The organism is Pseudomonas sp. GW460-LB5 (assembly GCF_059423245.1).
Genome location: NZ_JBWKXT010000036.1, coordinates 12,837 through 63,643, shown reverse-complemented (window position 1 = coordinate 63,643; position 50,807 = coordinate 12,837). Strand labels below are relative to the sequence as shown.

The window sequence follows — 50,807 nt, the reverse complement described above, 5'->3', positions numbered from 1 at the left end:
CCTTGCGGTGGGGGCGATCATGGGGGCAGTGCCGCTGTTGATGAAGGCGGTCTCCCAGCTGACTGCTATACAGCCGGAAATGTCATTCGAGATCATTGAGGACACCAGCCAATCGCTCTTAACCCAGATCGAGAGCGGGCGTCTGGACATGGCCCTGTGCCGGACGAGTGTGAGCAGTTCGCCGCATCTTTTCTCGAGTGCGTTTGTTCAGGACGAGACTCTGGCGGTCATCGCCAACATCGACCACCCCCTCCAGGCCGCTGGAGCACTTCGCTTGGAGGAGTTGGCTGAAAGTCGGTGGATCGTCTACCGGGCCAACATGCCTATGCGGGTGCAGCTTGAGCGAGAGTTCCATGATGCGGGCATCCGCTTCCCTCTGCACCTGGTGGAGACCACGTCGATTCTGGCAACGCTGTCACTGCTGCAGAACCAGCCCGAATTCGTTGCGCTTGTGTCAATCGATGTGGCCAAGCAGTGCGTCCAGCACAACCGCGTATGCATCTTGCCCTTGGCCATCAAGTCCGTAAGCGACCCCTACGAGTTGGTAACACGCAGAGGTAGCCAGGCCACACCGGCTATGGAGCAACTAAGGGGGTTGCTGATACAAGTCGAGCTCGACGATGCAGGCCGCCCTAAAGCGCTTCAATCAGAAGGTGGTCGGGCACTGCGACCGAACCACAATCCCCACTGATCTACGTCAAAACTCGTCGCAGCCTGAAGAGTTACGGCGAACTATAATGAAAATACTTTGTCACGTTATTGGATCCGAAACTGCTTTCGGAGTCCAGCTCGCTCGAATGAGATTCAAAATAATGATCCCATCGGCGATTAGGACGACTTCAGCTGGAGGCTGTTCTCCATGGACGCGATCAAAAGCTGCTATCACCCCATCGATGCGGCAATTCTTTGGTGCGATCTGGCCGATCACACCGCAGAGATCTTACAGGTCGAAATAGCCCACTCAGGTGAGCTACTCAAGCATTTTCCGCAGTGGCCCTGTCTCCACTTCTATGTGGAGCGCATCTACGACGCCATTGCCGCGGGTGAGCTACCGGCAACTTTCCTCGGCGGGCCCATTACGCTCAACGACCACGCCGAGCGAGTGTATTGGTCCATACGCCGTCCGGATCTGCGGGCCTGGTTTGCGCTAAACCATCCGGAGGAAAAACCCGAATTCCTGTTCCCCAAAAATATCGACCACCTCGAATGCGTGAGTTTGAACGCCTTTTTGGCTGTGCAAGCTGAACGGGACTTCTACGCGCGTGAGTTTGAGAAAATGCATCAGGCCTACGATTCTGTTGTCGAAGAGATGACGGTCTACAAGCGCCATGAAAACGAGCTAACGGCGCAGCTTGATGCAGCGGAGCCAGCCCCTGAAGCCTCCGCCAGCGTCCACTACACGATCATCGGCGCCCTACTGGCAATCACCGTAGGCAAGTCGAAATCCGGCCAAGTGCAGTCGATCTATAAAAATCAGACTGCGGTAGTCCAGGCTATTTTGTCTCAATTTCCCGGCCTACATGGTTTGAGCAAACACACCCTTGATCGGAAATTTGCGTTGGCTCGCCGCCATTTGGCCCAAGCGGAGCAGGCCTAACTCCGAATAGCCAGGCAATGGCGGCCATTGCCTGGCAATGATTTTTCACCCCCACGGACCTTCACTGACTGTCACATCCCACTGCGCGCCACATGGCGCTAAGGAGTGACACCATGCAACCGGCCAGCCCTGCCCCAGCTTCCGCCGATCGCCACATCATGCGCCGCGATGAGGTGGAACAAAAAACCGGCTTCAAACGCTCGCACATCTACAACTTGATGAAGGCCGGACTATTCCCGCAATGCCGGCGCATCGGCACGCGCGCGGTCGGTTGGGACTCGCTGGAGATTGAGCAGTGGGTTCAGGATCGCCTGTCTGTTCGGGAGTAGTGCCATGAAAGTCCTTTCGCTGATCTCGACCAAGGGCGGGGCCGGCAAGACCACGGTTGCCGCCAACCTCGGCGGCCTGCTTGCCGACGCGGGCTTGAAGGTGCTGCTGCTCGACCTAGACAGTCAACCGACGTTGTCCAGCTACTACGCTCTGTGCAAGTCACGTGAAGCGGGCAGTTACGAACTGATCTCGCAGCGGCTCACGGTTGCCGAGCAGATCATTTCCGTCACCACCATCCCGCGGCTTGAACTGATCGTTTCCAACGACCGCGCGGGCCACCTGGGCACCGTACTGCTGCACGCGCCCGATGGCCGACTGCGCCTGCGCAACCTGCTACCCGCATTTGCCGATCAGTACGATGTGCTGATCGTCGACACCCAGGGCGCGCGCAGCGTGGTGGTGGAAATGGCCATCCTCGCCTCCGATTGTGCGCTATGCCCGTTGCCACCGGAAATGCTCGCGGCACGCGAACTGCGCCGCGGCACGCTCGGCCTGTTCGAAGAGCTGGAACCCTACCGCTACCTCGGCGTGTACTTGCCCCCGGTGAAACTGCTTCTCAATCAGGTGAACGCCAACCGGCGCGATACCTGCCTGATCATGCAGAGCCTGCGCAACACCTTTGCCGCCGACCCGCATGTCAGCGTTTGTAAAACGGTGATTCCCGATCGCGTCGCGTACCTCAATGCCGCGTCATTGAGATTGCCGGTGCATCGGATCGAGTCGAAAGCCGCCCCTCGATCGCGCAGTCGCTGCGCGGCCGATGTCATGCGGGCACTGGCCAATGAACTGTTCCCGGAGTGGGAGCAGCGACTGGCCCAGCCCAGGGGCCGTGCGCGCTCTTATCCCGACAGCATTGCCTCAGAGGAATGCGTCACCGGCCGACCCGCCTAGTGCCCTGCCCTTCCCCCCGCTGCCCCACCCACGCAGACAACTGGGAAGGCCAGGGCGGGGCCGCCTGCACTGACAGATCAGGGGCAAACCCATGAAACCACCAACCTCCGAAGACATTACACGCCAGCTCCAGCACGGGCACTTCCCACAGCGGGCAACACAGGTATCGCCCACCGATCCCGACTGCGACACGCCGATGGTGGTGACCCTCGAGCAGCTGCGGCCCTACGAGCACAATCCACGCTTCATCCGTAATCCGCTGTACGAGGAACTGAAGGCCTCCATCCGCGACCGCGGCCTGGACCAGCCCCCCTCTATCACGCGCCGGCCCGGCGAGCCGCAGTTCATCATCCGAAATGGCGGCAATACACGGCTGAGTATCCTCGGCGAACTGTGGCAAGAAACCCGTGACGACCGTTTTTTCCGCATCCATTGCCTGTTTCGCCCCTGGCAGTCGGAGCTCCATACGCTGCTGGGCCATCTGGCCGAAAGTGACCTGCACGGCCAACTGACTTTCATCGAGCGGGCCCTGGCCGTGGCCAAGTTCCGCGACATGCTTCTGGTAGACGGTGGTAGCCTGAGTCAACGTGAACTGGCGGCGCAACTATCGGCCGGCGGCTACCCAATCTCGCAATCGCACATCAGCCGGATGCTGGACACCCTGGAGCACCTGCTGCCGGCGATCCCGCAAACCTTGTACGCCGGCTTGGGCAGACCTTCGATCGAGCGGACCCTTAACCTGCGTCGACGTGCCGAATCGGTGTGGAATCGGTACGTTGCGACACGGTTGGATTTCACCGCGTTGTGGTTGGAGGTGCTGTCTACGTTCGACTGCACAGCCGCCGAGCTGGACACCGCCGAGCTGCAGGACGAACTGCTCGCGCACATGGCGAAATCCTTGGACCAGTCACCACGCCTGCTGGCGTTGGAGCTGTTCCAGGATAGCGGCCAGGCATCACGTCAGCCACTGACGCCCGACCGGTCGCTGCCCTCGCCGCTGGGCGTGGGCCAAGACACCGATACCACTTCCGGTAGTGAGCCTGAAGCCCCCACGGGGCTCCACTCACCGGAGCTGGTCTGCCCTCCGCAACCTGCTGATAGGCAACCCGAACAGGCAGACCTGAAGCAGCCTCCTGCCGTCACCCGTGAACAGGTACGCACTCCAACTGCGCCACCGCCCGCTCAGTCTGCCAATCTCGGCAGTGCTGGGCGCCTGTGCTTGCCCGATTCACTGGATACCCTCTGGCCGATACCGCCGGCTCTGGAAGACCTGGTGCAACTGCGCCAGGCCTGCGCGCAGTTGGCCAGCGAACTGGCCGGCTACGCCAATGCGCCACACATGGTCTGCGCCACGGAGGAAGGCCTGGGTTTCTCGTTGGCGCCCGATACAGCAGCGCCTTCGACACCGCACCGCACCGGGATTCAGCTGCTGTTGGGCGCGCTGCTGCGCGTGCAGGATGACGTTGCTTGGGAGCAACGTCAGCAGCTCCCGGCGGCGCTGTTCGGCCAACTGCTACTGGGTGCCTACGACCTGCCACTGATCGAGCGCCCACAGCTCGCGATCGGGATTGAGCGGCTCCCCGATCCTCAATTGGCGCAACTGTTTTCACTTATCCGGCTCTCTCGACGCTTGATCGAACTCACGCTGTCGTCCACCCGCTGACACTCGGAGGTGCCGCATGAGCACGTCGTTCAATCTGCTGAACCACGCCATGTTGAACCAGGTCCTGCATGAGCTGCGCCATGGTCGGCTGCAACGCTGCAAGGCCTTGGGCCTCGGCGACGAGGACATCGAGGTGCTGCAGTCGCTGCCGCCTACGACCTTGTCCCACCTGGCGCACTCCACGATCGCCTGGGTCGAAATCAAGGTCGACACCACGGTGCTGCGGCGCCTGATCGCCCAGGCCGAACGCGACGAGCTGAACGAGCGGCTGATCAACCGTGCCCTCAAGCTCGGGGCAAGTTCAAACATCATGTACCGCTGCTTCGGCCTCGACCATTCCGAGACGGCGTTGCGCCGACGCATCCTGAAGATCGAGACCCATCGCGGCCGCCCCGTCCAGCTCAGCGAGACTCAGGAGCATGCGGTGTGGAACCGCTGGCGCCAGTTGCGGGCTGAAGATCCGGACAGTGAACCGCTGGATGCAATGATGATGCTGGCCGAGGAACAGCAGATCAGCCTGACCCTGATCTGGCAGCAGATCGAGCTTTACGGAGGTATCCCATGCTGAATTTCTACACCGTGGACTGGGCCGATGTGGTGCGCCAGAGCATGGTCACGCTCAAGCGCTGTCTGGAGCAGGCCGAACAAGCCAAGGCTGCCCGTGCACTGGCAGAGGGGCCGGGCTTCGTGTACCACGGCAGCCACGAACCGTTACCGCGGGGATTGCTGCAGGATCGCCGGCTCACGCCCGTGGAGCGCAATCTCTGGTTAGTGCTGCGCTGGTTGATCACCGAGCGGCAAATGCGTACCCCACGTTATCAGGACCTGCAGCCATACCTGGCGACCAGCCCCTGTGGCGCGCAGGCTTCACGCGAGACCATCGCCCGCGCGCTGAATGTGCTGCGTGCTACCCGCTGGCTCAGCCTGAGCGAACGGTATCGCGATGAGCAGGGTTGCCTGCGCGGCTGCGTGTACGTGCTGCACGACGCGCCGCTGTCACCCGCACAAGCCATCGACCAAGATGCCGGCTACCTGCCCCTGATCAGCCAAAACCTGTCCCACGCCACCAAAGGCGTGCGCGATCTCGCTCAGCATCTTCTCCAAGAGCTACGGGCGGATCCGGAGGTGGCTGACGAGGCCTTGGCCATGATGGCTTCGCTCCCCGCAACAGGCGCTCAACAGACCTTGCCGCTGCAGGCCGACAGCCATGTCGAGCATTCCGAACTAAGCGAGGCGCACTGCGTTCGGTCTGCCGCACCGTCCTCGACCAATTCCGAACCCAGCGTAAATTTCCCGGCTACGGCTGCCGTTCGGAATCCGACGCTCGACCGTACCGTACAAAAACAAAGCAAAAAAAGTACAGTACCGCCCAGCTCGGCCGATGGCAGCGCCGCTTGGCCAGAGGGTCTGCAGTTGAGTCCGAATGAACAGCGCCGGGCAGTCCAGGCGCTGTGCCAGCTCGAGCCCGAACAGCGACAAGCGGTGATCAATGAAGCAGCGGTTCGCTGTAGCCGCGGCGACATCCGCAAACCCATTGCCTACTTGTTGGGGCTGATCAAGCGAGCCTGCCAGGGCGAATTCACGCTTTGGGCCGCACGAAGAGATGTACCACCAGCACCGCGCAAGCGCATTCGCCCGCCTGAGCCGGCTGATGAGCGCTCACGGGAATCCGGAAGCCGGGTGGCCTCGCCGCTGGCCAAGGCGTACCTGGAACAGCTCAAGCTTCGCTGCGGTGTTGTGAGCGGAACAACGTAACTGCGCGTTGAGTCTTTCAGGTCTCCAACTATCAGCGGACCTCTATGGATTTGATCGCAGTGGCATCACTCCAGTGACGTCTTCCAGCCAGACACCATTGCTCGAGGAGTGTGATCTGCGTGATGGCTGTGAGGTCGCAACATTGACCAATGCCAGGATGAAGCAGTTAGCGGCGTTGGCACTCAGTGGATTTGATCACAGTGGCATCAATCGCAGGACCATCGAAAGTAGGGGGCAATGTGAGCCCATCGCGTTCACATTGATCACTGCCAGGGTGCCCGAGAGCGCAGATCGTCGGCGTTATTCCGACGGCGAGGATCTGGCAATGGTCGACCACTACCAGCTCAACCTGGGCTCACTGCGCAGCAGCATCACCCTCACCCTGCACACACATCACGCAGCACGTCTGTGGCAGGGCCGTGCCGGGCGCGAAGGCGTGTTTGGCATCATGGGCATGGCGGGCTACATCAGCGTCACCAACCTGCTCAAGCAGGCGAGCAGCCAGGACGACCCCTTCGCCGACTGGTTCATGCTACAACTCGAAGACAAGGTACTGCAGGCCAAGGCCGAGCTGCTGGCATTGACCGAGCAAGTCAAACTGGTCGAGCGCGACCTGCCCTCCCAGGTCAGCATCGGCGACAACCTGAACATCCACCCTGTCACCCTGCCCCTGTTCATCGGCAGCCAGTTGGGGTTTCTCGCCGTCTACCTGCTGACAGACTACGACAGCCTGGTACGTCGCGTGCTGCTGGCCCACCACACCGCGCTGATCGGCCGGGCCGACATGGAGTACTGGATCGATGGTGGCGCCCACCTGCTGCGCAGCCTGTTCAGCATGGCACAGCAGTTCCGACTGGCCGGGGTAAGCCGCGACGACATGGCCGCCAACAACGCCCGCGCCCGCGAGGCCATCGACAAGTTCGGCATCCCGCCCCAGGACATTCTCGAAGGCACACGACGCTCGCAATTTGCGCCGCCCATCGTGCGCACCGCCAAGGCCGCACTGCCCAGTGAGGCCGATCAACTTGCTGACGACGTGGAACCTTCGCCCGGCGACCCCGCCGAAGGCGGTGAAGCATGACACTGCCCGAAGCGATCGCCCATTGCCTGTCATCCGAGGCCTATCGCGAGTTTGAACACAGTGCCTCTCTAAAAGGCCTTTTAAAGCCTTTTAAGGGTAAGGGGGAGCTGGCCCAGTTCGCCGAGACAATCAAACAGCTGCGAGGCGAACTCGAGACGCTGATGGTCGCGATGCTGGCGATCATGGCGCAGCCACCCTTCTCGTTGCTCGAGTTGCGACTGAGCGTCCAGCACAGCTCCCAGGGCGCCTGCTTCCTACGCTGGCGCAGCCCGGACTTCAAGCGCATGGGCGTGGAGGTCTGGCAGCAGGCGATGGCACATCCGCTGCTGCAGCCAGAACTGCGCCAGGCGCTGTACCAGCTGGAAGCCAACCGGATCGTCCTCAACCTGCAGATGAGCAGCCTGAACTCGCTCTATCGCCAGGTACTCACCGGCGCCCTCAAACTCGCGTATGCCGATGACGTCCTTTTCGATACCACCACCGAGGAGAATCACCCATGAGCACGTTCTTTGTTGGCGAAGGCAACATCGGCAGTCCGCCTGAGTTTCAGGAATTCAACAACAACCCGGACGAGCCGAAGCGGCTGCTGCGGTTGAATGTCTATTTCGACAACCCAGTACCGCGCGAGGGCGGCTACGAAGACCGCGGCGGCTACTGGGCTCCGGTCGAGCTCTGGCACCGCGATGCCGAGCACTGGAGCACCCTGTACCAGAAAGGCATGCGCGTCTTGGTCATGGGCCGCACGGTCAAGGATGAGTGGGAAGACAGCGAGGACAACGCCCGGGTGACGTTCAAGGTGGAGGCGCGGCACATCGGCATCCTGCCCCACCGCCTGGCCAGCGTGTCCATGCGCGAGAAGGCCAGTGATAATGGTGGCAGCAACCGCAAGCCGGCCGGCAAGAAAACCACACGCAAATCGAGCTGAGCGGGTGGACGTCAGTGGAACCGTGCCTTTCAGCGCGGGACCGCTCAGTCACTGCGCCCCGCACGGCGGGCGACGCCCTGCAGGTCGTCCCCCTCGATCAACCCTTTGACCTCCGCCAGGTACTGGTCCAGGGCAAGGAACGCCCGCCAGTGCGCTGGCGCTTCCTTGATCCACGCGATCAACCTGGCCCTCGCCGCCTGATTGTCCGGTTCCTGATGGGTGGTCATGAACAACTCGCAGGCCTTGATCGCTAACGCATCCGCTTCATGCTGCTCAAGTTCGTCCAATCCGCTATCTCCGTGTGACGATCAGGTCACCGTACTCTCATTGGGTGATACGCCCCGTTAGGTTGATATTCAACCTTTTAGGGCGTTCATATCCTTGGGTGGCTGGTCAACCATACGGGTTGAATTGGAGAGCCACCCCGTTGCCAGTCAAAGAGCCTAGCCCACAACACATCGGCCGCCAGTTGGCCAAGTACCGCCGCGCGCAGAGCTTTACCCAGGCGCAAGTCGGTGAGCGCCTGGAGATCGGCACCGAAGCGGTGTCGCGCATGGAGCGTGGCAAGGTCGAACTGACCGTGCCCAAGCTGCTGCAGTTGGCGGACATGTACGGCTGTCCGGCCGATGAGCTGCTACTGGCCATCAGTCCTCGCCCACAGGACCAGGGGCAGAAGATTGCCTCGCTGATCAAGGAACTTGGCGAGACGGACAAGCAATTTGCCTTGGACCTTCTGCAGACCGTGACCGCGCACCTCGCGCAGCGGTAAATCGCTCGCCGCTGGCGGCTATACCGATATGATCTCGACCAGTTCAGCTTTTCCCTAGCACTCCCCAGTCACGCGACCACCCTGTCGGTACCTGACCGAGAGGGCCACGTCATGCGCCTCTACATTTGCGAAAAACCGTCCCAAGCCCGCGATATCGCCCGGGTGCTGCAAGCCCATCGTCGCGGCGATGGCTACCTGCAGGGCATCGGAGTGACCGTGACCTGGTGCGTGGGCCACCTGCTCGAGACTGCGCCACCGGAAACCTATAGCGACCAGTTCAAGCGCTGGTCGCTGGAGCACCTGCCGATTATCCCGCAGCACTGGCAACTGGTGGTGAAGCCCAAGGTCGCCGCGCAGTTGAAGGCCATCAGCCGGCTGCTGCAGGCCTGCGCCGAGGTTGTGATTGCCACCGACGCTGACCGCGAGGGCGAGATGATTGCTCGGGAGATCCTCGAGCGCTGCCAGTATCAGGGGCCTATCCTTCGCCTGTGGCTGTCCGCCCTCGACGACGCTTCGATCCGTCGGGCCCTGACGGCGTTGCGGCCGGGTGAACAAACCCTGCCGCTGTACCACTGTGCCCTCGCCCGATCCCGGGCAGATTGGCTGGTGGGCATCAACCTCAGCCGATTGTTCACCCTGCTCGGTCGCCGCGCCGGCTTCGACGGCACGCTGCCCGTGGGCCGTGTGCAAACGCCCACCCTGCGCCTGGTAGTGGAGCGTGATCGCGCCATCGCCAGTTTCGTCGCCCGGCCTTTCTGGACCGTGGACGTTGTGCTGCACGCTGACGGGGCGGAGTTTGAGGCGCGCTGGCAGCCACCCGCTGCGCACTGCGATGATGCCGGTCACTGCGTTGATCAAGCGGCGGCCGAGCAGGTTGCCCGGCGCCTGGCAGCTGCGCGTTCAGTACAAGTGGAGCGGGTCGACGTTGAACGCGTGACGGAAGGGCCGCCCTTGCCGTTCGACTTGGGCACGCTGCAGGAAGTCTGTTCGGCCAAACTCGGCCTGGGCGCGCAGGAAACCCTCAGTGTGGCGCAGGCACTGTACGAAACCCACAAGGCCACCACCTACCCTCGCAGCGACTGTGGCTACCTGCCAGAGAGCATGCTGGACGAGGTACCGCGCGTACTGAAGGCCTTGGCCGCAGCCGACCCGGCGCTTGGCCAGCGATTCAAGGAACTCGGTCCGACACGGCGCTCCCGCGCCTGGAATGGCAGCAAGGTCACCGCCCACCACGGTATCATCCCCACCGCCGTGGTGATCCCGCTCGATCAGTTGTCCGAGCGTGAGCGCGCCGTGTACACCCTGATCCGCGCCCGCTACCTGGCGCAGTTTCTGCCCCACCACGAATACCTGAAAACCCAGGTGCAGCTGCGCAGCCAGGCCGATCCGCTGCAGGCCCGTGGCAAACAGATCCAGGTGCGTGGCTGGAAGGCCGTGATCGATGAAGCCGATGCCAGTGAGCCAACCGAGCAAACGCAGCGGCTCCCCACCTTGCAGGAAGGTGCGTCGGTTGGTGTGCGCGACGCCAAGGTCAACACGCAGCGCACCCAGCCACCCAAACCCTACACCGAAGGTACACTGGTCAAAGCGATGAAAACCATCGCCAACCAGGTGGCCGACGTGCGCCTCAAGCAAACGTTGAAAGACAGCATTGGCATCGGCACCGAGGCCACCCGCGCCGCGATCATCCAGGGCCTGATCGATCACGGCTACTTGACCAAAAAAAAGCGCAGCCTGGCAGCCTCTGCCGCCGCCCACACGTTGATCGAAGCCGTTCCGCGTGAGGTGGCTGACCCGGTGATGACTGCGGTGTGGGAACAAGCGTTGGCGCGAATTGAGACTGGGCAGTTAAGTGTCGAGGCGTTTCTCGCCAAGCAGTCGGCCTGGCTCACCCAGGTGGTGCGCAGCCAAGCCTCGTTGAACCTGCAGCTACCCCGTTCGAAAAGTCCCGCCTGCCCCGTGTGCCGAAGCCCCATGCGCCAGCGCAAAGGCCGCACCGGTAACTTTTGGTCCTGTGTGCGCTACCCAGACTGCAAGGGTACTAAGCCAGTGAAGGCCAGCGCGGCGCTTGCCAAGCCGAAGCGTTCCTGACTGCTTGACGCTAGGGACCGTCACTGTTGTAGTGAACAGGCCCCTCGCCGTTTGGCGACCCCAGGCCGATTCGCTCCGGGCAGCTCGGCCAGACTCGTTGAGTTCGGAGCCTCTTTCACCGTACTGTATCGCTGTTCCGGATGTCCAAGGTTCCCGAGACGGATGACCCGTGCGACCTGTTGCAGGCTGTAGGGGTCATCCGCCTCGGCGACGATGCTCAGTGCCGGTGCCCGCCGGCGAAATAATGGGCGCCGTTTGTGCGCGGATGCGTGCCAGTTATCCCGACCCAGGCCACGACAAGGGTCGGTTGATCAGGGTGACGCGACAGCTGAAGTGAAGCGACGACTTCGCTGTCAATGGACCAGATCAAGGGTGGCCTTTCTGTTCCTAGCCCGACAACCGTTGGGCTATTTTTTCGCGCGTTTGAATCTACTGTGCACCACCCACATCCACACCTCTGAACCCAATCAAAACCGCTGTTGACGAGCGCTGCGCACCGTTCTATAGATGAACTGCACCACGCTGTCGATGACAGCACCAGGTAGCCGGGACCTGCAAGGCTACGCTCCCCCAGAGTGGTTCCTCCCAAAGTGCGACTAGCGTTCGGCGGCTCGCACGGTTATCGCTCCCCGCGATGATGAGCGCTCTTACACCACTGCTGTTGCACCTGACCTTCCCTTGCGGACTCACCCCCGCCAGGGCCGGTGAATATCCGCGTTTCTCGCAAACAGGAGATTCACCATGACCACGGCAAACACTGCTGCCCCCACCACTTACTTCAACCTGCACACCCAAGGCATTGGTTACTTGAACCGCGTGCGCGAAGTGCCGGTACGTCGCGGCCAACCTTTCATGGCCTGCGACATTGCCGCGTTGCACGGTGCGTCGGATGACGTCGAGTACACCCGCTTCGACTGCAAGGTCGCTGGCGGTGAAGCCGAACGGCTGATCCGCGAACACCTCGAGGATGTCCGTGCCGAACGCAAGGTGCTGATCGCGTTTCGCATTGGCGACCTCTGGGTCGATGCCTTCACCTACGAGAAAGGTGAGCGCAAAGGCCAACCCGGCGCCAGCCTCAAAGGTCGGCTGATCTTCATCGAGTGGATCAAGGTAAACGGTCAGCTCACCTACAAAGCGCCAGCTCGGCAGGATGCTTCCTCGCCTGATCAGCCGTCCGAAGCGGCTGGTGAGGATGCGCCGGACTCTTCACGCAGTGCCGATCAGGCTCCGAACCAGGCCACGCAGCCTGCCTGAGACTGATGCCCCACCACAGAGGCGCTCACATGAGCGCCTTTTCTCACCCCCGGAGGCTGCCATGGAGAGTTACTGGCTCTGTGAGGATTGCCTGCACGCCGTGGCCTACGACGACTTCAGCGCACTGTCGCTGTACTACAGCGAGGCCGAAGTCGATCAGCGAATCGCGCAGATGCGTAAGGCGCTGCAGGTGCTGTTGCCGCTCAGCGCTGATTTCGATCCGGACACTGGCGTTGGCATCGACCCCTTCTCCACTCACCCCTGCGAAGGCTGTCACTCCCCGTTGCACGGCACCCGGCATCGTTTCACCCGCCTGTGACCGCCTGCCCCTACCCACAGGGACCTCCTCTCGGAGCCCCCCTGCACACGAGGTTCTGCTCATGAAAACGCCATTGACCCTGGTCGAGCCCCTCGACCCCGTCCTGGCCCAGCGCGCCCACGAAGATGCGTTGATCAGCGAAGCCCTGCAGTTGCTGGACCAACGCTACTTTCAGCGCGGTGAAGTACTGATCACACCTGCCGACGCCGCGTCTTACCTGAAACTGCGGCTGGCGCCTTACCACCACGAGGTATTTGCCCTGCTGTACCTCGATTCCCAGCACCGCGTGCTGGACTTCGAAGTGTTGTTTTTCGGCAGCATCGATGGAGCCTCGGTGTACCCCCGTGAGGTGGTGGTCAAGGCACTGGCGCACAACGCCGCCGCGGTCATCCTCAGCCACAACCACCCTTCCGGCTGCCCTGAACCCAGCGGCGCCGACCGCGTGCTGACGGCGCGTCTGATCGAAATCTTGGCGCTGGTCGAGGTCCGCGTTCTGGACCACATCATCGTCGGTGAAGGTCAGCCCCTCTCCCTGGCCGAATACGGCTGGATCTAACCCTCTCTCTCGCCACCGCCTACATGGGGTGGCGTGCTTTTTTCACTGGAGCGCCACCATGCTCACCTCAATCCCCAACCCCTTTGCCCGCGGCTTCCATGCATTCGCCTGCGAGCGCGTGGTCCAGATCCACTACGACGACCGGTGCCCGCCCTGCTATCGCCCCCTGCACACCGCCCAGCTGGACCTGGACGACGATCACATCAACTGCCAGGCGTGCGTATTCGATGACGACTGCGCCGTCATCACGGAAGGCAAGGATGTCTCTGGCTTCCTTCGCATGCAGTTGCCCGCGGACGGCGTGGTCAGCACGGTGCTGTACCAAGTCACCGCCGAGCGGCTGACTGGCTCGGTACACGTTGGCGACCTGCCCAGCCTGGAAGCGGCGGAGCACCTGATGCAGCAGCTGTCCTTTGCCACTGGCTAGTACAGCCGCAGCTGGGAGATCAGTTCATCCCACCTACCGGCTGACGAGTATGCCTACCTTGAGCAGCTTGCCCGCTGCGAACGATCGGCCGGCTTCTTTGAATGCTTCCGGTTGGTCAGTAACCGTTCCGTCGGCTGCAAGCTGTACTCGACACCCTGGCACCGCAGCGCCCAACTGGAGGGCCTCGGTTGCTCAGCGGCGGACGTCTGCATTCGCCTGTTGGATGAACAGGTGCCGCCGGTGTTGATGACCCTGTTGCTGCTGGCCGGCCAGGCCGACACGCGCTTCCTGGTGTTTGATCCCGATGCAGCCCCGCTGGCAGGACTGCCGGTGTTTACTGACGATTGACCCAAGGCGCCCTGCGGGGCGCCTTTTTTATGTGTTGGGCCTGATAAACCGGCCGGGCAACTTCGGTTTTTCAGTGGGTACACCTCGCACGCGTTGCCAAGGTGTCGGCACCTACTGTCGAGACCTGCTCATGTACACGCCCGCACTTCCTTACCTTGTCCTGATGCTCGCGCTGGCAGGGTGCAACACGTCGCCTGTCATCACCCCATCGGTGCCACCTGCTGTCTCAGTAGCAGCACCGACCACCCCGCCCAAGCCGCTCTCGGAATCACCGGCATGGGTCCGCCAGGACCGCTACACCCTGGTCAGCACGCGTCCGACGCTGGAGCAACGCCAGCCATTGTTCCAGCTCGTCATCGTGCAAGTTTCACCGGCGCTGCACGCGACGGTCGGTGATGCCCTGCTTCATGTGCTGCAGCGCTCGGGCTACTCACTCTGCGCCAACCGCGCCGAGGTCACCACCTTGTTCAGCCGCCCCCTGCCGGCCGTGCAGCACCAACTCGGGCCGATGGCGCTGCTGGACGCCTTGACCATCCTCGGCGGCCCGGCTTGGCGGCTCGTGATCGACCCGGTCGAACGCAGCGTGTGCTACGCCCTTCGCGCACCGGTGCCCGCTCCACCTCACCCGTCTCTGGAGATTGCGCCATGAAGGTCCATCACTTTCAGGCCCTGGTGCTCGGGGCCCTGTGCCTCGGCGCCGCCGTACTGGCCGCCGTGACCTACAACCACCAGCAACACCTGACCGCGCTCCTGGTCGCCGCTGATAGTGCGCCAGCCGATCCAGTCCCAGCGCTGCGTCGGGATCTCGATGCACTCAGCGCCGACCTTGCGACACTCCCGCCGCAAGTGAAAGCGTTGGACGAGCATCAGCGCCAACAGGACGCGACCTTCGCGACACTGAGCAAACAGCTGGATGAGGTGAGCGCTTCGCTCAAGGCCATTGAAGCGGTGCCTGTGGGTCCGAGCAGATCCGATCTGGCAGCGCTGGAGCAACGACTGGACAGCGCGGAAACCGCTGTGCGCCTCCTGGAGGCTCGACCGACTGCGTCATCCGTACAGTCCCAGCCTGTAACCCCCATCAAGCAGCTCACCAAAACCCAAGCGCCGACGCCACCGTTCACCTTGCTAGGTGTCGAGACTCGCGGCGACGTCCGGTTTGTCTCGGCCCTACCGGCCGGCGCGCACGCCCTGTCGACCGTCCGCCTGCTGCAGCCCGGCGACAGCCTGAACGGCTGGCAGCTCAAGACCCTTCGCCGGAATCAGGCCGTATTCCAGGTGCCTGGCCTCGGCGAACGTTCGCTGCCCCTGCCGTGACGAGGTGCATATGGTCCGGATCACCACTCTCTCGCTGCTCCTATTCCCCATCTACCTGGTACCGGGATCGGGATGGAGTGCACCCGCCACGGTTCAAACGGAGCAGCAGTCCAGCGAGCAGGCTCCACTGCAGCAAGCTCGCTCCGCAGCACAGGCCAAGGTCTGGGGGCTGACCGATGACGAATGGGCCAAGTTCGAGCGCCTGCAGAGGGGGCCCCGCCACTACTGGTCACCGCAGCTCGACCCACTGACCACCCTGGGCGTGGAAGCCGATTCGGACCAAGAGCGCCAGCGCTACGCCGAGCTGCAGGTGCGACTCGAAGCCAAACGTGCCGAGCGCGAACTGGCCTATGAAAAAGCCTACACCGCAGCTTGGGCGCGGCTGTTCCCGGGACTGCTGCCGGTGCAGGGGATGAGCGATGCAGCCTCCCCGTCGAGCAACTCGCGCTATGCCGTGTTTGTGGAGGACCCGTGCTCGACCTGTGAGGCCAGCGTCCGCCAATGGTTGAGCACGGGCGCCCATCTGGACGTCTACCTGGTGGGCAGCCAGGGCGACGATGCGCGCATTCGGCAATGGGCGCGCATCGTGGGCATTACCCCGATCCAGGTCAGTAGCGGCCAGATCACCCTCAATCACGACCGCGGCCGCTGGTTCGCCCTCGGCGCCAGCCGCCCCCTGCCTGCGCGCTTTCAACAGGTGGAAGGGACATGGCAACGCGTCGACTGATCCTCGCCTTGGTCCTGATGGGGGTGACTGCGGCCCAAGCAGGCGGCCTGCCTCCGCCGGCTTACCAGTTGGCCGCCGCCCAAGCTGGCATCCCGGCCTCGGTGCTGTTCGCCATTGCCCAGCAGGAGAGCGGCACGCCGCTGCGTGGGCGACTTATTCCCTGGCCGTGGACCTTGAATGTGGCCGGCACGCCGCAGCGTTTCGCCACCCGTGACCAGGCCTGCAGCGCTCTCACCGTGGCGCTCAACAGGCATGATCCCAAGCGCATCGACGTTGGCCTGGGGCAAACCAACCTGGGCTACCACCCGGAGCGTTACCCCACCGCCTGCGATGCCCTCGATCCGCGCGCCAACCTCGCCGTCACCGCCGACCTGTTGCGCGAGCACTACACCGACGTCGGTGACTGGGTCATTGCCGCAGGCCGCTACCACCGGCCTGCGGGTGGAGCCCCGGCGGCACGCTACAGCACGCAGTTCAGCCAGCACTGGCAGCGCCTTGAAGCCGCCACGTCCAGCCGTGGAGGACCACGCTTATGATCGACGTTCGCCGGGGCGCACTGATCTGCGGGCTGGTGGGGTTGTTGGCTGCCGGGGCATCGCTTGGGACAACGCCCCCGGCCATGGCCGCCGAGTCGACCGGGCCGGTCGAACGACGCGATCCTTGCACACTGAACTGGGTGCTGCCGGTGCACAGCGCGCGTCTCACGCCGGGTGAGGTGCCGCGCAGAGCCTTGGACCTGCCGGGCATGGTCCCGCTGTTCTTGGTTGGCGCGGACGCCGCCTCATTGGCGTGGCTGGCGCAGCACGCGCCGGCGCTCAAGCGGTTGGGTGCCAACGGCTTGGCCGTTGAGGTCGCCGATGCAGCTGCGCTGCAGCGTATCCAGTCGGTAGTACCTGAGTTGACCATCTGGCCAGTCAGTGGCGACGACATCGCCGAGCGGCTGGAGCTGGAGCACTACCCGGTGCTGATCACACCGACCGGTCTGGAACAGTGAGGTAGCGCCATGAGCGATCATGCGATGGAATCTCTGCTGCGCCCGGCAGTGGAGCTGTACACCGTAAGCATCTGCGCCGGTGCCGGCGCGCTGTGCCTGCATTCGCCCTGGGCCGTGGCGCTGTCGCCGGAGGTCGGCGCCGGTATGGCCCTGGCCTACACCGCCTTCGGTCTCAAGCGCCTCAACGAGGCTCGCATTGTTTTGCGTTATCGGCGCAACATCCGCCGTCTGCCCCGCTACTCGCTGACGAGCCGACAGATCCCGGTCAGCACCAAGCGCCTGTTCATGGGCCGTGGCTTTCGCTGGAGCCGGCTCCACACACAACGCTTGCTTGAAGCACAAGACCCCGCGCTGGCCCGCTACGTCAACCAGTCAGCGGCCTACCAATGGGCACGGCGCCTGGAGCACGTGCTGGAAAAAGCGCCGCCAGGGCTATCCCTCCTGCCTCGCGTGACCGCCTGGGACAGCCCTCTCAACCCGGTACGGCCGCTGCCGCCCGTGGGCGGCTCACCGCTGCTGCATGGCGTCGAGCCCAACGAGCAGGAGGCGTCCTTGCCACTGGGCGAACGCGTGGGCCACACCCTGGTGCTGGGCACTACCCGGGTCGGCAAGACGCGCCTGGCCGAAGTCTACATCACCCAAGACATTCACCGACCGAGCCAGGAAGTGGTGATTGTCTTTGACCCCAAAGGCGATGCCGACCTGCTCAAGCGCATGTACGTGGAAGCGCGACGCGCTGGCCGTCAGCACGAGTTCTACGTCTTTCACCTGGGCTGGCCGGAGATTTCCGCCCGCTACAACGCCATCGGCCGCTTCGGCCGCATTTCCGAAGTCGCCACCCGCATCGCCGGCCAACTCAGCGGCGAAGGCAACTCGGCCGCGTTTCGCGAGTTCGCCTGGCGCTTCGTCAACATCATCGCCCGGGCGTTGATCGAACTCGGCCGACGCCCTGACTACCTGCAGATTCAGCGGCACGTGGTGAACATCGATGCGCTGTTCATCGAATACGCCCAGCACTTTTTCGCCCGACATGATCCGCAGGCCTGGGAGACAATCGTGGATCTTGAAGCTCGCCTCAACGAGAAGAACGTGCCCCGGCACATGGTCGGCCGCGAGAAACGTGTGGTCGCCATCGAGCAGTACCTCACCGCCAAGCGCTTGTTCGACCCGGTCATGGACGGCCTTCGTTCGGCTGTGCGCTACGACCGCACGTACTTCGACAAGATCGTCGCCTCGCTGCTGCCGCTGCTGGAAAAGCTCACCAGTGGTAAGACAGCCCAGTTGCTGGCCCCCAACTATGCCGACCTGGACGATCCACGACCCATCTTCGACTGGCTGCAGGTGATCCGCAAACGCGGCATCGTCTACGTCGGCCTGGATGCACTGTCCGATGCAGAGGTCGCCGCAGCGGTCGGCAACTCGATGTTTGCCGACCTGGTCTCGGTGGCCGGGCACATCTACAAACACGGCATCGACCATGGCCTGCCGAACTCCTACAGCGCGACTGACCAGGTGCCCATCAATTTGCACGCCGACGAATTCAATGAGCTCATGGGCGACGAGTTCATTCCACTGATCAACAAAGGCGGCGGCGCCGGTATCCAGGTCACCGCCTACACGCAGACGTTGAGCGACATCGAGGCACGTATCGGCAGCCGAGCCAAAGCCGGCCAAGTCATCGGCAACTTCAACACCCTGCAGATGCTGCGCGTACGGGAAACTGCGACCGCCGAGCTGCTGACCAATCAGCTGCCGAAGGTCAACGTGCAGACCCGTACTCTGGTCTCCGGCGCGACCGACACGGCCGATCCCGATGCTAGAACTGACTTCACCTCTTCTTCGCAGGACCGGGTGACCACCACCTCCGTGCCACTGATCGAGCCCGCACACATAATCGCCCTGCCGAAGGGTCAGATGTACTCGTTCCAGGAAGGCGGGCAACTTTGGAAAGTGCGAATGCCGCTGCCCAAACCCGCCAGCGACGATGCAATGCCAGAGGATCTGCAGGCGCTGGCTGCGCACATGCGCGAGTCCTACAACGCTAATGCGGGAAGTTGGTGGAGCAGCGCCGGCGGTGCGCCGACGGCCGACTTCGATCCCGAGATGTCACCACCCGGGTGTAAATCCGGCCCGTGAGCACCTGGCAGCCAGCGAACACTTAGGAGCCTTTAATGCGTACTGCTCTAAACAACCCGCCTCAACCACAACGACGACCGGGTCTGATCCTCGGCACGCTTGAGTTTTGCCTACGATTACTCGGTCTGCTGTTCGCCTCCTTGATGTTCTCCATCCTGCTGGAGTGCGCGGGCATGCTCTGGTTCTGGCCCGAGCAGGGCTGGCATCACAGTCATACCATGTGGCTGAGTGAGCTCGGCTGGCTCAGCAGTCACTTCAAGCATTCATTGCTCGTGCAAGAACCAGCTCAAGCGACTTTCAAGATACTCGAACACCTCAACGATAGGGTCGTTGTGCGCTCTGGATGGGGGACATCCGATGCCCAGCTGAAGCTGCTTGGTCGTGAGACGTCAGTGCACGGGCAGCTCGCACAAGTCTACGTTGTGATGCAGGCCTACCTGCTGGCGGCCTTGTTTACGGTCTTTACTTTCGTCGTGCGACTGGTCGTTCTCACCTTGGCCACACCGCTGTTCTTGCTTGCCGTGATCACCGGCGCGGTCGATGGCTTAATGCGTCGCGACCTGCGCAAGTTCGGGGCGGGCCGGGAGAGCAGCTTTGTGTACCATCGAGCGAAGCGGACGCTGCTGCCGCTTATGGTAAGCCCTTGGGTGATCTACCTCTCTCTTCCCTTATCGATGAATCCCATTTGGGTGCTACTGCCATGCGCTGCGGTGCTTGGATGGATGGTGGCAATCACGGCTGCGACTTTCAAAAAATACCTTTGACTGTCCGTTGTCGACCCAAAGTAGCAGTTTCAAGAAATGTTGGTGGCAATTTCAATAAAACGCTCCGCATCTGTTAATTTTAGAATGACCAATATTGTTCAATTACCGCCCTCGTACCTACTCCGGTCTGACATAACAACCAAACCGCTCGGGATTTTACCTACCAAGCCAATGAGCAGTTGATTTCGGTAACCACGTGCCCGACCCGTTGAGCCTAGCACTGGCGCTCCGCTGACGGCCGGGTTCTAATCAAGCTCTAGGCTGTAACCCACCCCATATACAGACCTGAGTGGGTCATGTCCTGGAACTACTCCTGACAGTTTGCGCCGTAAATTCTTAACGTGACTGTCTACGGTTCGGTCTGCGACCACGCGATGGTCCTGGTAGATGTGGTTCATCAGCTGGTCGCGAGACAGCACTTGCCCGGGCCGGGCCGCCAACGCGGCAAGCATGCGGAACTCTACCGGCGTCAGATCCAGCGCCACGCCCTTGTAGCGGGCCTGGAACATGCGGGCATCGAGCTCCAGGCCCATGCCTGGCCCCTGCTGCCCGCTGCGGCGCAGCACGGCCTTGACCCGCGCCACCAGCTCCCGGGGCGAAAACGGCTTGCATATGTAGTCGTCGGCGCCCAGCTCTAGCCCTAGCAGGCGGTCTATTTCATCGACCCTGGCGGTCATCATGATCAGCGGCATCTGAGTGAAGCTGCGCAGCTCGCGGCAGATGTCCAGGCCATCGCGGCCAGGCAGCATCAAGTCGAGCAGGACGAGTTCGTACTGGCCTTGACGGATGGCCGGGATCACCGCCAGGCCATCTGCCAGGTGGTCGACGCGATAACCACCTGCGCGCAGATAATCACCTACCAGTACGGCGAGCTTGGGTTCATCCTCCACCAGCAGAATCTGGCTCATGCTTGTTCTCCCGCCAGTGGCAGGGTCAGCACCAGCAGCAGCCCGCCCATGGCCGAGGCCTTGGCGGTCAGCTGACCGCCGTGCACTTCGGCAATACCCCGGCAAATCGCCAGCCCCAACCCGGTGCCGCCGCTGGCCCGGTTGCGCGAGCGTTCGGCGCGGTAGAAGCGTTCGAACAGTCGCGCGAGCGAGGCGCTGTCGACTCCCGGGGCAGTATCTTCACATTGCACAAGCACCTGGTCACCTTCCTGGAATGCACGCAAAACGGTAAACCCACCTGCATCGGTATAGCGACGGCTGTTTTCCAGCAGATTGTGCAGCAACTGGCCCAGGCGTCCCTCGTCGCCCATTACCCACAGTGGCTGCTCAGGCAACTCCAGCCGCAGTTGCAGGCCGCGCTCGGCAAAACTGGCCTGGAAGGCTTCGGTCACCACCGGTAACAGCACGCACAAGTCGATGCGTTCACGTCGATAGGTTGGTCCACCTACTTCAGCCAGTGACAGGTCAAACAGGTCATCGACCAGCTTGCTCAGCGACCCGACCTCGCCTTGCAGCGAGCGCAGACCGTTACCATCGACCGGGCGAATGCCATCTTCCATGGCTTCAAGTTCAGCACGCATCACCGCCAGCGGCGTGCGCAGCTCGTGGGAAATATCGGCCATGAAGTCGCGGCGCAGGCGCTCGTTGCTCGCCAGCGTGGCGGCCATGCGGTTGAAGTCGCCGGCCAATTGCCCTGCTTCGTCTGCCGAACGCACCGGCAGCTGGATTTCATAATCACCCGCAGCCAGGCGATGGGTAGCCCTGGCCACTTCACGGATCGGGCGGAGCAAGGCACGGCTAAGCCACCAGACGATAACACCTGTGGCCAACAGACAGGCCAGACCTATCAGCAGGCTGGAGCGCAGCTGGTTCAGCTGGAAGCGGCGGTCTCCCACGCTGGTTACCGACTGCAGCGGCGCAAGGGCCATCCAGCCAACCACCTGTTCTTGATGCCTGATCGGGCGCAGCAGCATTTCATTGCTAGGCCCCTGGTAGCCGATGATCGGCCGCCGCTGGGCATCGAGCAGGGCAAAGCGCACGAATGCGCCGGTCAGGTCGGAGACCGTCAGCAAGCTGGGGTCGAACGTCTTGTCCGGCTGGGTATCGTCCGGGCGCAGCAGTTCGAACCACTGGTCCTTGTCGAGACGGATGAAATCCCAGCTGCCATTACGTGCATAGGCCTGCTCGACCCGCGGCACGATGCGATCCATGCGCTCCTCGGCTTGCTGATTGAGGTAGCCGAGAAAGCCATATTTCAAGCTCAGGTAGGCGGCGAAAACCATCCCCAACACGGCGAAAGTGCAGACCACGAGCATCGCGAAGAAAAACTTGTGCGAAAGGCTGACTTTCATGGCTCCGCCAGTGAATTGGAATTGCCACCATTGAAGCTTGCCAACTCCAGTGCCGCAAGGCGCACAGGCCAATCTCCACCGTTTCTGCACATTTGCTGCACAATTCCCGCGCACGCTTGGGCCATCTAAATCAATTGGGTCGGAGCCTGCGATGCATACGTTATTCCACTCCCTGTTCTTTACACGCTCACCTTTGTCCCGGGCGCTCCTGCTGGGCGCCGGCCTGCTTGTCCTTGGGGGGTGCGGTGAGACCGAGACCGCTGCCCCTCCCGCTCCCGTACAGGAGGTGGCGGTGCATGAAGTGACCACCGCAGCCCAGGCCCTGACCACCACCCTGCCCGGTCGCGCCAGCGCCCACCTGATAGCCGAGATCCGCCCCCAGGTGGGTGGCATCATCCAAAAGCGCCTGTTCAACGAGGGCGACACGGTCAAGGCCGGCCAGGCGCTGTACCAGATTGACCCACAGACCTACCAGGCCACCTTGGCCCAGGCCAAGGCCACCGTCAGTTCAGCCAGAGCCACCCTGCGGGCTGCCGAACTCAAAGCCAAGCGTGATGCTCAACTGGTGAAGCTCGACGCCATCAGTGCCGAAGACAACGAAAGCGCCCAGTCGGCCCTGCTCGAGGCCCGTGCCAGCCTGCAGTCTGCCTTGGCAGAACAGCGCACTGCGCAGATCAACCTCGACTACACCCGCATCAACGCGCCGATCGATGGCCGCACCGCCACCTCGACGGTCACCCCTGGCGCACTGGTCACTGCCGAGCAGACCACGGCCCTCACCACCGTGCAGCAGCTGGACCCGATCTACGTCGATTTCACCCAGCCGAGCAGCACCTTGCTGCGCCTCAAGCGCGAACTGGCCGAAGGCAAGCTGGCACGCAGCGGACAGGCGGATGCCGCTCGTGTGACCCTGGAACTTGAAGACGGCAGCACCTACGCACACGCCGGCACCCTCACCTTCAATGGCGTGAGCGTTGACGAAAGCACCGGCAGTGTGACGTTCCGCGCAGTGGTGCCCAATCCCGACGGCCTGCTGATGCCGGGCATGTACATCAAGGCAACGCTGCAGGAAGGCGTACAGAACGACGCCATTTTGGTACCACAGCAGGCCGTCAGCCGTGACGAGCGCGGTGGCGCCACCGCCCTGGTAGTGGTCGATGGCAAGGTAGAGCAGCGTGAGCTGACCTTGGCCCGCGCGGTGGACAACCGCTGGTGGGTCAGTCAGGGCCTGGCAGCAGGCGACAAGGTCATCATCGAGGGTCTGCAAAAGGTGCGTGTTGGCCAACAGGTGCAGGTGCAGAACAAACCCCTGACCGCCCACAACGACAGCAACTGAGGCCCACTCCATGGCACGCTTTTTCATCGATCGGCCAATCTTCGCCTGGGTCATCGCCATCCTGATCATGCTCGGGGGTGGCCTGGCCATCTTCGAACTGCCGCTGGCCCAGTATCCCAACATCGCCCCGCCGCAGATCAGCCTCAACGCCACCTACACCGGCGCGTCGGCCAAGACCATGGAAGACTCGGTGACTCAGGTCATCGAACAGCAGATGACCGGCCTCGACGGCCTCACCTACATATCCTCCACCAGCAGCTCGTCCGGCAGCGCCAAAATCACCCTGACCTTCGAGACCGGCACGGATGTAAACACTGCGCAAATGCAGGTCCAGACCAAGCTGGAGCAGGCCAAGGCGCGCCTGCCCGATACCGTGCAGCAGCAGGGTATCCAGATCAACAATTCGGCCAGCGACTTCCTTATCATCGTATCTCTGGTGTCGGACAATCCTGATGTGACCGCCACCGACATCAGTGACTTCATCTCCAGTACCCTGTATGACCAGATCAGCCGGGTCAGCGGCGTCGGCGACGTGACCACCCTCGGTTCGAGCTACGCCATGCGCATCTGGCTCGACCCGGACAAGCTCAAGCAATTCGCGCTGATGCCCTCGGACGTCAGCAGCGCGCTGGAAGCGCAGAACGTCGACACCTCGGCCGGCCAGTTGGGCGCCCTGCCTGCCCGAGCCGGCCAGCAGCTCAACGCCACCATCAACGCCCGCAGCAAGCTGCAGACCGCCGCGCAGTTCCGCGACCTGGTACTGAAGTACAACAGTGCCGGCGCAGTGGTCACCCTGGCCGACGTGGCCCGGGTAGAGCTGGGCAGCGAAAGCTACGATGTGGTCGCCGAGCACAATGGCCGGCCTTCCGGCGGCCTTGCGGTGAGCCTGGCCACCGGTGCGAACGCACTGGACGTTTCTGAAGCGGTGCAAGCCAAGTTGGCCGAACTGGAACAGTTCTTCCCTAGCAAGCTGCAACTGCGTAGCGAGGTGGCCTACAACACCGCGCCGTTCGTGAAGATTTCCATCGAGGAGGTGGTCAAGACCCTGTTCGAAGCCATCGCCCTGGTGGTGCTGATCATGTACCTGTTCATGCAGAACCTGCGCGCCACGCTGATCCCCGCTATTGCCGTACCGGTGGTACTGCTTGGCACCTTCGGCGTATTGGCGATGCTCGGCTACTCGATCAACACGTTGACCATGTTCGGCATGGTGCTGGCGATCGGCTTGTTGGTTGATGATGCCATCGTGGTGGTGGAGAACGTCGAGCGCATCATGGCCGAAAAAGGCCTGTCGCCGCGTGAGGCGACCCGCCAGTCGATGGGCGAGATCAGCGGCGCGCTGATCGGTATTGCCGTAGTGCTCTCGGCAGTATTCATCCCGATGGCCTTCTTCGGCGGCTCAACCGGGATTATCTACCGTCAGTTTTCGGTAACTCTGGTAGCGGCCATGGCCTTGTCTGTCCTGGTGGCGATGACCCTGACACCGGCCCTCTGCGCTACCCTGCTCAAGCCGGTGACGGCCCACGGTACACCGCAGCGTGGCTTCTTCGGCTGGTTCAACCGCACTTTCGACCGCACCTCGAAGCGCTATCAGCGCGGTGTCGGCAAGGTACTCGCGCGCCCGCTGCGCGGCCTGCTGGTGTACGTACTGCTGCTCGGCGGCGTGGCGCTGATGTTCCAGAAGCTGCCCACCGCGTTCCTGCCCGAAGAAGATCAGGGCATGCTGATGATGCAGATGACCCTGCCGGTGGGCGGCACCGACGAACGCCTGCAGGCGGTCAGTCGGCAGGTGCAGGACTACATGCTTCAACAACCGGAGGTGGCGTCGATCCTGACCGTGCGTGGCCTGGGTAACGGTGGTAACGCCCAGAACTCGGGGCGCGGCTTCATCAAGCTCAAGGACTGGAGCGAGCGCCAAGGCGACGAGCACAGCGCCACATCGGTGGCACGCCGGGCCAACATGGCGCTGTCGAAGATCCTCGATGCCAATGTCTTCGTCATCGCCCCTCCGGCCATTCAGGGCCTGGGCCAAAGTTCCGGCTTCGACGTGCAGTTGCAGGACTTGGCTGGCCTCGGTCACGCCGAGCTGCTCAAGGCCCGCGATCAGTTCATTACCTTGGCGGCCAAGGACGCGCGCCTGGCCAACGTGCGTGCTCAGGGGCTGGAGGACACGCCCCAGCTCAACGTTCACATCAACGACCCCAAGGCCGGTGCCATGGGTGTTTCCGCCAGCGATATCAACGACACCCTGAGCACCGTGATGGGCGGCAGCTACGTCAACGACTTCGTCGACGCCGGGCGGGTGAAGAAAGTCTACCTGCAGGGCGAGGCCGACAAGCGCATGCTGGCAGAGGATATCGGCGCCTGGTATGTGCGCAACGACAGCGATGCCATGGTGCCGTTGTCGGCGTTTACCAGCACCTCATGGAGCACCGCCTCGCCGCTGCTGGAGCGCTTCAATGGCTTCGGTTCCTACGAACTGGTAGGTGAGCCGGCCAGTGGCGTGAGCTCCGGCGACGCCATGGCAGCGGTCGAGCAGATCATGGCGCAATTGCCTGACGGTATCGGTTACGCCTGGACCGGCCAGTCTTACCAGGAGCGCATGGCGGGTAACCAGGCCCCCTTGCTTTACGCCATCTCGATCCTGTTCGTGTTCCTGTGCCTGGCGGCGCTGTACGAAAGCTGGTCGGTCCCCTTTGCGGTCATGCTGGTAGTGCCGGTGGGTATCCTTGGCGCGCTGTTGCTGACGGGCCTGCGCGGCCTGGCCAACGATGTCTACTTCCAGGTCGGGTTGCTGACCACGGTGGGTCTGGCAGCGAAGAACGCCATCCTGATTGTCGAGTTCGCCAAAGAAGGATACGAGCGTAGCCAGGACCTCATCACTGCCACCCTGGAAGCGGCGCGCATCCGCCTTAGGCCGGTACTGATGACCTCGCTTGCGTTCATCCTGGGTGTGCTGCCGCTGGCCCTGAGTAGCGGAGCCGGGGCCGGTGGACGACAGGCGATCGGCACCGGCGTGCTGGGTGGCATGCTCGCCGCTACCGTGCTCGGCCTGTTCTTCATCCCGTTGTTCTATGTACTGGTACAGCGCTTGGCCGGCCGACGCGCCAGCACTGTCGATACTGTTGCAGGAGAAGTCTGATGCGTCTGTCCCCTCTTTTGCTGGCGCTGGCCCTCACTGGCTGCGTCAACCTCGCTCCTGACTACCAGCGCCCCGCGGCGCCTGTAGCGCAGCAATGGCCAAGCGACAGCAGCGCGGGCACAACAAGCGCCGATATCAGCTGGAAATCGCTGTTCACCGATGCCCGCCTACGCGACACCGTGGCGCTGGCGTTGACCAACAACCGCGACCTGCGCGTGGCCGCCTTGAATGTCGAATACCAGCGGGCGCAGTACCGCATCCAGCGCGCCGAGCTGTTTCCGGCAGTTTCGGCAACTGCCGACGGTACCCGCCAGCGCAGCGTGACCAATGGCAGCTCTGCGGTCAGCAGCCAATACAGCGTCGGTCTCGGCGTCAGCAGCTATGAGCTGGACCTGTTTGGCCGCCTAGGCAACCTCAAGGACGCTGCGCTGGAGCAGTACCTTTCGCTGGAGCAAACGCGCCGCAGCACGCAGCTCAGCCTGGTAGCCGAAGTCGCGACGGCCTGGATGACCCTGGCCGCCGACCAGCAACTGCTGAAGCTGGCCAATGACACCTATGCCAGCCAGCAGAAAACCTACACTCTGGTGCAGCAGAGCCATGGGCTGGGCGGCGAGTCCGGGGTGAGCCTGGCGCAAGCGCGCAGTACAGTCGAGTCCGCTCGGGCCGATGCGGCCAATTATGCCAGCCAGGTCGAGCAAGACCGCAATGCGCTCGAACTGCTGGTGGGCCAACGCCTGAGCGACGCGCTGCTGCCAGGCGACCAGCCATTCGATACCACACTGCTGGTGAGCGTGCCGCAGGGCCTGCCCTCGAGCCTGCTGCAACGTCGCCCGGACGTATTGGCTGCTGAACATACCCTGAAGGCGGCCAATGCTGATATCGGTGCGGCTCGGGCTGCGTTTTTCCCGAGCATTACCCTTACCGCCAGTGGCGGCAGCGCCAGCAGCGAGCTGTCCGGGTTGTTCAAAGGCGGCAGCGGCGCCTGGAGCTTCGCCCCCTCGATCAACCTGCCGATTTTCAACGCAGGCAGCAATAGAGCCAGCCTGGATGCAGCCAAGGTCAACAGCGAAATCGAAGTGGCGACCTACGAGAAGACGATCCAGACCGCGTTCAGCGAAGTGGCCGATGCGCTGTCAGTGCGTGGTCATATCAATGAGCGCCTTGATGCCCAGCGCAGCCTGACCGACGCTACCGACACCGCTTATCAGCTCTCGTTGGCCCTGTACAAGCAAGGCTCGGAGAGCTTTCTGGACGTGCTCGACGCCCAGCGCTCGTTGTACTCGGCGCAGCAGTCGCTGATCAACCTGAAGCTGACAGAACAGACCAACCGGGTGACCTTATACAAAACACTTGGTGGCGAATGGGGCAAACGGTGAAAAATCCACTTGATTTAAGCACGCTAATGCCCCCAACTGCTCTCAACATCGTTCAGAATTAGAGCAGTGTGTAGGCAGCTAATTTTCAGCCGCCCCATCCGCGTCTGCGCACAGTAAGCATACATGGTGGTCGGATCAGTTTGGGGACTAAGAGCTACTCCCTCAGCGCATCGAGGGCACGGGTGGACAATGTGGGCTTTAGTTTCGTGAGCCGCAAAGCAAGAAAAAGCTGCGCTCGTCATTCAACTATCAAGCTCTGCAACTGCGCTCCAATGTGACACCAAGTCTGCTCGACCTCGGTTCTTCGAGAGGATATTTAACGCCAACCCGGATGTACCCGAGCGCATAGGTGAAGGATACTCTCTTGCCCTAAGCGGAAGTATTTAGTTCGAGTCACGGAATTAGCTTATTTGGATTTCCCGACATAGAAGCCTGACGGTTATTAACCACTTCAAACGTGACAATTAGCGTACGGACGGCCCATAGCTCTGCCTAAATGACAGCTATGGGTCAAATCCACGAGCGGCAGCTATCGACCCAGGCTGTGTGAAAACGCAGTAAATACATCGAAAACTCAGAGTCGAGCTGACTGCCTGTGGAATCAGCACGCGAGAGCGCGAATAGCCTCACCCAGCGAAAAAGACGTTTGCAGCGCTATATGGGCCGCGTCAGCGGCCCATATAGCTGTTTGCGGGCCAGCAAACAGCGGGGTTTACGCCCTGATCGCCTCAAGTAACCCTGCGATGCCGAAGATGCTCATCATTCGTTTGAGGTTGTACGCGAGCACATGAAGGCTCATTTCGGTGCTTACCCTCGGCAGGGTTTTGGTCAGGAAGTGGGTACTTCCCATCCAGAATTTGAGCGTGCCAAAGGGATGCTCCACCGTCTGCCGGCGAACCTTCATCTTCCCCGGATCATGCTCCAATCGAATCTGCACTCCTTCGACTACGGCTTCATGCTCCCAGCGCTTTAATCGCCGCTCTTTACCGGTCGTACACTGCTTCTGCATCGAGCAGCTCTGGCATCCTGAAAACCAGTAGCAGTGCAGTAGCATGCCGTCTTCCACTGAGGAATGCCGGCGCGTCAGCAACTGACCCGCAGGGCATCGATATTCGTCCGAAGCAGCCATGTAGATGAAGTCCTGCTTGCCGAATCGGCCTTCCGCTTTGCTGCTCGATGTCAGTGGTTTAGGTACAAAGGTGGTGATGCCAGCTTGCTCGCAAGCAAGGATTTCCGGGCCTTTGTAATAGCCTCTATCAGCAACCACCGTCAGCGCCTCAGCACCGATTTCTTCCCGTGCCTGGTTAGCCATATTGCTCAGTTGCCCGCGATCATTACCAACGTTGGTCACCTCATGGGCAATGATCAGATGGTGTTTGTCGTCGACTGCTGTTTGTACGTTGTACCCAACTGTGCCGGAGCCTCGGCCGCTTGTGGCCATTGAGCGGGCATCTGGATCGGTAAGTGAGATTTGCTGATCGGGACTGGCTTGAAGCTGCGCCTCGATGTCCTTGAGTTTTTGCATCTGCTGTTTCAGTTTTTCGACTTTGTCTTTCAACCGCTCAGTCTTGGCCTCGGCCACTTCCGGCGCTGCCCGATCCGCTGAATCCATTGCCGCTAGATAGCGGTCGATGCTCTGCTCGATCTGCCGCATGCGCGCCTTCACTTTGCCTTGAGTGAAATTGCGGTCGCGGTTATTCACGGCTTTGAATTTGCTGCCGTCGATGGCGATGATCGATTGGGAGAAGAGATTGAGGTTGCGGCAAAGTACAACGAACTGCCGGCAGACACTGCGAATGGCTTTACCATTGTCTCGGCGAAAGTCGGCAATCGTTTTGAAGTCAGGCGCCAATCGGCCTGTCAGCCACATTAGCTCGACATTACGCTCGGCCTCACGCTCAAGCCGGCGGCTGGACTGAATTCGGTTGAGATAGCCGTAGATGTAGATTTTTAGCAGCACTGCTGGATGGTAAGCCGGACGACCCGTTGCCGCAGGATCGACACCCTCGAACCCGAGTGTTCCAAGATCGAGTTCATCGACAAAAACGTCGACTACCCGAACTGGGTTTTCTTCGGTGATGTAGTCGTCCAGGCACTCCGGCAGCAACGTGACTTGCGTCCGAGACTCACCTTCAATGAATCGCTTCATGATCGTCCCCGCCGCGATCTCGACGATCAGAAGGTTAGACAATCGCAGGCGTTTTCACACAGCCTGGACCCAAAGCTGTCGGAGACAGGCACTCGCTGTAGCGGAAGCAGTCGTATCCTCAATGGCTGAACGTCAGTTATACGCCGCTCCCTCCGACCTCGCCTTAAAGCGAAACGTCGAGAATCCTTTTAATTCGTGCTTCAACTCGCCCGCGCAGTAATGGTGACGAACAGAGATTGCTCTGGAGCCCGCCATGAGGATGTATGCCTTCCCCCTGATTGTGACTTGCTTGGTGACACCCCCGGCTGTCGCACAAGAAAATCGCGAGCGCTCGGATCTCGGACTTGTGCAACAACGGCTCACTGCTATCGAGCTGTTGGCCGATCGTGCGTCACGCGGCTCGGATGATCTCGATGGAGCACGCTATCGCTTCGACTATCCAAGATTTTCGGCAGATCTCGAACGTATACGTGAAGGCATCCAAAACTATCTGTCGCCCTCACGCGCACAGCCAGCTGACCTAGTCGAGCTGACAGGTCAGTACCGTGCTGAAGCACCTCACTCGAGCCCCTGCCATGAGCATGACTGACGCCCAACTCACAGCATTCTCCGCCGTGGCTGGGTTTACCCCGCAGTCGAGTTCACTGCTATGGCGCTCATCGGTGCTGGTGTTCGCGTTGCTCTGGTGCACCTGGGCGCTGTGGACCGGCTACCGCGGCTGGGCGGCCGGCAATCTCAATTTCGGTGCGCTAGGCGGCAGCACGCTGCGTCTGGCCCTAGCCCTGATCGTGCTGATGTTTTTCATGCTGTCGTAATCTGGAGATCCTGCCATGAAACTCTCCCGTCGCTGCCTCCTTCCGCTGCCCCTGCTGCGGGCTACCTTTGGAAAAGCCCTATTCGGCGGTTTGGTGCTGCTGAGCTCGACGCTGGCCAGAGCTGATCTGCCCACCATGGAAGCACCGTCCCGCGGCGAAGGCACTGGACTAATTGACACCATCAAGAACTACGCCTACGACGGCGGCATCCTACTAGGCCTTTTGATCGCAACCCTCGCTTTTTTGGGTGTGGCCTGGCATTCGCTCACGGTCTACGCCGACGTGCAAAACCAGCGCAAGACGTGGAAGGACCTCGGCGCCGTGGTCGGCGCCGGCGCACTGCTGGTGGTGGTGATTTTGTGGTTCCTGACAAAAGCCGCCACGATCCTGTGAGGTTGCCATGTACTACGTCCCCGCTACCCTCCCCGACGGCACGTTGACCTTCCTGCCGGAACGCCTTAATCGCGATCCTGCGGTCCTGCGCGGCCTTACCAACGACGAGATGTGGGTCGCCCTGATTGTCGGCGCAGTACTGGGTATGGTCCTCGGCGGGCCGCTGGCGGTGGCCACTGTTTCCATCGCCACCCTGCCCACTTGCATGTTCCTGTGTATGGCGCTGGTGCTGCTCGGTGGCGGCAAGCTTCTACGTCGGGCTAAGCGTGCTCGTCCCGAAACCTGGTTGTACCGACGTCTGCAATGGCAGCTGGCAGCGCACTGGGGCATCGGCAGTCAGTACCTGATCCTGCACTCAGGCCCGTGGGCGGTCCGGCGCACACGCCGGCCTATGAGGATCGCCCCATGAGCCGCTTCCGGAACAAAGTCGATGCGCAGCAGGCGCATATCCTCAGCCTACGCCTGGCTGTGGCGACCTTGGCACTGCTGTGTAGTGGGCTGTGGTTCGGCTGGCAGTCCGCCCCTTCCGAACTGACCATTCATGTGCCACCGGATCTGCGCTCCGGCAGCACTCGCAAATGGTGGGACGTGCCGCCCGAAAATATCTATGCCTTTGCCCTGTACATCTTCGGCCAGCTCAACCGCTGGCCCACCGACGGCGAGGTCGACTACCACCGCGCCATCTTCGCCCTGCAGCCCTACCTGACACCGGCGTGCAAGACCTTCTTTGACGGCGATTTCGAGTACCGCAAGGCGGCCGGCGAACTGCGCGGTCGTGTGCGTGGGGTGTACGAGGTACTGGGCCGCGGTTACAGCGATGATCCCGACCTGCGGGTTAAGCAGCTGGATAAGCACAGCTGGCTGGTCAAGCTCGACCTCAATGCCGACGAGTACTACGCCGCCGAGCCGGTGAAGCGCGTGGTCGTGCGTTACCCCCTGCGCGTGGTGCGCTTCGACGTCGATCCCGAGCACAACAAGTGGGGCTTGGCCCTGGACTGCTACGAAGGCACACCGCAGAAGCTGACGCTGCCTGGAGGTGCGTGATGATGATGCGTGTCTTGATCCTGATTCTGGTGACGGTGGCCGGCTGGTGTTCAGCCGCAGCCGCCGTCGAGGTCAAGTACTGGGACCGTCTGCCGCTGGCCGTGCCGCTGACGGTGGGTCAGGAACGTATCCTGATGCTCGATGAGGATGTCCGCGTCGGACTACCCAGTGCGATCAGCAGCAAGCTGCGCGTGCAGTCGGTCGGCGGAACGGTGTACCTGCGTGCGTCGGAAGCCATCCCCCCGACCCGACTGCAGCTGCAGTCGGTGAAGTCAGGCGACATCATTCTGGTCGACATCGAAGCACTCGAGGGCAGCGAGACACTGGAGCCGGTCAAGATCGTTGCTCAGGCCCAGGCACCAGACGTGGACACAGCGAAGGACGCAGCACCGGCAGTGACGCCAGTACTGGTTGTGCTGACCCGCTTCGCGGCGCAGAACCTGTATGCGCCGCTGCGCACCGTGGCGCCTTTGCCAGGTGTGCGTCGGGTCCCACTGGGCGACTTCTCTGGGTTCAGCACCCTACTGCCGACCGAGCACGTGGCCATCAAGGGGCTCGCCGCCTGGCGGCTAGGTGATTACTGGGTGACTGCGGTGAAGATCGTCAACCGTGGGCCGACCATGGTCACGCTGGACCCGCGTCACTTGCAGGCCACGCTGTATGCCGCCACCTTTCAGCACGAGTTCCTGGGGCACGCCGGCACACCTGAAGATACCACCGTGGCGTACCTCATCACACGAGGCGGCGACCTGAAGCACGCACTGCTGCTGCCACCGCCAGCGCCGGAGGCTGCCGATCATGAAAGCTAACGGTTTGCTGAAATGGCTGGTACCGGTAGTCCTGCTGGGGATTGTGCTGATCATCGGCAAATCCTGGGTGGCGGCGCCAGACGCTGAACCTGCCCATGATCCCGAAAACATTGCCCTCAGCCCGGAACAGGCCAAGGCCCTCGGTATTGCCGGCGACACGCCGCGCGACACCGTGGCGACGCTGATTGGCCAGGTCAAGGCCATGCGCAGCGAGATGCTGTCGCTGAAGAAAGGCAACGAGACCCTGCAGACCGAGAATAACCGGCTGCGCACGCGCGAGGGAAATATCGACAGTCGCATTCAAAGCACGCTGAGCACTGTCACCCAGCAGGTCACCGAGCACCGCCAGCAGGCCAACGATGCCCGGCAGAAGGCCGAGCAGCAGCACCGCGAGACCCAAGGTTTGCTGTCCCGGCTGAAAGACCAGCTCACCAACAAGCCGGCCGCGAAGTCCGACGTACCCGTGGGCTTTGGTCTCGAGCCGGGTGACGAGCAGCAATTTTCTGGAGCGCAACCGCCGGCGGATACGGTGCAGTGGATCGAGCCGTCCAATACACGTGCTGGCCCGGAGGGGGCCAGCAAAGCTGAGGGGCCGCTGTCGTCGCTGACGTCGAAGTTCAAGGATCTGCATGGACTGGACAACAATGCGATTGACCGGGGCCAGGACCATCTACGCGCCGTAGCCAAGGGCGAGCGTGACCTTGAAAGTGTTCAGGATAGGACCGAGGAAGCCAAGCCAGTCTATACCCTCCCGGAAAACTCAACCCTGATGGGCTCGATCGCCATGACCGCCCTCATTGGCCGAGTGCCGGTGGACGGCACAGTGAATGATCCCTACCCGTTCAAGGTGCTGGTGGGGCCGGACAACCTCACCGCCAACGGCATCGACCTGCCCGACGTGGTCGGTGCGGTCATGAGCGGGACTGCGGCCGGTGACTGGACCTTGTCCTGCGTACGCGGCCAGGTCGAGTCGATCACCTTCGTCTTCAGCGACGGCACCGTTCGCACGGTGCCACAGCCGCAGAAGGTGGTCAGCCGCAACCGCAGCAGTACCCAGACTTCGGACACCGAGAAGATCCGCGGGGGCTTGGGCTACATCTCCGACCCTTACGGCATTCCCTGCATCGCCGGCGAGCGCCGTTCCAACGCCCAACAGTACTTGGGCAGCCAGAGCCTGATCACTGCGGCCGGCGCCGGCTTCGCGGCAGCGCTGGGTAGCGAGCAAACCAACACCTCGTTCATCAACTCGGCCAGCGGCAGTCTGGGGCTGTCGCAGAACAGCGGCAACAGCGCGCTGAACTCTGTCATCAGCGGTGGCATCGGCGACATTCGTGACTGGATCAACAAGCTCTACGGCGAAGCCTTTGCCGCGATCTACGTCCCGCCGGGGGCCAAGGTGGCCTTGCACCTAGATCACGAAATCAGCATCGACTACGAACCCAAAGGCCGGAGAGTGAATCATGAAACCCCATCCGTTTCGGTACTGGACCTGGATTAACCTGCTGCTGAGCCTGCACCTGACAGGCTGCACCACCAGCAAGGACGAGATGCTGCCCCACGGCGACCACACCATGCTGGATATCTGGAACAGCGGCGGCGCGGTCGGCACGCAGCAGCACTTGCAGGAGGCTCGGGGCGAACTGCGCCGACCAGTGCTCGATCCCGAGCGCCTGATCAAGGACCAGAACGCCTACACACGCACAGCCGCCAACGAGATCCGCGCCCAGTTCCCACGCCTGCCTAATCCCGACCTGGTGATGTACGTCTACCCGCACCTGGCCGGCACGCAGCAGACGCCGGTGCCTGGTTACTCGACCGTGTTTCCGCTGTACGAGAAGGTCCAGTACGCACTCCCCGGCGAACGCCTGGACGATCTGTGATGGACGAGGATGCAGATCGTACGTCGCCGCGCTGGCAGCCCTGGCGCGCGGCGCAACGTCGGCGCGCGACACGTGCGGATGAAGCCGCGCAGTACGCACACAACCCCAGCTTCACCGACCACTTGCCCTGGGTCGAATACCTCGAGGAGGAGCACTGTTTTCTGCTCGACGATAACCGCTCGGTGGGCGCCGTGTTCGAGTTGCAGCCGATCGGCACCGAAGGCCGTGAGCCCGAGTGGCTGATGGCGGCGCGCGATGCGTTGGAGGATGCGCTGCAGGACAGCTTCGACGAGCTCGATCAGGCACCGTGGGTGGTGCAGTTCTTCTGTCAGGACGACAGTGATTTTTCCCCGTACCTGGAGCGCCTGGAACAGTACGTTGTACCACGGGCGACAGGCACCCCCTTCACTGCAGCTTTCCTCACCTCGATGCAACACCACCTCGATGCCATTGCCAAGCCAGGCGGCTTGTTCGACGACCATGTCGTGTCGCACCTGCCCTGGCGCGGCAGCAATCGACGGATTCGGCTGGTGGTCTATCGCTGGCTCGGTGACCAGGCCGACGACGAAGGGCAAAACCCCGCTCAATTGCTGGGAAGGACCTGTGATCGCCTGATGGCCTCGTTGCAGGCCTGCGGGGTCAATCCTCGGCGGCTGACGGGGCAGGATTTCTATGCCTGGTTGCTGCCGTGGTTCAATCCGGCCCCGACTCTCACCGGTGAATCACCAGCGGCGTTCTATCGACGCGTGCCCTACCCGGAGATCGATGACGGCGATGGGCTGTCGCTACCGTTCGACCACGACTTTGCCGAGCGACTGTTCTTTCAGGAGCCACGCTCGGACAGCGAGCAGGGGCTGTGGTATTTCGATCAACAGCCGCACGCGGTGATGGTGGTCGACAAACTGCGCAGGCCACCCCACATCGGCCAGCTGACCGGCGAGACCCGCAAGGGTGAAGCGCTCAACGCTCTGTTTGACCAGTTACCCGAGCAGGCCGTCATGAGCCTGACCTTGGTCATCACACCTCAGGATGTGCTCGAGGAGCAACTCAACCGCTTGGCGCGCAAAGCTATCGGCGAAAACCTGGCCTCGACCCAGACCCGCCAGGACGTGGAAGAGGCCCGCGCGCTGATTGGCCGCCAGCACAAGCTATACCGCGGCACCTTGGCACTGTACCTGCGTGGCGCCGATGAGCCGCAATTGCGCCAGCGCTCGATCCAGGCCGCCAACGTGCTGCTCGGTGCCGGCCTGCAGCCGGTGCGCGAGGGCGATGAGGTGGCCGCGTGCAACAGCTACCTGCGCTGGCTGCCGATGGTCTACAACCCCGCACGCGACACGCGCAACTGGTACACCCGGCTGCTGTTTGCTCAGCATGTTGCCAACCTGCTGCCACTGTGGGGGCGCAGCACCGGTACCGGTAATCCGGGCATCACCTTCTTTAACCGAGGTGGCGCGCCGCTGTCGTTCGATCCCCTGTCGCGCTTCGACCGTTCCATGAATGGTCACCTGCTGTTGTTCGGCCCGACTGGCGCTGGCAAGTCGGCCACCCTGGTCTCGATCCTGATGCAGGTCATGGCGGTGTATCGGCCGCGGCTGTTTATCGTCGAGGCCGGCAACTCCTTTGGCCTGCAGGGCGACTACTTCGCCACTCTGGGCCTGACCGTCAACAAGGTCCAGCTCAAACCGGGCAGCGGCTTGAGCCTGGCACCCTTCGCCGATGCTCGGCGGCTGATCGAGCGCCCCGATCAGGTCGCCAGCCTTTCAACCGAAGACCTGGATGAAGACGCTTCGGGCAGTGACGAGCAGCGCGATGTGCTGGGCGAGCTGGAGATCACCGCCCGCCTGATGATCACCGGGGGCGAAGCCAAGGAAGAGGCACGCCTCACCCGGGCTGACCGCAGCCTGATCCGCGAATGCATCCTCGACGCGGCCAGGCATTGTGCGGCCAGCGATCAGCAGGTCATGACGCGCCATGTCCGTGATGCCCTCCGAGCGGTAGCCAGCGACGCCCACCTGCCCGACAAGCGTCGTGAGCGGGCCCAGGAAATGGCCGAGTCCATCGACCTGTTCTGCCAGGGCTTCGAGGGTGCGCTGTTCGACCGACCAGGCACCCCTTGGCCGGAAAGCGATGTCACGATCGTCGACCTCGCCACCTATGCCCGCGAGGGCTATGAAGCGCAGATGTCGATCAGCTACATCAGCCTGATGAACACGGTGAACAACCTTGCCGAACGCGATCAATACCTCGGTCGTCCGATCATCATGGTCACTGACGAAGGTCACATCATCACCAAGAACCCGCTGCTGGCGCCCTTCGTGGTCAAGGGTACCAAGATGTGGCGCAAGCTCGGCGCCTGGTTCTGGCTGGCAACGCAGAACCTGGCCGACTTCCCCGATGCGGCGCAGACCATGCTCAACATGATCGAATGGTGGATCTGCCTGAACATGCCGCCGGCGGAGATCGAAGAGATCGCGCGCTTCAAGAAGCTCACGCCAGCACAGAAGACCCTGCTGTTGTCAGCGAGCAAGGCCTCTGGCAAGTACACCGAGGGCGTGGTCTTGTCGAAGCAGCTGGAGACGCTGTTTCGCGCAGTCCCGCCGAGTCTGTACCTCACCCTGGCCATGACCGAACCCGAAGAAAAGGCCCAGCGCTGGCGGTTGATGGAAGCGCATCAGCTATCCGAGCTGGAGGCCGCACTTCGGATTGCGGCGGACATCGATCGCTTGCGCGGCATGTCCTGAACCTCGTGGCCCACGATGCTCTGTGGCCTGCCGATCAATAAAACCCGATAGGAGTACATATGTACTCCTTTGGTAATTTAGGACGAATTGCAGTCCTCACCATGCCGGCTGGAGAAACCGAAGGCACCAGTCTCGGTTTGTCCGCCCCACTCCTCTGCCTGATCCGTGATGCTGCAACTCGGCGCATGGATGCACACCGTTGCCACTTGCCGAGCGCTACCGATGAACTTGACCGCCCCATGTCGTACACCACAGCCAAAGAGATCTGGCCGAGGTCGCGGCTTTATCGCGATCGTTTTGCTCGTGGCTGCCGAGCAGTGCCTGGCGATAACCACTCCCGCCATCATTGCCTCGGTCGCGTCGCTGCAGTGTCTGGAGTACCGGATCGTGGGGATCTGCTACTGGCTGCTGTGTACGCCCTTTGGTTGCACGGTGAGAACTTCGCCCAAAGTCCGTCACTTCATTCCTGAGCTGGTGGTGTCGAGCTATTCCGACACCGGCAATAACCCCTGGGGCGAGATGTCCGGTCTTTCGGCACAGACACCCCTGTCGCAAGGCGGGGGCAACCTGATCACACCCTCGCCGCAGCGCAACAACCTGCCCCGCTTCAAGAATGTCGACGGCATCGGACATCCTGGCAGCGCTGCACTGACTGCCGTGGCACACAGCTTCGGCTATGCATGTCCAAGCGGGGCGGTGCCACTTGCGCCCTACTACCTCAGCACGCTCGATCCACTGGCCTGGCGCCACGCCATCCCCGAGTCCGTCTATCCGCAAGCGCTTATTCCGGGCATGCGTGAGATCGGTAGCCAAGCCCTCGGCAACATGTGGGGCAGCATTTACCCACGACAGGGTTTCCTGGTACAGCCCGACGACTTCAAGGCCGCCGCAGTGATGGCGCAGCGCGCCAGTGACTTCATCACCCGCGTTGGTCAGCCGCATGTGTATCTGCCGCTGCAGCCGATGCCATCGCCCGGTTATTGGCCGCCGCTGCCGGTGATGGAGAACAACATCAACAACCACCGTTGGCAGTTGCTCGCACCGATGATGCAGAGCACCTGCGCCATCTTCCCGAGCGCCACCGTCCAGAGTGCCGAGGGCGCCTACGCCTGGTCGTTGTGGCGGCCGTATCGCTGCTGCCAACGCATGGGGCAGACCTTCCTGTTCAGCATCGACTTTGATGGAGGCCAGTGATGAACACCCTCTCGTTCGGGTTGGTATGTCTCTTCGTATGCGCCGCCGGCCACGCCGCCGAGAATGGCTACCACCTGGGCGACCAAGCCCAAGTGTTGGACGACCGGGTGATGTACACCATCGGTGGCGGATCGGCGGCGGGCGCGCCCTCCTCGCTCTACCGCCCCAGCGGACTCGGCGTCGGCCTGTCCTGGCGCGCGAACATGATGTGCGGAAACATGAACCTCTCCAACACCCTGCAGAACCAGCTCAACGGTGCCACCCAGGGCTTCCAGCAGATCATGGGCAACGTCATCCAGAACGCCACCCAGGCGGTGATGTCGCTGCCGGCAATGATCATCCAGCGCGCCAACCCCGGGCTGTATGAACTGCTGAGCAACGGCGTACTGCAGGGACGCATCGACTTCGACCGCTCCAAACTCACCTGCCAGGCGATGGCGGCGAAGATGGCTGACAAGGTGGATCAGGCCGGTTGGGGAGCACTGGCGCAGAACCAGGAAATGCAGCACAACCTGGAGCAGTCCGACGGTGATGCCGTGACTGCGGTGAAAGACACCGAATCCAACAACGGCAACAAGGGTGTCAGCTGGATTGGCGGGCAGAAAGCTGGCGGCCATGGCCAGGCGCCGATCCGGGTGACCGCGGACGTGGTTAAGGCGGGTTACAACCTGCTGCACAACCGTTCGGTCGAGGACACCTCGGCGGTCGGTTCAGGTTGTCAAAACGGCGCGATTTGCCAGGCCTGGTCGAACCCCGAAGAGGCGGCTGAGTGGGCAACCCGGGTGCTCGGCGAAACCGAGGTGGAGACCTGCGACGATTGCGAGACGCTGCGCGTGAGCGCGGGTGTAGGTCTCACGCCACTGATCCAGGAAACCTACACCCAACACCTCGAAGGCTTGCAGCGCATGTTGTCGGGCGCAGAAGAGCCCACCCCAGAAAACCTCGCCAAAGTCTCCAGCCCCTTGCTGCAGGTCTCGCGTGGCGTCATCGAGGGCCTACGCGATGACCCCGACCAGAACCTGCTGGCCCGACGTTTGGCCAGCGAGACCGCGTTGTCGAGCGTGATCTACAAAGCGATGCTGCTGCAGCGCACATTTCTCGCCGGTAGCCGAGAGCCCAATGTGGCGTCGGCGCAGCCCGCCACCACTGCCCTCAACGGCAATGTCGAAACCTTGGAGCGCGAGATCCGCCTGCTGCAAACGGAATTGCAGGTTCGCCAAGCCCTAGCCACCAACACCGCCAGCCTGGTCCTCGATCGCCACGCCGGCGGCGCCGATGCCTCACGCAATATCGACCAGCGCGATCCACGCCCAGACCGCCTGCAGCGAGCGGATCAGGGAAGGAGCACGCCATGATGCCGTTTTCTGTGAAAAGCTCGGTCGTTCGGGGCTTGCTGATCCTCGCCGTCATGATGGTCATGTTGCTGGTTGCCTCGATGGCGCTGCAATTGAGCGGGCCCCAGTTGGAATGGATCAAGGAGGCACGGGGGAGTACGCCGTTTCTCGCCTACTGGCGAGCCCTACTGTACACCCTGATTTTCGCCGGCTGGACCGCAGCACTCCGCTTGCGGCCAAGCTCGGAAGACCAGCAACGGTTATTACGCCTGGGCCTGATCGGTTTCGGCGCGATCGTCCTGGTCGAACTGTCGCGCTTGTGAGGTGCAGCCATGAACATGAGCACCAACAGCTACCTCGAATACTACCTGTCGCTGCTGGCGTGGATCATCAACAACGGAATCTGGAACACGCTGGCAGACACCGGGCTGTTCGCTGCGCCGTTTGGGGCGATCATCCTCCAGGAGTGGTTATCCGCCCGCCAACAGGGGGCCGACGAGGGCAACAAAGGCTTGCTGTCGATCCCCCGCGTCGAGAACCGACTGTGGATGAGCTACGTCGTCATCCTGTTTGGCTGCATGCCGTTTTTCCCGCTCAACCTGTCCTCCGTAACCTTCGACGGTGCGGCGAGCCAGCGCTGTGGTGTTTCCATGGCCAAGCCCGCCGACACGGCCTGGGGAACAACCTTCAACACCATCGGCGAGAAATCGGCGAATGTGCCGGTGTGGTGGTACCTGGTGCATGCCATGAGCAAGGGCATTACCGCCGCCGCCACAGCGTCGATTCCCTGCGCACCCGACATCCGCGCGATGCGGATGGAGATAGACAGTTCCCGGATCAACGACCAAGTGCTGCTGCAGGAAGTCGCCGATTTCACCCGCGACTGCTACGGCTTTTCACGCTCGAGGCTGTTTACCAACCGCCCTGAGCTGGACGAATCGCAGAGCTACGATGCGTCCTGGATTGGCTCGACATACCTGCTCAACACGCCTGGCTATTACGACACGGATCGCTCGCGCACGCCCCGGGTTGATTGGCCGTATGACGAGACGCGGGACACCTCCCTCCCTCGGTTGGACAACGGTGCGGGCTACCCAACCTGCAAGCAGTGGTGGAGCGATGCCACGGTCGGCTTGCGCGACCGCCTGGTCGCCGAGGTCGATCCCAATCTGCTCACGCAATTGCGCGGCTGGCTGACCGGGCGCAGTTCCACCGAAATCGAAGATGCCACCCTGCGTGAACTGGTGAGCCCCCGCCAGCAGTCATTGAGCATGGCGCCTGGCCAGGTTTTCCAGGACTACGGCAGCAGTGCCCGAGGCGGCTCGTTGACGCAAGGGCTCAACAACCTCGCCACCAACACCGGCCTGGCCCTGGGCTCATTCAGCAACTTCCCGGCGATGAATGCGCTGCGCACTGCATTGCCAATGGTGCAGGCCTTCCTGATCATGGGCACGATCATCAGCTTGCCACTGGTACTGCTGATCAGCACCTACCAACTCAAAGCGTTGATGACGATCACCTTCGCGCTATTCACCCTACACATGCTGACATTCTGGTGGGAGTTGGCCCGGTGGATCGACTCGAGCATGCTCGACACGCTGTACCACCAGGTCTCTGCCACGGACCAAGCGCTTTTAACATTGCCAACGGCAGGCTTCCTGGATGGGACGGTCACCGCGCAGGTGATTGAGTACGTGATGGGGGCCATGTTCTTCGTACTCCCAATGTTTTTCCTCGGTGTAATGAGCTGGGCGGGATACAACGTAGGCAGCGGTGTCCAGACGCTCTTCACTCGCGGATCAGAAGGAGCCCAGGTACAGGCTGATAAGGGATCTTCTCAACTCATATCGGGAGCCAAAAAGTTAAGATAATTGATTATCTAGGAGACCCATTATCATCGTACATCTCAGGATATTTGCTTTGGTGCTGGGGATGACTTACCTCGTATATCCGAGGTTGCCTATCACTTTTAATGGGCAGCGCCGCGAGGGTCCACAGAGCAACCGTTCCGATCGCCAGGAAAAAAGCGACTGATGCGACAGCAAGCAAAAGAATCACCTTAACAATCTGCATACCGAGCCGGCGATACCCAAACGGAACGCTCGCCAACATCGGTGAATGCAGCACGCTGGCTTCTAGCTGATTCACCAATCGACCCGCGCTAATTGCGGCACGAATCAAATACTTGCCGAAAGAAGTACGGCTGGGGTTTGAGGACGCTGGGGTCGCCATTTTCCCACCTCCATTTACTTCACCGCACGTGCGGTCAAACCGCTATAAACAATTTGGATCCAAGCCTTAGCTTACTCCTCCCCTGCGGATTTCCATGACCGTTGATCACTTGGTTTACGCTGCTGATCGCCAGTGGTACTGCATGGATTGATGCAGTGCACTCTTCTGAAAATCACCATTGACGTTATGCCGACCCGCTTGATAAACCGCACAGGCAAGCGCTGGAAAACCAGCACCCCAGGTGGCCACAACCTTCAAGGCCACGTCACTCCCGTGATGGTTGTCCCAAGGGCGATTAGCGTTCGGTGGCTCGCCCGGTTACCGCTCCCGCGGTGATGAGCGCTCTTTCACATCTGCCTCACGGAGCCCTGCTTCGTTGAAGCTCCTTTTCCATTTCCGTGCTGGGAATTCTTCCCGCATGGGTGGCATTCCTCCGCACTGCCTGGAGGAACTCACCATGTTGCGCTTCACAGGAGCTGAACTTCACGCCGTCTTGACCGAAGCGGCCGTCATCGGCTGCCGAGTCATCCTGGTCAAAGACCACGGTGTCTACCTCATGTCCGAGTTCGGTGAAAGCAAACCCGACGGAGGTAGCCGCAAACACATCGCCTACGCCATGGGCTGCAACCCTGACGTCGACGACTTCGACGCTTGGTGGAATCGCGCACGCAGTGAATTCGGTGGCGACGATTTTGCCGAGTACTTCGACCTTGATGATCCGGTACTGGAAAGCCTACGCGGCACCAACGGGTCGCTGGTAGTTGAAGCCACATCCACGCACCTGTACATCGCTGCCGAGATTGCCAGCTCCGGGAAATCCTGAATGCTCTCGCAACACCCGCGATGTCCCAGGGATGCACGAGCCAGTGCCTCTCTGGGATCTCGCCCACTTCAATCTTTACGCCGACAGCAGCCGTTCATCTGGACCTTTCGAATGGAAAGCCTTTGCTGGAAGCGGGTGGAAACTTGCACTGCTCGTTGCCCTTTATCGGGTATTGCCCTCACAGGAAACCGCGTTTTAATGCCTAGACACGCCCAGTTCACAGTGTGAGTTGTGGCGATGGGACTTCCCCCGAGTTGTTCGTGAAGCCATCGCCGGATCAGCTCCCGGGAGGCACCAGTGTCCAGGAAGAACCGCTCCTTACCTGCCGTTGTCCTGAGCCCAGGCATATGGCAATTCATCGCCGAGGTTGGTACGGCTACTGACGCAGTCGAGCAATCAGGGCAGCGCTTGCAAGTCGTATTGGGCATTGCCCTGGCATCGTTAGACCGTCGCCACTGGCGCCAGTCGATCGAGTTGCTGCTCGGTCAAGCTTCCCAGAGCGACTCACGCTCATCGACGGTTGCCCCTCAACTACTGGTAACTCACATCACGCCAGAGGCCGGTCCTGTTTTTCTGCACATCAGGTTGCCACATGAGATCGGTGTGGACATCTCATCAACCTGAACACTCGCACTACCACTGTCCACTTACCCCACCGGGAACCCTTCCCGGCCGGGCAGCGTTCCCCTTCTTTGACTGGAGAACGTCATGTCCGATATCTACCTGGATGTCACCAACAAGATTGTCAGTGCCCTGAGCCAAGGGGTCATCCCCTGGATCAAACCCTGGACCACTTCAGGCTCCAGTGCTGACGCACCTTTCCCCATCAACGCAATCACTCGGCGCCCGTACGCCGGCATCAACATTCCACTGCTATGGGCCGAAGCCCGCCTGCGCGGGTACCGCCAGGATCGCTGGCTCACCTACAACCAGGCTCGGAAAGCCGGTGGTCACGTACGCAAGGGCGAACAATCGACCCTCGCGGTGCTGTACAAACCCATGAGCAAGGAAGCGCACGACGAAGACGGTCAGGTCGTCCGTGATGAGCAAGGTAACGTCAAGATGGTGCAGTTCGCACTGCTACGGACGCATTGCCTGTTCAACATCGAACAGACCGAGGGACTACCCAACGAGGAACAGCAGCACGAGGAGAGTGCAGATCCGGTGGCGTTCATCGATCATGCACCTGCCGAGCGACTGTTGGCCGCCAGCGGCGCACGTATCGAGCATCGCTACGGGGATGACGCATTCTATCTACCGATCCGGGATCTCATCCAATTGCCCACCAAGGCCCAATTTGTGGACGTCAGCAGCTACTACGCAACCGCATTACACGAACTGACGCACTGGTCGGGTCACCACGCTCGCCTCAACCGAGAAGGCATCACTGCCGGGCACGCCTTCGGCTCTGCGGCGTACGCCTTCGAGGAGTTGGTCGCGGAGATGGGTGCGGCATTTCTCTGCGCCCTCACCGGCACCCAGGGCGAGCTGCGCCACGAAGAGTACCTGGCATCCTGGTTGAAGATCCTCAAGGAAGACAAGCGGGCCATCTTCCGCGCCAGTGGACAGGCGCGTGAGGCGTCCGAGTACCTGGTGGCACTGCAGTCCGATCAGTCCAGCGAGACGACCGAACGGCTCACGGCGTGACTTTTCACCTCAAATAGAAAGGCCCCAACCGGGGCCTTTATTTTGCCTGCAACGCCGACCATCGGTCGCTACAATTGAGCATGCGATTACTGCACCCAGCTCTCGACGACATCCGAGCCGTACTCCTGCTTCCACTGCTTGAGGATCTTGTGGTTGCCGCCCTTGGTTTCGACGATCTCGCCGCTCTGCGGGTGCTTGTAGCGCTTGACCTCACGCGGCTTGCGCTGAGCGCCGGTGGAGGCGCTGGAAGTACTCACGCTTACGCCCTTGGACGGGTCGAGAATGGTGATGACCTGGCGCAGGTTCATGCCGTACTCATCCAGCAAGGCCTTGAGCTTTTGTTCAAACTCGATTTCCTGCTTCAGGCCGGAATCGTTTTTCATCGCATCCAGCTGTTGAAGTTGAGCAGCCAGTTGAGCTTCCAGTGCTTTGAATTCGGCAAGTTTGGACATGTGAAATCTTTCCTAGGGTTGGGACATGTGTAGCAATCTTACCTGAGGCACAAGTACTAGCCGAGCGTTAACTCACTCTCCAGCTAACTTTTCATCTCTCAAAATGTGCACATATCTATGTGACTAATCAGTCCGGCAAGAACTGGCAAAGGTGCCCCACTAGTTCACGAGGTGCGGCACTATTGCCGATTTTAAACAGCATGTCGCGCTGACTGCGTGGCAACAGTTTCGCGCAACGCGTGGCGGCCGACCGAATGGCAGCATCGGTCCCATGAATCCGGTCAGCCAGTAGCACGATCAAAATGGCATCGCTCAACGTCATCAGGCCACATTCCTCGAAATAATATCGGACAGTCTACCTCCCGGGAAAAGGACAGGCCATTCCGGTACCACAGGTAACCCGATGCACCAGGCTTCGAATTTTCGCGTTCGCGAAAAGGCTCAAGGCGTTAAAGGGTAACGGCGGCAATGGTAAGGGGGCACAAGGGTAAGAGGCCTATCCGAAAAAGCAAAAGGACCTTCTGAATGCAAAGCAGGTAATGCAATGAAGCGCTGGTGGTTCACACATCAAAAAGGCAATGGCGCGGACCCCACGCGCGCTTCAGCGCCCGAGGGATTTCTCCTCCCACTCACCTCTGATTCCCTGCTAGGTGCCGAACACCGAAAAAAGCTACTGCAGCGCATCTGGCAATACACAGCGCTCTCCGAGCCGCAGTTCGAGCAGCTCTACCTTGATCCGATCCGCCGTTACGCCAGCTATGTGCAGCAACTCCCCGCCAGCGAAAGCCACCACCATGCCTATCCAGGCGGCATGCTGGACCACGGACTGGAACTGGTGGCCTGCAGCCTGAAGTTGCGCCAGTCGTACCTGCTACCCAGCGGCGCCGCACCGGAAGACCAGGCCGCGCAGGCCGACGCCTGGAGTGCGGCGATTGCGTACGGCGCCCTGCTCCACGACATTGGCAAAATTGCCGTTGACGTGCAGGTGGAGTATCAGAATGGTGAGGTGTGGCACCCCTGGCACGGGCCATTGACTCAGCCCTACCGCTTTCGCTACGTCGCCGGTCGTGACTACAAGCTTCACGGCGCAGCTGCCGGGCTGCTGTACACACAGGTTTTGACGTCCCGTCAGCTCGACTGGCTCAGCAACTATCCAATTCTGTGGGGCCACCTACTGTTTTTGCTAGCCAATCACTACGAGCACGCCGGCACCCTCGGGGAACTGGTGCTGCAAGCTGACCGGGTCTCCACCGCGCAGAACATCGGCGCCAACCCCACCAAGGCCCTGCAGGCACCTAAACACTCGCTGCAGCATCACATGCTCACGGGCCTGCGCCACCTGGTCAAAAACGAGTTTAAGCTCAACCAGCCCGGTGCGGCCGGCTGGCTCACTGAGCACCATCTGTGGCTGGTCAGTAAGGCTGCGACCGACAAACTGCGCGCTTACCTGCTCGTTCAGGCGGTCGACGGCATACCCTCCTCCAACATCGCCTTGTTCGATGAGCTGCAATCACATGGATTGGTGGATGCGACACCGGAGGGCAAAGCGGTATGGAATGCCACCGTGGCTGACGATGACTGGCAACATCGCTTTACCTTTCTTCGCCTGCAGCCGAGCCTGATCTGGGCCAATGAGCCGAGGCCAGATTACTTTAGCGGCACGGTAGAGCCGATGATGGACGGTCCACTACCGACCAGCGAAACCAACGAGTCGGCCCCGGATCAGCCGCCTGCAACACCAGAAGCAACACAAGCCGGCGCCGTGCTGCAGAATCAGGAATTCGACTACCTCGACGACCTTATGGACATGTTGCAAGTGCCGGGCGAACGCGAGAGTGGATCAGCTGTTGAGAAGGCTCAATCTGCCACTGCTCCACCACAGGATTCCGTGGGGCTGGCCTTTATCGAGTGGCTGCGCGAGGGAGTTAACAGTCATCGCTTAGTGATCAACGATATCAAGGCCAAGGTCCACACCGTGGACGGTACTTTTTTCCTGGTCACACCGGGCATTTTCCAACGCTATGTCGCTGAGTGTTTGAACTGCAACTCGGAAATTGAAAAAAATGAAGCGTGGCGGCAGTTGCAACGCAACTTCGAGCGGATAGGCCTTCACAAAAAACAGAAGAACGGGCAAAACATCTGGGCTTGTACAGTTAAAGGCCCGCGTAAGTCCAGCATCTTGAGCGGGTATCTACTACGCGATGCTAAATCATTGAACTGTCTTCCGCCGCAAGACAATCCCTATCTTTCACTGCATTCATAGTCCAGATAGGGCACACGAAAGCACCACACATAAAACATCACCCAAGGGCTTTACTATGCAGCACAGTGATATTTCTGAGACACAGCCGGCAGTGGGCATGCCCCTCGTAAAGCTAAACTATGCAGCCAGCCATCGCATTAAATAAAAATTAGAGCTCACAAAACCTCATCTATTTTTCATAACAGCTATACAAGCTCAAACCACCCACAGACCTAAAATCTTTATCATCACTTAAAATATTAGCCACTCCTGACTCTTTCATAAAATGACAATACAGAGCATCATATCCATCGATTTTAAAATCCCTGATCAAGCCCATTACTGAGTCATCCACTTTCGCTCCCACACCTAGAGGGAGTGGCTCAGCCATACCCTTAACCTGTGCCCATGCGTTGTCAATCTCGTTTAAAACAGCTTTTCGTTCTGCTTCAATGCCTCTGAAATTTTTGATCGGAAATTTGGGGGAGCTATTTAACGCCCTGTAAATCCCTAATTCAGAGTTTTCAATCAGACTTGAGAGCTCCACCAAAACCAAAGGTGAGTAATACAGTTTAGCCTTCACATCCAATGCATCCTGAATAAACTCAGGATAGTGCAAAATCTGGTAATCCCTGGGTGCATTCCCATAAAATGTTTTCGAGGCGGCGTACGTTGCCCAATACCAAACATTTGTATCCACAAAATAGCCATGCTCTGAAGAAGCTTTATTTTTCTTGATATCCACCCACATATCTACATGCCTTTCCTTGCATTGTCCAATCCACGACCTACAGCACCGCCTTTGTCTCTATAGAACTTTATAGCATTAGAAATCACAAGATTAAGGATATTCCTACCATGATCTGATATCCCCTCAAACTCAAGGCGCGCCTGCAACTCACTGATTTCTCTATCTTTAAGCAAAGCACCGATACTTGCGTTAAAAAACGGAGACGCAAAAACTTCTATTCCTGAAAAATCCAGCACGAGTTTTTCATCACCCTCACCGGAGCGAGCCCAAGAGTTCAAAATCAACTCTTTCAACTTCGTACCGGCCGACATAGAAACCGCATTACCGCCAACAACATCTTTAATTACTATATTTTTCATGTGTCACCCTCAAAAATAAGCCGGAACATCCTCTACAATCTCCGACTTAAATTTATAGTGTTTATCATCACAATTGACCGTGATGCTTACAAGCGTACCTAAAAGCTTACCCGGAACTCTTTGGACTACATAGTCGCCACGACTATCAATAGATGCCATGAATTCGTCGCTACAAACCGTAAGCGTACCACCATTCAACGCCACAAACTTTTTTAGTATTCCAAAACCTAAACCTCTGGGCATGTCAGCCGGACTATCAGTCCGGGTAGAGTTACCCATTTCTAATGCCCAAGCTATAGCTGTCTTCCCATCCTTATCTGGGTAGACCCTCTGAACCGACCCTACAATTCCGCTACCCATTGCAGTCCGTTCATTGACATAAGCAAAGGGCAAACCTGGCCTAGCACCAGCATCGGAGTTGCAGCTGCGCGCGATGTTCTTCCGTTCATCACACGACGACAACTGTATTTATAGACAGTATCAATAATCTGCAAAATCGAGCGGATGCTAGACCCTGTGCCAGCATTTTGATAGCGTCGAGCACTATTTAGCGACACCGGGACGGCGCTCGACAGCTCAATCTCGGAATGGACTAACCGGTAAAAGGCAGGGGCGGTCGAGTTTTGATTAACACATCGATTGGGGCATTCAACGGGCCTAGTTGGGAAGCACTGATGCAGCTCGTTCTTAAAAAAAAGTATGCTGCTGAGGGCTATCAGCATGTCCCGGCCTCAGGTGGTGATTTCGGAATTGAGGGATTTACCCGAGAAACCGGCCATGCATTTCAATGCTACTGCCCAGACTTTCACTATGAGCGTAAAGAACTCTACGCTCATCAGCGCAAAAAAATAACAACTGACTTGAACAGCTTGAGAAATTACGCAACCGGTCTTCAATCGATCCTTGGTGATACGCGAATAAAAAACTGGTACCTCATAACACCCGACGTCATTAATAAAGACCTCATCGTGCACGCGGTCAATAAGCAGAATGAGGTGCGCGACTGGGGCCTGCCGCACTTGCACGAAGAGTTCACAGTTTATGTGCATGACGCGGGCTACTACATGAACGAGATCAATGAAGTGCGCCAAATTGAGGGTGTGCCAATCACGATCGCTCGCGAAACGCTGAAGATACCGGAACTGAACGACGAAAAAACCGACTACGAAGGGAACCTGGAGCGTAAGACCAAGTTGCGCATTGGGGATAAAGGTGAAGCCGCTTTCGAGGGCTTACTCAAGCTAACTCGACGTGCATTTTTGGATCACGACCCATTCTTCCACCAGCTATACAACTCCCACCCGCATACGTACTGGCAAGTCGTACCGAGACCCCTCACATCTGGCAGCAAAGCCGAAGGCCGATTTGGTAAGCAGGACTTCATCTATCTTGCGGCGTCGGACGAGTATCGATGCCCTGCCGGGCAGCTACTAACCAGGCGGCATTCGTCGATGGACGACGGCATGTTATTGCATTGTTACTACTTCTCAGGCTGCCAGTCCTGCTCAATGCAAAAGCAATGTACGACGGGTAAGGAGCGCCGAGTGAAGCGCTGGGAACATGAGGCTGTAGTCGACGCGTGCATGTTCGTCTAGAACATGATCCAGCGATGATGAGGGTTCGTCGACAGACTGTTGAACATCCTTTCGGAACGCTAAAGTACTGGATGGGAAGTACCCACTTCCTGACCAAAACCCTGCCGAGGGTGAACACTGAGATGAGCCTTCATGTGCTCGCCTACAACCTCAAACGAATGATGAGCATCTTCGACATCGCAGGACTGCTTGAGGCGATCAGGGCGTGAACCCAGCCGCTTGGCCCGCCAGTTCGAAGCCGTTTTGGGGGGCG

At 60.7% G+C, this 50,807-nt stretch carries 53 protein-coding genes and 1 pseudogene; 44 read left to right on the top strand and 10 right to left on the bottom strand.

Translation table 11 applies throughout. The features are described 5' to 3' along the window. The 10 genes from AC07XM_RS20580 to AC07XM_RS20535 form a co-directional block, all read left to right on the top strand. The coding region (locus AC07XM_RS20580) for a LysR substrate-binding domain-containing protein (RefSeq protein WP_102690343.1) at nt 1-691 on the top strand (691 nt) is incomplete at its 5' end. Nucleotides 692-859: 168 nt separating this feature from the next. Then, complete coding sequence (locus AC07XM_RS20575; protein ID WP_063423924.1) at nt 860-1,597, top strand: hypothetical protein; 738 nt, start codon at nt 860-862, stop codon at nt 1,595-1,597. A gap of 113 nt (nt 1,598-1,710) precedes the next feature. Continuing rightward, entirely contained in the window at nt 1,711-1,926 is a 216-nt protein-coding gene (locus AC07XM_RS20570; protein ID WP_010799440.1) for an AlpA family transcriptional regulator, read from the top strand. A 4-nt stretch (nt 1,927-1,930) separates the two neighbouring features. Next, on the top strand, nt 1,931-2,818 hold the full coding sequence (locus AC07XM_RS20565) for a ParA family protein (RefSeq protein WP_102689536.1): 888 nt from the start codon (nt 1,931-1,933) through the stop codon (nt 2,816-2,818). Nucleotides 2,819-2,909: 91 nt separating this feature from the next. Next, nucleotides 2,910-4,481 carry a ParB family protein gene (locus AC07XM_RS20560; protein ID WP_047595523.1) on the top strand — a complete coding sequence of 524 codons (1,572 nt, stop codon included), beginning with the start codon at nt 2,910-2,912 and terminating at the stop codon, nt 4,479-4,481. Between the two features lie 16 nt (nt 4,482-4,497). Beyond that, nucleotides 4,498-5,049 (top strand): DUF2857 domain-containing protein, encoded by a 552-nt coding sequence (locus AC07XM_RS20555; protein WP_013972314.1) that lies wholly within the window; start codon nt 4,498-4,500, stop codon nt 5,047-5,049. After that, on the top strand, nt 5,043-6,236 hold the full coding sequence (locus AC07XM_RS20550; RefSeq protein WP_013972313.1) for an STY4528 family pathogenicity island replication protein: 1,194 nt from the start codon (nt 5,043-5,045) through the stop codon (nt 6,234-6,236). The genes AC07XM_RS20555 and AC07XM_RS20550 overlap by 7 nt, the downstream gene beginning before the upstream one ends. 325 nt (nt 6,237-6,561) lie before the next feature. Beyond that, nucleotides 6,562-7,317 carry a PFL_4669 family integrating conjugative element protein gene (locus tag AC07XM_RS20545; RefSeq protein ID WP_102689537.1) on the top strand — a complete coding sequence of 252 codons (756 nt, stop codon included), beginning with the start codon at nt 6,562-6,564 and terminating at the stop codon, nt 7,315-7,317. Next, the gene (locus AC07XM_RS20540; protein ID WP_102689538.1) at nt 7,314-7,817 is read left to right on the top strand and encodes a DUF3158 family protein; all 504 of its coding nucleotides are present in this window, start codon (nt 7,314-7,316) and stop codon (nt 7,815-7,817) included. The genes AC07XM_RS20545 and AC07XM_RS20540 overlap by 4 nt, the downstream gene beginning before the upstream one ends. Beyond that, complete coding sequence (locus AC07XM_RS20535; RefSeq protein WP_102689539.1) at nt 7,814-8,242, top strand: single-stranded DNA-binding protein; 429 nt, start codon at nt 7,814-7,816, stop codon at nt 8,240-8,242. Before AC07XM_RS20540 ends, AC07XM_RS20535 begins: the two co-directional genes overlap by 4 nt. 44 nt (nt 8,243-8,286) lie before the next feature. Here the strand turns inward: AC07XM_RS20535 and AC07XM_RS20530 are convergent, their stop codons facing one another. Beyond that, on the bottom strand, nt 8,287-8,529 hold the full coding sequence (locus tag AC07XM_RS20530) for a hypothetical protein (RefSeq protein WP_232862532.1): 243 nt from the start codon (nt 8,527-8,529) through the stop codon (nt 8,287-8,289). 140 nt (nt 8,530-8,669) lie between these two features. Between AC07XM_RS20530 and AC07XM_RS20525 the strand changes: the two genes are divergently transcribed. The 14 genes from AC07XM_RS20525 (at nt 8,670) to AC07XM_RS20460 (ending at nt 19,941) form a co-directional block, all read left to right on the top strand. Then, nucleotides 8,670-9,011 (top strand): helix-turn-helix domain-containing protein, encoded by a 342-nt coding sequence (locus AC07XM_RS20525; protein WP_102689540.1) that lies wholly within the window; start codon nt 8,670-8,672, stop codon nt 9,009-9,011. Between the two features lie 111 nt (nt 9,012-9,122). Next, entirely contained in the window at nt 9,123-11,102 is a 1,980-nt protein-coding gene (locus AC07XM_RS20520) for a DNA topoisomerase III (protein WP_102689541.1), read from the top strand. A 741-nt stretch (nt 11,103-11,843) separates the two neighbouring features. Continuing rightward, nucleotides 11,844-12,356 (top strand): STY4534 family ICE replication protein, encoded by a 513-nt coding sequence (locus tag AC07XM_RS20515; protein WP_070087317.1) that lies wholly within the window; start codon nt 11,844-11,846, stop codon nt 12,354-12,356. 61 nt (nt 12,357-12,417) lie between these two features. Continuing rightward, nucleotides 12,418-12,675, top strand: coding sequence for a hypothetical protein (locus AC07XM_RS20510; RefSeq protein ID WP_070087318.1), 258 nt, complete (start codon nt 12,418-12,420; stop codon nt 12,673-12,675). A 61-nt stretch (nt 12,676-12,736) separates the two neighbouring features. Next, nucleotides 12,737-13,231 carry a JAB domain-containing protein gene (locus tag AC07XM_RS20505; protein ID WP_070087319.1) on the top strand — a complete coding sequence of 165 codons (495 nt, stop codon included), beginning with the start codon at nt 12,737-12,739 and terminating at the stop codon, nt 13,229-13,231. A 58-nt stretch (nt 13,232-13,289) separates the two neighbouring features. Beyond that, nucleotides 13,290-13,658 carry a hypothetical protein gene (locus tag AC07XM_RS20500; protein ID WP_232862533.1) on the top strand — a complete coding sequence of 123 codons (369 nt, stop codon included), beginning with the start codon at nt 13,290-13,292 and terminating at the stop codon, nt 13,656-13,658. 18 nt (nt 13,659-13,676) lie between these two features. After that, on the top strand, nt 13,677-14,006 hold the full coding sequence (locus AC07XM_RS20495; RefSeq protein ID WP_444851808.1) for a DUF5983 family protein: 330 nt from the start codon (nt 13,677-13,679) through the stop codon (nt 14,004-14,006). Nucleotides 14,007-14,217: 211 nt separating this feature from the next. Further along, on the top strand, nt 14,218-14,655 hold the full coding sequence (pilL2, locus tag AC07XM_RS20490; protein ID WP_232862535.1) for a PFGI-1 class ICE element type IV pilus protein PilL2: 438 nt from the start codon (nt 14,218-14,220) through the stop codon (nt 14,653-14,655). Next, entirely contained in the window at nt 14,652-15,320 is a 669-nt protein-coding gene (locus tag AC07XM_RS20485; RefSeq protein ID WP_102689543.1) for a hypothetical protein, read from the top strand. The genes pilL2 and AC07XM_RS20485 overlap by 4 nt, the downstream gene beginning before the upstream one ends. Before the next feature lie 10 nt (nt 15,321-15,330). Further along, nucleotides 15,331-16,047 (top strand): TIGR03759 family integrating conjugative element protein, encoded by a 717-nt coding sequence (locus AC07XM_RS20480; RefSeq protein WP_102689544.1) that lies wholly within the window; start codon nt 15,331-15,333, stop codon nt 16,045-16,047. Further along, entirely contained in the window at nt 16,029-16,583 is a 555-nt protein-coding gene (locus AC07XM_RS20475) for a lysozyme family protein (protein ID WP_102689545.1), read from the top strand. Before AC07XM_RS20480 ends, AC07XM_RS20475 begins: the two co-directional genes overlap by 19 nt. After that, nucleotides 16,580-17,041, top strand: coding sequence for an integrating conjugative element protein (locus AC07XM_RS20470; RefSeq protein WP_196996655.1), 462 nt, complete (start codon nt 16,580-16,582; stop codon nt 17,039-17,041). The genes AC07XM_RS20475 and AC07XM_RS20470 overlap by 4 nt, the downstream gene beginning before the upstream one ends. A 9-nt stretch (nt 17,042-17,050) precedes the next feature. Continuing rightward, nucleotides 17,051-19,177 carry a type IV conjugative transfer system coupling protein TraD gene (traD, locus tag AC07XM_RS20465; protein ID WP_102689546.1) on the top strand — a complete coding sequence of 709 codons (2,127 nt, stop codon included), beginning with the start codon at nt 17,051-17,053 and terminating at the stop codon, nt 19,175-19,177. A gap of 35 nt (nt 19,178-19,212) precedes the next feature. Continuing rightward, the gene (locus AC07XM_RS20460; RefSeq protein WP_102689547.1) at nt 19,213-19,941 is read left to right on the top strand and encodes a TIGR03747 family integrating conjugative element membrane protein; all 729 of its coding nucleotides are present in this window, start codon (nt 19,213-19,215) and stop codon (nt 19,939-19,941) included. Nucleotides 19,942-20,186: 245 nt separating this feature from the next. Here AC07XM_RS20460 and AC07XM_RS20455 read toward each other — a convergent pair whose 3' ends face one another. After that, entirely contained in the window at nt 20,187-20,849 is a 663-nt protein-coding gene (locus AC07XM_RS20455; RefSeq protein ID WP_102689548.1) for a response regulator, read from the bottom strand. Next, nucleotides 20,846-22,240, bottom strand: a complete 1,395-nt coding sequence (locus AC07XM_RS20450) for an ATP-binding protein (protein WP_102689549.1) — start codon at nt 22,238-22,240, stop codon at nt 20,846-20,848. Before AC07XM_RS20450 ends, AC07XM_RS20455 begins: the two co-directional genes overlap by 4 nt. 151 nt (nt 22,241-22,391) lie before the next feature. Between AC07XM_RS20450 and AC07XM_RS20445 the strand changes: the two genes are divergently transcribed. The 3 genes from AC07XM_RS20445 to AC07XM_RS20435 are packed head-to-tail and all read left to right on the top strand — an operon-like array spanning nt 22,392 to nt 28,094. Further along, entirely contained in the window at nt 22,392-23,576 is a 1,185-nt protein-coding gene (locus tag AC07XM_RS20445) for an efflux RND transporter periplasmic adaptor subunit (RefSeq protein ID WP_102689550.1), read from the top strand. A 10-nt stretch (nt 23,577-23,586) separates the two neighbouring features. After that, nucleotides 23,587-26,718, top strand: coding sequence for an efflux RND transporter permease subunit (locus AC07XM_RS20440; protein ID WP_102689551.1), 3,132 nt, complete (start codon nt 23,587-23,589; stop codon nt 26,716-26,718). After that, on the top strand, nt 26,718-28,094 hold the full coding sequence (locus AC07XM_RS20435; RefSeq protein ID WP_102689552.1) for an efflux transporter outer membrane subunit: 1,377 nt from the start codon (nt 26,718-26,720) through the stop codon (nt 28,092-28,094). The genes AC07XM_RS20440 and AC07XM_RS20435 overlap by 1 nt, the downstream gene beginning before the upstream one ends. 712 nt (nt 28,095-28,806) lie before the next feature. Here the strand turns inward: AC07XM_RS20435 and AC07XM_RS20430 are convergent. Next, nucleotides 28,807-30,243 carry an IS1182 family transposase gene (locus AC07XM_RS20430; RefSeq protein WP_102689580.1) on the bottom strand — a complete coding sequence of 479 codons (1,437 nt, stop codon included), beginning with the start codon at nt 30,241-30,243 and terminating at the stop codon, nt 28,807-28,809. A 253-nt stretch (nt 30,244-30,496) separates the two neighbouring features. On the opposite strand from AC07XM_RS20430, the gene AC07XM_RS20425 reads away from it, so the two are divergent. The 13 genes from AC07XM_RS20425 (at nt 30,497) to AC07XM_RS20365 (ending at nt 42,324) form a co-directional block, all read left to right on the top strand. Further along, nucleotides 30,497-30,832, top strand: coding sequence for an integrative conjugative element protein, RAQPRD family (locus tag AC07XM_RS20425; protein WP_102689553.1), 336 nt, complete (start codon nt 30,497-30,499; stop codon nt 30,830-30,832). Further along, entirely contained in the window at nt 30,819-31,058 is a 240-nt protein-coding gene (locus tag AC07XM_RS20420) for a TIGR03758 family integrating conjugative element protein (RefSeq protein ID WP_102689554.1), read from the top strand. Before AC07XM_RS20425 ends, AC07XM_RS20420 begins: the two co-directional genes overlap by 14 nt. 15 nt (nt 31,059-31,073) lie before the next feature. Further along, complete coding sequence (locus tag AC07XM_RS20415; RefSeq protein WP_102689555.1) at nt 31,074-31,451, top strand: TIGR03745 family integrating conjugative element membrane protein; 378 nt, start codon at nt 31,074-31,076, stop codon at nt 31,449-31,451. Between the two features lie 7 nt (nt 31,452-31,458). Further along, nucleotides 31,459-31,860 carry a TIGR03750 family conjugal transfer protein gene (locus AC07XM_RS20410; RefSeq protein WP_102689556.1) on the top strand — a complete coding sequence of 134 codons (402 nt, stop codon included), beginning with the start codon at nt 31,459-31,461 and terminating at the stop codon, nt 31,858-31,860. Next, entirely contained in the window at nt 31,857-32,495 is a 639-nt protein-coding gene (locus AC07XM_RS20405) for a PFL_4703 family integrating conjugative element protein (RefSeq protein WP_096426381.1), read from the top strand. The genes AC07XM_RS20410 and AC07XM_RS20405 overlap by 4 nt, the downstream gene beginning before the upstream one ends. A 2-nt stretch (nt 32,496-32,497) precedes the next feature. Beyond that, entirely contained in the window at nt 32,498-33,304 is an 807-nt protein-coding gene (locus tag AC07XM_RS20400) for a TIGR03749 family integrating conjugative element protein (protein WP_102689581.1), read from the top strand. Continuing rightward, the gene (locus tag AC07XM_RS20395; protein WP_102689557.1) at nt 33,294-34,802 is read left to right on the top strand and encodes a TIGR03752 family integrating conjugative element protein; all 1,509 of its coding nucleotides are present in this window, start codon (nt 33,294-33,296) and stop codon (nt 34,800-34,802) included. The genes AC07XM_RS20400 and AC07XM_RS20395 overlap by 11 nt, the downstream gene beginning before the upstream one ends. Then, a complete protein-coding gene (locus AC07XM_RS20390; protein WP_102689558.1) occupies nt 34,765-35,184 on the top strand; it encodes a TIGR03751 family conjugal transfer lipoprotein in 420 nt (139 codons plus the stop codon). The genes AC07XM_RS20395 and AC07XM_RS20390 overlap by 38 nt, the downstream gene beginning before the upstream one ends. Next, nucleotides 35,184-37,925: a conjugative transfer ATPase gene (locus AC07XM_RS20385; protein ID WP_102689559.1), complete on the top strand. Its 2,742-nt coding sequence runs from the start codon at nt 35,184-35,186 to the stop codon at nt 37,923-37,925. The genes AC07XM_RS20390 and AC07XM_RS20385 overlap by 1 nt, the downstream gene beginning before the upstream one ends. 222 nt (nt 37,926-38,147) lie before the next feature. Further along, nucleotides 38,148-39,119, top strand: coding sequence for a TIGR03756 family integrating conjugative element protein (locus tag AC07XM_RS20380; RefSeq protein ID WP_102689560.1), 972 nt, complete (start codon nt 38,148-38,150; stop codon nt 39,117-39,119). Continuing rightward, nucleotides 39,119-40,474, top strand: a complete 1,356-nt coding sequence (locus AC07XM_RS20375; RefSeq protein ID WP_102689561.1) for an integrating conjugative element protein — start codon at nt 39,119-39,121, stop codon at nt 40,472-40,474. The genes AC07XM_RS20380 and AC07XM_RS20375 overlap by 1 nt, the downstream gene beginning before the upstream one ends. Beyond that, nucleotides 40,471-40,776: a hypothetical protein gene (locus AC07XM_RS20370; RefSeq protein WP_102689562.1), complete on the top strand. Its 306-nt coding sequence runs from the start codon at nt 40,471-40,473 to the stop codon at nt 40,774-40,776. The genes AC07XM_RS20375 and AC07XM_RS20370 overlap by 4 nt, the downstream gene beginning before the upstream one ends. A gap of 9 nt (nt 40,777-40,785) precedes the next feature. Continuing rightward, the gene (locus AC07XM_RS20365) at nt 40,786-42,324 is read left to right on the top strand and encodes a conjugal transfer protein TraG N-terminal domain-containing protein (protein ID WP_102689563.1); all 1,539 of its coding nucleotides are present in this window, start codon (nt 40,786-40,788) and stop codon (nt 42,322-42,324) included. Between the two features lie 4 nt (nt 42,325-42,328). Here AC07XM_RS20365 and AC07XM_RS20360 read toward each other — a convergent pair whose 3' ends face one another. After that, nucleotides 42,329-42,685: a hypothetical protein gene (locus AC07XM_RS20360; RefSeq protein ID WP_102689564.1), complete on the bottom strand. Its 357-nt coding sequence runs from the start codon at nt 42,683-42,685 to the stop codon at nt 42,329-42,331. Between the two features lie 457 nt (nt 42,686-43,142). Here AC07XM_RS20360 and AC07XM_RS20355 point away from each other — a divergent pair, with 457 nt between their 5' ends. Both AC07XM_RS20355 and AC07XM_RS20350 read left to right on the top strand, forming a co-directional pair. Beyond that, nucleotides 43,143-43,508: a DUF3085 domain-containing protein gene (locus AC07XM_RS20355; RefSeq protein ID WP_102689565.1), complete on the top strand. Its 366-nt coding sequence runs from the start codon at nt 43,143-43,145 to the stop codon at nt 43,506-43,508. A gap of 708 nt (nt 43,509-44,216) precedes the next feature. Next, nucleotides 44,217-45,155 (top strand): ArdC family protein, encoded by a 939-nt coding sequence (locus tag AC07XM_RS20350; protein WP_102689566.1) that lies wholly within the window; start codon nt 44,217-44,219, stop codon nt 45,153-45,155. 86 nt (nt 45,156-45,241) lie between these two features. On the opposite strand, the gene AC07XM_RS20345 is transcribed toward AC07XM_RS20350, so the two are convergent. Both AC07XM_RS20345 and AC07XM_RS20340 read right to left on the bottom strand, forming a co-directional pair. Then, nucleotides 45,242-45,607, bottom strand: a complete 366-nt coding sequence (locus tag AC07XM_RS20345; protein ID WP_102689567.1) for a histone-like nucleoid-structuring protein, MvaT/MvaU family — start codon at nt 45,605-45,607, stop codon at nt 45,242-45,244. Nucleotides 45,608-45,734: 127 nt separating this feature from the next. Next, nucleotides 45,735-45,929 (bottom strand): DUF7740 domain-containing protein, encoded by a 195-nt coding sequence (locus AC07XM_RS20340; RefSeq protein WP_102689568.1) that lies wholly within the window; start codon nt 45,927-45,929, stop codon nt 45,735-45,737. A gap of 222 nt (nt 45,930-46,151) precedes the next feature. Between AC07XM_RS20340 and mobH the strand changes: the two genes are divergently transcribed. After that, nucleotides 46,152-47,870 carry a MobH family relaxase gene (mobH, locus tag AC07XM_RS20335; protein WP_102689569.1) on the top strand — a complete coding sequence of 573 codons (1,719 nt, stop codon included), beginning with the start codon at nt 46,152-46,154 and terminating at the stop codon, nt 47,868-47,870. Nucleotides 47,871-48,039: 169 nt separating this feature from the next. Here the strand turns inward: mobH and AC07XM_RS20330 are convergent, their stop codons facing one another. From AC07XM_RS20330 to AC07XM_RS20320, 3 genes are read right to left on the bottom strand one after another with little or no spacing between them, the layout of a single operon-like run. Then, nucleotides 48,040-48,600, bottom strand: a complete 561-nt coding sequence (locus AC07XM_RS20330) for a type II toxin-antitoxin system VapC family toxin (RefSeq protein ID WP_102689570.1) — start codon at nt 48,598-48,600, stop codon at nt 48,040-48,042. Between the two features lie 2 nt (nt 48,601-48,602). Further along, nucleotides 48,603-48,959 carry an STAS-like domain-containing protein gene (locus tag AC07XM_RS20325; protein ID WP_102689571.1) on the bottom strand — a complete coding sequence of 119 codons (357 nt, stop codon included), beginning with the start codon at nt 48,957-48,959 and terminating at the stop codon, nt 48,603-48,605. Nucleotides 48,960-48,968: 9 nt separating this feature from the next. After that, nucleotides 48,969-49,319 (bottom strand): hypothetical protein, encoded by a 351-nt coding sequence (locus AC07XM_RS20320; protein WP_146024536.1) that lies wholly within the window; start codon nt 49,317-49,319, stop codon nt 48,969-48,971. Nucleotides 49,320-50,281: 962 nt separating this feature from the next. On the opposite strand from AC07XM_RS20320, the pseudogene AC07XM_RS20315 reads away from it, so the two are divergent. Beyond that, nucleotides 50,282-50,763, top strand: a pseudogene (locus AC07XM_RS20315) (transposase); the annotation flags it as partial. Between the last annotated feature and the right edge of the window lie 44 nt (nt 50,764-50,807).

Excerpts from the sequence above, each read along its gene's own strand:
- AC07XM_RS20420 (WP_102689554.1), top strand. The coding sequence starts at position 30,819 with ATGAGCATGACTGACGCCCAACTCACAGCATTCTCCGCCGTGGCTGGG.
- AC07XM_RS20370 (WP_102689562.1), top strand. The coding sequence starts at position 40,471 with ATGATGCCGTTTTCTGTGAAAAGCTCGGTCGTTCGGGGCTTGCTGATC.
- AC07XM_RS20430 (WP_102689580.1), bottom strand. The coding sequence starts at position 30,243 with ATGAAGCGATTCATTGAAGGTGAGTCTCGGACGCAAGTCACGTTGCTG.
- AC07XM_RS20500 (WP_232862533.1), top strand. The coding sequence starts at position 13,290 with ATGCTCACCTCAATCCCCAACCCCTTTGCCCGCGGCTTCCATGCATTC.
- AC07XM_RS20330 (WP_102689570.1), bottom strand. The coding sequence starts at position 48,600 with ATGTGGGTGGATATCAAGAAAAATAAAGCTTCTTCAGAGCATGGCTAT.
- AC07XM_RS20455 (WP_102689548.1), bottom strand. The coding sequence starts at position 20,849 with ATGAGCCAGATTCTGCTGGTGGAGGATGAACCCAAGCTCGCCGTACTG.
- AC07XM_RS20515 (WP_070087317.1), top strand. The coding sequence starts at position 11,844 with ATGACCACGGCAAACACTGCTGCCCCCACCACTTACTTCAACCTGCAC.
- AC07XM_RS20375 (WP_102689561.1), top strand. The coding sequence starts at position 39,119 with ATGAACACCCTCTCGTTCGGGTTGGTATGTCTCTTCGTATGCGCCGCC.
- AC07XM_RS20550 (WP_013972313.1), top strand. The coding sequence starts at position 5,043 with ATGCTGAATTTCTACACCGTGGACTGGGCCGATGTGGTGCGCCAGAGC.
- AC07XM_RS20565 (WP_102689536.1), top strand. The coding sequence starts at position 1,931 with ATGAAAGTCCTTTCGCTGATCTCGACCAAGGGCGGGGCCGGCAAGACC.
- AC07XM_RS20470 (WP_196996655.1), top strand. The coding sequence starts at position 16,580 with ATGATCGACGTTCGCCGGGGCGCACTGATCTGCGGGCTGGTGGGGTTG.
- AC07XM_RS20415 (WP_102689555.1), top strand. The coding sequence starts at position 31,074 with ATGAAACTCTCCCGTCGCTGCCTCCTTCCGCTGCCCCTGCTGCGGGCT.
- AC07XM_RS20435 (WP_102689552.1), top strand. The coding sequence starts at position 26,718 with ATGCGTCTGTCCCCTCTTTTGCTGGCGCTGGCCCTCACTGGCTGCGTC.
- AC07XM_RS20570 (WP_010799440.1), top strand. The coding sequence starts at position 1,711 with ATGCAACCGGCCAGCCCTGCCCCAGCTTCCGCCGATCGCCACATCATG.
- AC07XM_RS20365 (WP_102689563.1), top strand. The coding sequence starts at position 40,786 with ATGAACATGAGCACCAACAGCTACCTCGAATACTACCTGTCGCTGCTG.
- AC07XM_RS20340 (WP_102689568.1), bottom strand. The coding sequence starts at position 45,929 with ATGACGTTGAGCGATGCCATTTTGATCGTGCTACTGGCTGACCGGATT.
- AC07XM_RS20385 (WP_102689559.1), top strand. The coding sequence starts at position 35,184 with ATGGACGAGGATGCAGATCGTACGTCGCCGCGCTGGCAGCCCTGGCGC.
- AC07XM_RS20325 (WP_102689571.1), bottom strand. The coding sequence starts at position 48,959 with ATGAAAAATATAGTAATTAAAGATGTTGTTGGCGGTAATGCGGTTTCT.
- AC07XM_RS20345 (WP_102689567.1), bottom strand. The coding sequence starts at position 45,607 with ATGTCCAAACTTGCCGAATTCAAAGCACTGGAAGCTCAACTGGCTGCT.
- AC07XM_RS20320 (WP_146024536.1), bottom strand. The coding sequence starts at position 49,319 with ATGGGTAGCGGAATTGTAGGGTCGGTTCAGAGGGTCTACCCAGATAAG.
- AC07XM_RS20460 (WP_102689547.1), top strand. The coding sequence starts at position 19,213 with ATGCGTACTGCTCTAAACAACCCGCCTCAACCACAACGACGACCGGGT.
- AC07XM_RS20535 (WP_102689539.1), top strand. The coding sequence starts at position 7,814 with ATGAGCACGTTCTTTGTTGGCGAAGGCAACATCGGCAGTCCGCCTGAG.
- AC07XM_RS20555 (WP_013972314.1), top strand. The coding sequence starts at position 4,498 with ATGAGCACGTCGTTCAATCTGCTGAACCACGCCATGTTGAACCAGGTC.
- AC07XM_RS20480 (WP_102689544.1), top strand. The coding sequence starts at position 15,331 with ATGGTCCGGATCACCACTCTCTCGCTGCTCCTATTCCCCATCTACCTG.
- AC07XM_RS20575 (WP_063423924.1), top strand. The coding sequence starts at position 860 with ATGGACGCGATCAAAAGCTGCTATCACCCCATCGATGCGGCAATTCTT.
- AC07XM_RS20350 (WP_102689566.1), top strand. The coding sequence starts at position 44,217 with ATGTCCGATATCTACCTGGATGTCACCAACAAGATTGTCAGTGCCCTG.
- AC07XM_RS20390 (WP_102689558.1), top strand. The coding sequence starts at position 34,765 with ATGAAACCCCATCCGTTTCGGTACTGGACCTGGATTAACCTGCTGCTG.
- AC07XM_RS20355 (WP_102689565.1), top strand. The coding sequence starts at position 43,143 with ATGTTGCGCTTCACAGGAGCTGAACTTCACGCCGTCTTGACCGAAGCG.
- AC07XM_RS20545 (WP_102689537.1), top strand. The coding sequence starts at position 6,562 with ATGGTCGACCACTACCAGCTCAACCTGGGCTCACTGCGCAGCAGCATC.
- AC07XM_RS20450 (WP_102689549.1), bottom strand. The coding sequence starts at position 22,240 with ATGAAAGTCAGCCTTTCGCACAAGTTTTTCTTCGCGATGCTCGTGGTC.
- AC07XM_RS20540 (WP_102689538.1), top strand. The coding sequence starts at position 7,314 with ATGACACTGCCCGAAGCGATCGCCCATTGCCTGTCATCCGAGGCCTAT.
- AC07XM_RS20380 (WP_102689560.1), top strand. The coding sequence starts at position 38,148 with ATGAACTTGACCGCCCCATGTCGTACACCACAGCCAAAGAGATCTGGC.
- AC07XM_RS20510 (WP_070087318.1), top strand. The coding sequence starts at position 12,418 with ATGGAGAGTTACTGGCTCTGTGAGGATTGCCTGCACGCCGTGGCCTAC.
- AC07XM_RS20440 (WP_102689551.1), top strand. The coding sequence starts at position 23,587 with ATGGCACGCTTTTTCATCGATCGGCCAATCTTCGCCTGGGTCATCGCC.
- AC07XM_RS20400 (WP_102689581.1), top strand. The coding sequence starts at position 32,498 with ATGATGCGTGTCTTGATCCTGATTCTGGTGACGGTGGCCGGCTGGTGT.
- AC07XM_RS20360 (WP_102689564.1), bottom strand. The coding sequence starts at position 42,685 with ATGGCGACCCCAGCGTCCTCAAACCCCAGCCGTACTTCTTTCGGCAAG.
- AC07XM_RS20395 (WP_102689557.1), top strand. The coding sequence starts at position 33,294 with ATGAAAGCTAACGGTTTGCTGAAATGGCTGGTACCGGTAGTCCTGCTG.
- traD (WP_102689546.1), top strand. The coding sequence starts at position 17,051 with ATGAGCGATCATGCGATGGAATCTCTGCTGCGCCCGGCAGTGGAGCTG.
- AC07XM_RS20475 (WP_102689545.1), top strand. The coding sequence starts at position 16,029 with ATGGCAACGCGTCGACTGATCCTCGCCTTGGTCCTGATGGGGGTGACT.
- AC07XM_RS20560 (WP_047595523.1), top strand. The coding sequence starts at position 2,910 with ATGAAACCACCAACCTCCGAAGACATTACACGCCAGCTCCAGCACGGG.
- AC07XM_RS20445 (WP_102689550.1), top strand. The coding sequence starts at position 22,392 with ATGCATACGTTATTCCACTCCCTGTTCTTTACACGCTCACCTTTGTCC.
- AC07XM_RS20520 (WP_102689541.1), top strand. The coding sequence starts at position 9,123 with ATGCGCCTCTACATTTGCGAAAAACCGTCCCAAGCCCGCGATATCGCC.
- mobH (WP_102689569.1), top strand. The coding sequence starts at position 46,152 with ATGAAGCGCTGGTGGTTCACACATCAAAAAGGCAATGGCGCGGACCCC.
- AC07XM_RS20425 (WP_102689553.1), top strand. The coding sequence starts at position 30,497 with ATGAGGATGTATGCCTTCCCCCTGATTGTGACTTGCTTGGTGACACCC.
- AC07XM_RS20505 (WP_070087319.1), top strand. The coding sequence starts at position 12,737 with ATGAAAACGCCATTGACCCTGGTCGAGCCCCTCGACCCCGTCCTGGCC.
- AC07XM_RS20410 (WP_102689556.1), top strand. The coding sequence starts at position 31,459 with ATGTACTACGTCCCCGCTACCCTCCCCGACGGCACGTTGACCTTCCTG.
- AC07XM_RS20485 (WP_102689543.1), top strand. The coding sequence starts at position 14,652 with ATGAAGGTCCATCACTTTCAGGCCCTGGTGCTCGGGGCCCTGTGCCTC.
- AC07XM_RS20405 (WP_096426381.1), top strand. The coding sequence starts at position 31,857 with ATGAGCCGCTTCCGGAACAAAGTCGATGCGCAGCAGGCGCATATCCTC.